Source organism: Photorhabdus khanii NC19, assembly GCF_000517265.1.
In the GTDB taxonomy this organism is placed as follows: domain Bacteria; phylum Pseudomonadota; class Gammaproteobacteria; order Enterobacterales; family Enterobacteriaceae; genus Photorhabdus; species Photorhabdus khanii.
Window position 1 is genome coordinate 481,863 of the sequence record NZ_AYSJ01000002.1, and the last position, 57,671, is coordinate 539,533.

The window sequence follows — 57,671 nt, forward strand, 5'->3', positions numbered from 1 at the left end:
CTGATGGATTGATACGGATATTTGCCAATCGTTATTTTCCATTAAGAGTTGGGCGCAATCTTGGCTTGATGGCGATGGAAAAATTCTCTCCTGTGCGGGATATACTGGCCCGCAGACTCTGGGCTGGGTCGCCCAAAGATAACCGCAGATAAAGCAGACAAAATAAGAGGACGTTATATTATGCAATCATTTGATGTGGTTATCGCTGGTGGCGGTATGGTAGGTTTGGCGCTTGCCTGTGGCTTACAGGGCAGTGGTTTGCGGGTGGCTGTGGTAGAAAGCTATCCGCCTGCTCAATCGGTTTCTGCCGGAGAAGAGTATGCTTTGCGGGTTTCTGCAATTAATGCTGCCAGTGAGCGCCTGTTACAGCATCTTGGCGTGTGGCAACAGATTTTGGATATGCGTGCCAGCCCTTATCAGGGAATAGAAGTCTGGGACCGGGATAGCTTTGGTCGCATTCGGTTCAGTGCGGCTGAATATGGCCTGGAATATCTTGGTCATATCATTGAAAACCGGGTTATTCGTGAGATGTTATGGAAAAAAGCAGAAAGCCTGTCGGATGTGACCATGTTGACGCCAGCGGCTTTGCAACAGATTGCCTGGGGAGAAAATGAAGCTTTCATGACATTATCCGATGGTCGCATGTTAACAGCCCGTTTAGTGGTTGGTGCTGATGGCGCTCATTCATGGTTGCGTCAACATGCTGATATCCCCTTGACATTCTGGGATTATGAACATCATGCGTTGGTGGCGACGATTCGGACCGAAGAGCCTCATGGCAGTGTTGCCCGTCAGGTCTTTTATGGTGATGGCATTCTGGCGTTTCTGCCTCTTGCTGATCCACATTTATGTTCTATCGTCTGGTCACTGCCGGGTGACGCTGCAGATCAGTACAAACAGCTTGATAACACGCTGTTCGACCAGCAACTGGCGGTGGATTTTGATATGCGTCTTGGTCAGTGTGAGCTGATCAGTGAACGCCAGACAATTCCACTGACTGGTCGTTATGCCCGTAACTTTGCCGCTCATCGTCTGGCCTTAGTGGGAGACGCTGCTCATACCATTCATCCATTGGCAGGGCAGGGCGTGAATCTGGGCTTTATGGATGTGGCTGAACTTATAGGTGAATTGCGTCGTCTGCATTGTCAGGGGAAAGATATTGGTCAACACTTTTATTTACGTCGTTATGAACGCCGTCGTAAACATAGTGCCGCTGTCATGCTGGCTGGAATGCAAGGGTTTCGTCAGTTGTTCGACGGCAATAATCCAGTGAAAAAATTTTTGCGGGATGTTGGGTTATCGCTGGCAGACAATTTACCCGGAATTAAACCGCCATTGCTTCGTCAGGCAATGGGGTTGAATGACTTACCGGGCTGGCTCTCTTCTCCGCCCTCTTCAGCTGAAAAAATCTAATTTAGCTTCTTCTTATCAATTATTTTTTCTCATGTATTGCTGAAATATGGATAGGTGATTTTATTCATATTTCAGTGAGCTCTTAATGGAAAATGTGTGTTTTCTAAAGTTAATTGTTCATTTTGAGTATTATGGCTCATTTTAATAGTTAAAAATTCTGCATACTCATAGCATGTTTTTTTGTTGTTACTGAATTGGACCCTATTTTTACTTATGGTTCATTTTTGTTTTCAGTGATAACTTTTATGTTAAGACATCGTTTGCGTCGCGTTTTTTAGCCGCTTTTTGTTCATGATTCACAGTAGCTGTCGGTTAATACGCGGTATGTTTTCATGTAGGAAATGAAAAGAGGGAAATAATGGCAAAACACACTCCATTGTATGACCAGCATCTGGCCTGCGGTGCGCGCATGGTAGATTTTCATGGCTGGATGATGCCTTTGCATTACGGTTCACAAATGGATGAGCATCACACTGTCCGCACTGATGCTGGCATGTTTGATGTTTCCCACATGACGATTGTGGATCTGCATGGTACTGGCTGCCGTGATTTCCTGCGTTATTTGCTGGCAAATGACATTGCTAAACTGACAGAAAAAGGCAAAGCCTTATACACTGGGATGCTTAATGCTTCTGGTGGTGTCATTGATGACCTGATTGTTTACTACTTTAGCAATGATTTTTATCGGATGGTGGTCAATTCTGCGACCCGAGAGAAAGATCTGGCCTGGATCAATGAACATGCTGCCAATTACCCGGTTGATATTCAGGTACGTGATGATCTGGCGTTGATTGCTGTTCAGGGGCCTGAAGCTCAGGCAAAAGTACAGTCTCTGCTGAATGATCAACAAAAACAGGCTATTGCCGGAATGAAACCATTCTTTGGTGTTCAGGCTGGTGATCTGTTTATCGCAACAACGGGTTATACCGGCGAAGCGGGCTATGAAGTGGCGATGCCAAAAGAGCAGTCAGCCGATTTCTGGCAAAAACTGCTTAGTGTCGGCGTTAAGCCCGCAGGGTTAGGTGCCCGTGATACTTTGCGACTTGAAGCGGGTATGAACCTCTATGGACAGGAAATGGATGAAACCCTTTCTCCACTGGCAGCCAATATGGGCTGGACAATCGCCTGGAAACCAGAAGATCGCCAGTTTATAGGCCGTGAAGCGCTGGAAAAACAGCGTGAAGATGGCACTGAACAGTTGGTTGGCTTGGTGATGAGAGAAAAAGGTGTATTACGTGGTGGTTTGACGGTCAGTTTTACCGATGAAGCGGGCACCTTACACACTGGTGTTATTACCAGCGGTACATTCTCCCCAACATTAGGATTCAGTATTGCCCTTGCCCGTGTACCACAAGGGATTGGTGAACAGGCAATTGTACAAATCCGCAATCGTGAGATGCCGGTTCAGGTAGTCAAACCCAATTTTGTACGGGCGGGTAAACCTCTCGTATAGTCTAATAACTTAATGAATAAATAGTACCCTATCTCAGTAATCGTAATTGGGCAGGAAAACAAAATAGCCTAATGAGATAAGTTCTAAGATTGAAGGAGACAATAGTGATGAGTAATGTACCCACAGAGTTAAAATATGCTGAATCACATGAGTGGGTTCGTGCAGAAGGCAATGGTGAATACACTGTAGGTATTACCGAGCATGCGCAGGAGCTATTAGGTGATATGGTTTTTGTTGATTTGCCAGAAGTCGGTGATGAAATCAATTTTGGTGATGAATGTGCCGTTGTTGAATCGGTAAAAGCCGCTTCTGATATTTACGCGCCATTGAGTGGTGAAGTGATTGCTGTTAATGAAGCCTTGAATGATGCTCCTGAATTGGTTAACAGCGAGCCTTATAACGAAGGTTGGCTGTTCCGCATTAAAGCCTCTGATGAGAGTGAATTGGCGAATTTGCTGGATGCCGCAGGATATCAGGCACTTCTGGACGAAGAAGAATAATAAGCCCACTGTCGCCCTGTTTCACATCATGAGCAGGGCGTTTTTATTTGTATGCCATTTCTGGCCAGCTTCAGGAATCAGTAACAAATGACCCAAACATTAAGTCAACTCGAGAACCAGGGCGAGTTTATCCGCCGTCATATAGGCTCTTCCACCGAACAGCAGAAAGAGATGCTGGCGACAGTCGGGGCAAGTTCCCTCAATGAGTTAACACAGAAAATTGTTCCCCGCGATATCGCGTTACCAGCGCCACCCGATGTGGGCGGTGGTGCAACTGAACAGCAAGCACTGGCTGAACTGAAAGCCATTGCCAGCCAGAATAAGCGTTACCAATCCTATATTGGTATGGGTTATGTACCTTCTGTCCTGCCACCGGTTATTTTGCGCAACTTATTGGAAAACCCTGGCTGGTACACCGCTTATACTCCTTATCAACCGGAAGTTTCTCAAGGGCGTCTTGAATCACTGCTGAATTTCCAGCAAGTGACGATCGACCTGACAGGTTTGGATCTTGCCTCTGCATCTTTGTTGGATGAAGCCACTGCGGCGGCGGAAGCCATGGCAATGGCAAAACGTGCCAGCAAACTGAAAAACGCTGATCGTTTCTTTGTTGCTGATGATATACACCCTCAAACATTGGATGTTGTCCGTACCCGCGCTGAAACCTTTGGTTTTGATGTGATTGTAGATAAAGCAGAAAAAGCCCTGGAACTGGAAGGTGTATTTGGTGTGTTGTTGCAACAGGTGGGGACAAAAGGTGAAATTCATGATTACACCGACCTGATCGCACAACTGAAACAACGCAAAATCATTATCTGCGTTGCCGCTGACTTGATGGCGCTGGTGTTGCTGACTGCACCGGGCAAACAAGGGGCGGATGTGGTGTTTGGTTCTGCTCAACGCTTTGGTGTACCGATGGGTTATGGCGGCCCTCATGCCGCATTTTTTGCTTGCCGTGATGAATTCAAACGTTCTATGCCGGGACGTATTATCGGCGTTTCCCGTGATGCGGCGGGTAATACCGCACTGCGCATGGCAATGCAGACCCGTGAGCAGCATATCCGCCGTGAGAAAGCCAACTCCAACATCTGTACCTCGCAGGTCTTGTTGGCAAACATCGCGGGGATGTATGCGGTATATCACGGTTCGAAAGGACTGAAACGCATTGCCGGCCGCATTCATCGTCTGACTGACATTCTGGCTGCTGGGTTACAGCAAGCCGGATTTACTCTGCGCTACAAAACTTGGTTTGACACCTTGACCGTTGAAGTTGCCGATAAAGCTGCGGTACTGGCACGGGCAGACAAAGCGGAAATCAACTTGCGTAGCGATATTCACGGCGCAGTGGGTATCACATTGAGTGAAACCACCAGCCGAGATGATTTGGTCAAATTGTTCTCTGTACTGACAGGTACAGATAGCAAGCTGGATGTTGAGGCACTGGATGAGAATGTGATAGCGGAAAGCCAATCCATTCCTGCATCAATGTTGCGCAATGATGACATCCTCCAGCATCCGAATTTCAACCGCTATCACAGCGAAACAGATATGATGCGTTATATGCATCGCCTTGAACGCAAAGATCTGGCACTGAATCAGGCTATGATCCCGCTGGGTTCTTGCACCATGAAACTCAATGCTGCGGCAGAAATGTTACCGATCTCCTGGCCTGAATTTAATCAGCTGCATCCATTCTGTCCGCCAGAGCAGGCGCAGGGTTATCAGCAGATGATAAGCCAGTTATCTCACTGGCTGGTTCAATTAACAGGTTATGATGCCGTTTGTATGCAGCCAAACTCTGGTGCGCAGGGCGAATATGCAGGTCTGCTTGCTATTCGTCGTTACCACGAAAGCCGTGGAGAAGAGGATCGTCATATCTGCTTGATCCCCAGTTCTGCTCATGGCACCAACCCGGCTTCGGCGCATATGGCGGGTATGACTGTGGTGGTGGTGAGTTGTGATAAAGAGGGCAACATCGATCTGGCGGACCTGCGCGAAAAAGCGGAAAAATCCGGTAATGAGCTTTCCTGCATCATGGTGACCTACCCATCAACACATGGCGTATATGAAGAAACTATCCGTCAGGTGTGCGAAATCATTCATCAGTATGGTGGTCAGGTTTACCTTGATGGTGCGAATATGAACGCACAGGTTGGAATCACTGCGCCCGGTTTTATCGGCGCTGATGTTTCGCACCTCAACCTGCACAAAACATTTTGCATCCCACATGGCGGTGGCGGTCCAGGTATGGGGCCGATTGGCGTAAAAGCGCATTTAGCGCCGTTCTTGCCGGGGCACTCAGTGGTTCAAATGGATGGTCTTACTGAACAGAGAGCGGTCTCTGCTGCGCCGTTTGGCAGCGCCTCCATTCTGCCTATTAGCTGGATGTATATCCGAATGATGGGTTCGCAAGGGCTGAAACAGGCAAGTCAGGTGGCGATCTTGAATGCCAACTATATCGCTGCTCGCCTGAAAAATGATTATGACGTGCTGTATACCGGCCATAACGGCTATGTAGCGCATGAATGTATTCTGGATATTCGGCCACTGAAAGAAGCGTTTGGTATCAGTGAAATGGATATTGCCAAGCGTTTGGTTGACTATGGTTTCCATGCGCCCACGATGTCATTCCCGGTTGCCGGCACACTGATGGTGGAACCAACAGAATCAGAAAGCAAAGTGGAAATTGATCGCTTTGTCGATGCCATGCTGTCAATCCGTGCTGAAATTAACAAAGTTGCGCAAGGTGAATGGTCATTGGAAGATAACCCATTGGTCAATGCGCCTCACGTACAAACTGAACTGGCTTCTGACTGGAACCATAATTACAGCCGTGAAATTGCCGTTTTTCCAACCGCAGAAACCAAAGCCAATAAATATTGGCCTGCCGTTAAACGCCTTGATGATGTTTACGGTGATCGTAATCTGCATTGTTCCTGCGTACCTGTCAGTGATTATCAATAATCACTAAATAATGTGGCAACACCGGTATAATTACTGGTGTTGCTATTATCTCTATTGATTGCAATTTTCCTGATACAGGCTTCAACACCGGGTGTGAACTAACTCCGATGTACTCCTTTATCCACAATTCCGTCGTGAGTTCAACAATAGGCCCTGCCATTAATGGCGGCAGTTTTACGGATAATCTGCAAACCGCGTTATTAAACAATATAGGTAGCCAGATTTAATCTATTTATCAGGGATTCCACACTCCACTTATTCTACATTTACCTAACCTGCCATAACCATTTAAAAGCACGAAAATAGAGATATTAAAGCTTTTATATATAACTATAAGTACAGATTTTTTAAAATACGTTAATTAACCTGAACTTTGCTTAAGAAGGAAATTAAAGTATCTGAGATACGATCAACGTTTTTGTCAAAGAAAATTCAAGACATCTCAGTCCGCTTGGTTTTTTGCTTAATATTTCTTCAATATAAAAGAAAGTATGCTACCATTCACCGATGAAGAGAAAAAATACACCAACGCCACATGACGCTGTTTTTAAACAGTTTTTAGGTCATATTGATACTGCCAGAGACTTTTTGGAGATACATTTGCCTGCGACATTACGGGCAGTTTGTGATCTGGATACACTGCGGTTGGAATCAGGGTCGTTTATTGAGGATAATCTGCGCGCGCATTATTCTGATATCCTGTATTCGCTAAAAACAGCGCAGGGTGACGGATACGTATATTGCGTGATCGAACACCAAAGTTCCCCGGACAAGATGATGGCATTCCGGCTGATGCGATACGGTATTTCCGCAATGCAACGGCATCTGGAGCAGGGACATGAAAAATTGCCGCTGGTCATTCCGGTGTTGTTCTATCACGGGAAAATACAGCCGTATCCCTGGAGTACCAGTTGGCTCGATTGCTTTGATGCTCCGACCATGGCGAAGGAAATCTATTCCGGTGCATTCCCGCTGGTAGATGTGACGGTAATCCCGGATGATAAAATTCTGACGCATAAACGGGTTGCGCTACTGGAAATGGTGCAAAAGCATATCCGGCAGCGTGATATGGCGGAGCTGCTGCAAGAGTTAGTCATACTGCTGACGTATGATTACTATACAGATGAACAGCTAAAAAGCGTGCTAAACTACTTATTACAGGTGGGAGATACCGCCGATCCAGAGGGTTTTATCCGGCGACTGGCAGAACAGTCCCCGAAGTATGAGGAGGTACTGATGACAATAGCACAGAAACTGGAGCAGAAAGGGCGTCAGGAAGGATTGCAGGAAGGCGAAAAACGGGGGATTCTGAAAGTCGCGTGGGCGATGATCGACATGGGTATCGACCGTGAAACGATAATGAAAACTACCGGGTTGACTCAGAACGAACTTGAGCAAATACGCCACTAACTCGTATTGAGAGTTCTTAATCAGTATTCAACGATTTATGTTAAAAGAGGATCTTACGGTGACTGTCAGAACAGTCACCGAAGTATGAGTACCGACCGTGAAACGGTGATGAAAATTATCGGACTGGGCTTGAATAAATGTCCGACAAACTTACTGTTGATACGTTATCGGCATAAAAATGCGTGAGTCAATGCACGAAACGCATAGAAGCGGCACATTTACATTCCAAGCGATAAGACCGAGTCTGAATCTACGTGCTTCTGAAATCTCTGTTCTTAAGCAGAGCTGAGGTTAATTAAATTTACTCGAAATCTATTAACCATTAACAGAAAACTTAAAATAAATCAGAGAGAAAAAGAATATTATCCGAAAAAACATAAAGTGGTATCTTTATACCACCAAGCTATTTACGGGTTGATTTATGAAGATAAAATACAGTAGGGTAACTTATAAAAACTGCTCAGGATTACCAGTAAAACAGTGTCAGTAAAGATAAAGCAAGTATGATTAACGTTGATTAAATGTAAAACACAATATACCATAATGATTAAAATTAATAAAAATCAAGTGTTAAAAGCAGTAAAAACAACGGCTAAAACCTTATTATACCGATTAAAACCAGAGGTTAAAAAATGGCTTTTAATAACAGTTTAAAACCAGCCTATCATAAATCTATCAGTGAAAAATAAGAAAAATAATTGGCTTTATTAATATATATTCCCGTAAAAAAGGATAAATAAAAATATATAATAGATTAATCAGACAGTATATTTAAAAAAAGAATCCGGCTTTAATGACGCTTTTAATCGGAGGAGTGAATTTTTTCATCAACCAGTTAAATAATCATTAATGAACAATGGAAATAATGCAATCCGTAAAAAAATCATTTAACTGAACATGAACTGGATAACTTACAGGGCCATTAAATACATCCGTTTAAACTTGGTTTTACACTATCTTATCCCGTTTAATAGCATTGCTTTTCTACCGTTTTATTTAAGCCATGCCTCTTTTTATATCTTAAATGTGTTTTAACGCTAAAATAAATTCATATCGTTATTTTTTCAAGCTATTTTCGTTATTTATTAACGCTTAAATACCTGTTTAATCATGGCTAATTAATTCGCCAGACTTTTCACTATTGTTGATATAATAAGGCGTTATTAAATTAGTTTACCGATTTATTTAAACATCATTTAAATGGATGTCGATCGGCAAGTTAGCTACGGGTAAAGAACAGACGTCTATTAATGCCAGATTTTGAAAAGGTACAGAGTAGCCCAAAAGGGCTTATTCCCTATCATATTTAATGTATTTATCAGCGATGTTATCCTCTGCTTATTTTACATTTACCTAACCTGCCATAACCATTAAAATAAAGTTAAAAATAAATCAACGAAAAAAAGAATATTGTCCGAAAAAACATAAAAGGGTATTTTATACCATCAAGTGAAAACTACTCAGGATTGTTGGTAAAACAGCGTCAATAAAGATAAAAAGTGAGTATGATTAGCGTTGATTAAACTTAACAAAAAACAGACATTAAATGTGGTAAAAACAATGGTTAAAACTTCATACCAGTTAAAACCAGAGGTTAAAAAATGGTTTTTAATAACAGTTTAAAACCTGCCCATCATAAATCCATAAGTGAAAATGAAAAAAATAATCTGCTTTATTAATGTTTATATGCCCCGTAAAAAAAGATAAATAAAAATGTTAATCGGTTAATCATACAATCTATTTTTAAAAAGGAACCAACGTTAATAACGTTTTCAATCGGGGAGTGAATTTTTTATCAGACAGTTAAATAATCATTCATAAAAAACAGGAATAACAATATCCGTAAATAAATGATTTAATTGAATACGAACTTATTTACTCGTAGAGTAATTATGTTGCACTTATTATGCTAAATCGCCAAGTAATATCTATTAATTTTTCTCTACTGAAACCATAATGGTACGTTCTGTGTCATTTTGTTTTATCTTTATCAAAATATTACCCTTATGCCAATCATTATCCTCTTTTCTTAGAAAACCTGTATTTTCAATGTAATTTATTATTTCTATTTTACGATTTGGATTGACATTAAAAAATACAACCTCGTTAATCATTGGTTTTGTTCCATCTGGTGAATCGTAATAAATAACATAATCACTTGAAATAAGTGGCATCACTTTAATTTCATCAAAAGTAAACATGTTATATTTAATGAAATCATTTTTCGTATATGAAAAATTAACATTCACAAATAAAATAGGGATAATTGAAATTACTCCCAAACAAACCAATATAATAAATGTTCTCTTTATAAAATTATTCAATTTCAATGCCAACATTTCTTTCTACACCTATGTTATATCTAGTCATATCTTTAATATGTATTAATATTTGACTTTTGTCTATATCAGTTATGGGGGATATAGTGTTCAGAAATTCTGGTAAAGACGAATAATAAGGCCTGGCGTTATTAGGGTATTTTTCAGGATCGGGGAATAACAAAGGCTTGAACATTTTATTTTTATATTTACCTATAGGACCATAGTAATCCCACCGTTTTAATGCGTCACTTTTACTGACAGGGTTAAGCCGAGGTAAATAGTCTATTTGATTTATAGCCTGATAAAAACCAAGTAAGTTAGAAACCAAATCTTCACCACTATATCCACTATCCGTGTACCAGTTAAAAGGAAAGGAGTCCTGATGAGCTTCAAATAAATGGCTTGTATACATCATAATAGTCAGTGCAACTCTCTGCTTATCATGTAAAGACAACCCTTTCCTCACTCTCCATTTTGTCATTTTAGACGTTCCGTATTTCAACCCTAACCCCATATATTGTGTGTATCTAATAGTAAAATAAGACTCCTTAGTGTCATCCCCTGAATTTATAGCAGCCATGAGCTTTCTGGCATCATCTCCTTTAGCATGACCGGCATCTACCCATCCCGACTTTTCGGTATAAACCAACCTCCCTCTTTCTATATCACTTCTCTTGCTCATGAGTACTCCTGTGATTTAGTTGGCGGTTATCGAAGCTATTCGGTCACTGCTCCTGCCACTAGGTGTAACGATTTGCGTTTAAAATCGGATCGACCTGCATTTATCCCCAAATTAACTGCAACTGACGGCGCAGCAAACCCAAGTTAATTGTCAATGAAAATCGCTCCGCCAATAGTACAAAAAACATCCGTTGTTGAGACTAGAGAACGATATCTTCAATGTGGAAAAATAAAAGAGAAACGAGTCACAGGATAATCTGAAAAATTAGCGATTATCTCAACTATCCGGTCACTCCCCATAATAGTCAATTTCGGTATAATAACATTTGTCTCTATCTTATATATTTTGGTGAAAATGATGTAAAATATAAATTTAAAAAAACACCTTTCTTGAGAATTTTTGTTTTTTTTATTGAAGAATAAAAGGTATTTAGAATATTGTTCCCCGTAACAATGCGAATATGAATTGTTTTTATTTTATACTGAAAACATTTATATGATTTTTTTATTTATAATATAAGACTAAATTTATTTGACAGTTTTGTATTTGGTGACTATTGTTCTCTCCTGATTAGCAAATGTTATTGCCAATCTAATAATATCATTTGTTATTATTTCTTTTAAATAGAAATAGTATACTTAAGAAATAATTTAATTTATTGTTTTTATTTGATTTTTTTAAATTGTAACTTTTGTTAAATTAATTTTTATGGGTGATTATATTTTTCTGATAATGAATTGAAACTGTTTCTAATGTGATAATTTATTATCGCATGTTTGTTTTTAAATTTAGCATCAATATGAGTGTGATTCGTCATTTTAATTACTGATGAATATAGGGTTATTTTTTTACCATGGATGTAAAGCAGTAAAAATATCCTCACTGTAAGAGGGTAATAATTATTTATCCGTCATTGTTGACAAAATATTTAAAATAAATTGGCCATAGGCCATACAGGAGTAAATAAATGAAATACGACTTTATTGTCGTTGGTTCAGGCGCAATTGCTGGTTCAATTGCTTATGAATTAGCAAGCAGAAATCTTTCGGTTTGTAGGGTTGGAAGTACTGATCGAACCAATGCCGCTTCTAAAGCAGCAGGTGCGATGAATGGTTGTTTTGGCGAAATTACCAGTGGCTTATTAGCGAGTGAACACGGTAAGCTGAAATTGAATATGGATTGTATTTCCAAAGAGCTTTGGCCTGCCTGGGCGCAACGGTTAGCTGACTCTTCTGGTGATAGGCGATCGCTGTTCACCGCTCAAGGGACTCATGTGATACTGAATACTGCCGGGATGGAAGAGATTGATAGTGTTAATTATGACGCTATTGAACAAACCCTGAACGAATATGCAGCCCCTTATGAAACCGTTGATCCGCGTGAAATTGAATGGTTAAAGCCTAACGATCTGGTGCGTCCGCTTCGTGCTTTATATATTCCTGATGAACATGCTCTGGATTCGCATTTATTGCTGGAAAAGCTGGATGCGGCATTGGTTGCTGAAGGTGGCGTTCTCAAAGATGAGAATGTTAAGAGTGTACTGATTGAAGACGGTTTAGCCATTGGCGTCGAATTGCTCAGTGGTGAGCGTTTAATGGCGGATAAGGTGGTGGTTGCTGCCGGTGTGCACTCGTTGGATCTGTTATCTAATGTCCCTTCTGTTGTTCGGCAGATCCCGCCGATATTTGCCGGCTATGGGGTATCTATTTTGGTCAAGATGCCAAAAGGCAGAGAATTGCCGACGTCGGTGATTCGAACTCCTAACCGGGCATTTGCTTGTGGGCTGCATTGTGTACCCCGTGGTGATGGTGTTCTGTATCTGGGTGCGACAAATATTCTGTCTGAAAAACCACGCAGTCAGGCGCTGATTTCTGATGTGCAGTTCCTGCTGGATTGTGCGTTAGATCAGTTGGATATTAACTTACATGATGCTGAGATCCTTTCAATCCAGGTCGGTAACCGGCCAATCCCTGCTGATGGGTTCCCGTTAATTGGTGAATGTGGCGTGAATGGCCTTTGGCTGGCTACCGGGACTTACCGTGATGGCTTACATCAGTCACCGTTACTGGCAGATTATGTTGCTAATGCGTTGACTGGAATAGAAAATACGCAAATTAACCTGGATTCCTTCAACCCGGTTCGTCCTCCGTTAGTGGGTTTCTCTCGTGAAGTGATGGCTAAAGAAACCGTCCAGCAAATGCTTGCCACAGGTTACGAATATCGCTGGGATATCAAACCTTATTGGTTGCCATTGCTGAATGAAGGCATGACACGTAATTATCAGGATTTGATTGAGTCTCTTCACCCTCAGTTTACACCACCGCCAGAACTGGTTGCTTTCTCTTATATTTATGAATCCATGCGTGAACGGTTACGTAGTTACTATGAGGCATGGTCATGAATTCTTCGCTAAAAGATCAGGCTGCTATTGATAAGGCCAGGGAATTACTGTCAGGAGCGGGTGTTTGGGATGTGGAAACCGATCTTGATTGCCTGATTGACCGTTATCTGGAAAGGCGCTGTCAGGATCGCGCCCGTGATGAATTTATGCTTGCGGTTCATGAGCGCTGTAACCGGATCCCTCTTGGGCATATTGTCGGCATTGCGGATTTTGATGAACTGCCTTTGGTGGTCGGTACGGGGGTATTTATTCCGCGTCCTCATAGCCAGATTATCCATAAATGGCTGGAGAATGAACATGAAGTACCTCAGGGATCAGGGGTTCTGGATTTATGTTCGGGGAGTGGTGCTATTGGTTTAGCCATCGCTAAACGTCGCCCGGATTTAAAGGTCACTTGTGTTGAATATGACGACATCGCTTTTCAATACCTGACACGCAATATCAACCGGTTAGCGAGCTGGGAGATTAAAGTCGATGCATTAAAAGCCGATTTACGGGATTGGCAGGCATTTTCGCAATTTAACGGGTCGGTGGCGTTAATTGTCGCTAATCCACCTTACGTTCCAGAGCAGCAGACAATATTACCAGAGTGGGAGGAGCATCATCCTTATGTGTCGGTGTATTCCGGGGATGATGGGCTAGATTTAACGCGGTTGATTATCAAACAAGCCAAACAGTTACTGCAATCAAATGGCTGGTTGGTCATCGAACATGGTGAAAGTCAGGAGGGGAGCGTCAGAACATTATTTTCAGACGCCGGTTTTTCCTTGATACGAACAATTATTGATGAAGAGATTTCTGACACAACAGGCAGTTCGGTAATCACTGTAGGTTGTCAGCTCATTTGAATTCAGACAGTTGGAGTCTAGATAATGGATGTAAAACAGAAGCAGGATTGGATGACGATTCGTAAGTCACGGACCACCGGCGCCTTAGCGCAAGCTATTGATGAAGGTTTGACCAGTTTCACGGTGGTAGAACGTCAAGGTAAGCAAATTACGACAGAAGAAGGCAAAGTTTTTACGGAATTTGTTTCCTGCTCTTATTTGGGATTAGAACATCATCCTGCGTTAATTGAGGCAGCAAATCAGGCAATGGCCCGGACAGGGATTCATTTGTCATCGTCCCGTGGTGCGATGCGCCCGCAATATTTGAGGCAACTAGAGGAACTGCTGGAAGAAATTTATCAAGGTGGCTCTGTTGCTGTTTTCACTTCCACCAGTAACGTTCACCTGGGTGTATTGCCGTTATTGGGCAGTGGTTCTTTACCTAACTATCCACTTACCCGGCCAGTACATTGGTTGATGGATAAAACGGCTCATGCGTCTATGCAGGTATTACGCGGTATTCTCGAACAGTTCGGGCCAGTATCGCGGGTCGATAGTGCGGATGAACAGTCGGTACAGCAAGCTTTGCAAAACTGCGGAGAGGATCAGCGTACCCCTGTCCTGCTGATTGATGGTATTGGCTCAATGAATGGCTTGATTCCGGTGGCAGAATTAACCCGAAAATTGGCTGCTGCCGGAGGTTATGTCTATGTCGATGATGCTCATGGTATTTCCATTGTAGGGCGTCATGGTGCAGGTTACGCCTTTGCTGCACTTGACCATATTTTGCCATCTAACCTCATATTGGCAGGTTCGTTATCCAAAGCATTTGGTGGTGCGGGCGGTTTTGTGGTTGTTGCGGGTGCCGATGATATTGAAGTGATTAGTACCCTGGCTAATCCTCTGGTTTTTGGTCATTCGATTATGGTGCCGATGTTGGCCGCTAACGTTGCCGCAGCAAAACTTCATCTTAGCCTTGAAATAGAAATCCGCCAGGAACAGCTATGGAAGAACGTTAATTTGTTTGATTCCCTGACGGGTAACAGCCTGATGAATGCCGGTGTGCAATCTCCTGTTCGTGGTGCTTTATTCGAAAATGAAGCTGAAGGTCTTGAAGCTGCACGTCTGCTGCGCGACAACGGCATCTTATTGTTCCCGGTATTTTATCCACTCGTCCAGGATGGCAATGCCATGTTGCGTTTTGCCTTCTCCAGTGAGCATAAGGAGAGTGAAATCAGTCATTTAGTAAATACCTTATTCAAAATACGGGAAAAAGGGCTGAATTGGTCTGAGCCACAAGCCATAGCTCCACAGGTATAAGTGACATAGATTTATTGATGAAAATGATTGAAATAAACCAGTAATGAAGACCAAATATATGACTCAATCAATAATAGATAAGCAGGACATATTGCAACCTCATAGGGAATCTCTGGATGTGATTAATATGCAGATATTGGCGCTTCTTTCTGAACGTATGCAGATCTGTATGAAAATCGCTGAGATAAAAGCGGAACAGGATATTCCGATGATGCAGCCACAACGTATTACCTCGTTATTGGCTATATTGAGGGATAAGTCAACGGATTTTGGGTTACGGCCTGAATACACTGAATCAATATTTCAACGGGTTATTGAAGAAACCTGCCATCGAGAAGAAGAGCTGATTGATCAGTTGCTACACGAGAAAGCAAAGAATAATGAAAATACTGCTCATTGATAATTATGATTCTTTTACGCAAAACATTGCTCAATATCTGTATGAAGTTACCGGGAGTGTGCCATCTGTCGTCACCAATTCTCTGACTTATGAAGCGCTGGCGATAGACAATTATGATGCTGTCGTGCTTTCTCCAGGGCCAGGGCATCCGGCTGAAAACAGCGATTTTGGTGTCTGTGCTGAGGTCATTGCCCGCGCCGAAATCCCATTATTGGGTATTTGCCTCGGCCATCAGGGAATTAGCCTGGCATTTGGTGGTTTTGTCGAACATGCACCTAATCCGGTGCATGGTTATCGCAGTCGCATCAGGAATACCGGGGAAGGGTTATTCCTCGGTTTGCCTGAGCAATTTGAAGTGGTCAGGTACCACTCGCTGGTCTGTACCCGGCTGCCGGACAATCTTAAATGTACTGCCTGGACTGATGATGGCTTAATTATGGCAATTGAACACACCCAAAGACCGATTTGGGGTGTTCAGTTTCATCCTGAGTCGATTGATTCTGAATATGGGCGTGAATTACTGAGTAATTTTGTTCGTATAGCAAAGACGTATAAAGAAAATAACGGGCAGGATATTACCGCTCAGAATCAGTGTATTTCTGCCAATGAAGCTTATCTGGCGGTGGGCGGAAAGCCGCATCTCAACCTGAATTACCGTGAATGTCAGAGCATCATCGATCCTGAATCTCTGTTCATTCAACATTATGGCAATGATACTCACTCTTTCTGGCTGGACAGTGAAAAGTCGGATAGGCCCAATGCCCGCTTTTCAATCATGGGAAGTGGCAACAAACAGGGTGCTGTCAGGCTTGAATATTGTGTACAGACGGAGAGTTTGCGTTTGACCGGTCCTGATGGTGAAAGGATTGTCCAGGGTGATTTTTTCTCATTGATGTCTGAACTGCTTGAACTGGTGAAGATTTCCACACCAAAGCGGATGCCATTTGCCTTCAAAGGTGGCTTTGTTGGTTATTTGGGATATGAATTAAAGGCGTTGACCATTGGCAGCAGCAAATATCATTCAGAACATCCTGATGCCAGTTTAATCTTTACTCCGCATTTTTTTGTCTTCGATCACCAGCAGAATAAGCTTTATGAGTGTCTGATCACACCGGTAGGCCAGCCACAAAATTGGCCGCCGGCACCTTTAGTGACCATTGCAAAAAATACCGGTGGGGTGATACCTGATTTTATTCCTGGCGCTGTCGATCAGAACAAAATTCGTCTGGAATATGGAGCTCAGAAGTATCTGGATGGGATCCATAAATCGCTTCAATACATCACCGATGGCGAGTCTTATGAAATCTGTCTGACGAATAGAGCAAAGATGGCTTATGCAGGGCTGCCATTGGATGCTTATCGACGAATGCGTCATGCCAGCCCTGTGCCTTATGGCGCCTATCTGGCATGTGGGGATTTTTCGGTACTCAGTGCATCGCCGGAGACGTTTTTACGCATTGATGAGGCCAGAGGTATTGAATCCAGACCGATTAAGGGAACCCGGCCACGAGGAAGAACGGCAGCGGATGATCAGCATTTTCAGGTGGAATTGAGTCAGTCAGCTAAAGATAGAGCTGAAAACCTGATGATAGTGGATTTAGTGCGCCACGATCTTAATCAGGTGTGTCGTCCTGGCAGTGTTCATGTGCCTGAATTGTTTAAAGTTGAGAGCTTCTCTTCTGTGCATCAATTGGTTTCGACAATACGCGGTGAATTACGTGAAGGCACTTCATCGATGGAAGCCATCCGGGCATGTTTCCCGGGAGGATCAATGACCGGCGCGCCGAAGAAACGCACAATGGAGATCATTGACTCTTTGGAGTCATCGGCACGCGGTGTTTACTCTGGTGCGCTTGGATGGTTATCTTTCAGTGGTGAAGCAGAGTTGAGCATTGTTATCCGAACGGCGGTGTTACATCAAGAATGTGCCGAGTTCGGCATTGGCGGTGCCATTGTCGCTCACTCCGATCCTTATGGTGAATTTGAAGAAACATTGGTGAAGGCCAGTGTGCCCTATTTCAGTTTTAGTCATATCGCGGAGGAAGTGTGAGTAACCATAAAGTTGTCATTCTTGGTGGGCAAGGTGCGATTGGCTCTTTATTGGGGCGCCTGTTTACTCAAAGTGGTTGCATTGTATACCGTGTTGACCAACGAACGCAGGGAGAGCGTTCTCTTTGCTGCCAGCTTGATATCTTAAATCCCGCAGCGGGTTCTGAGGCGATTTTTACTGAGGCAAAGGCGGTCGTCTTCGCCTTACCGGAAGCGGTTGCAATACAGGCTCTGCCTTGGGTGCTATCGGCGGTTGGTGATGATGTACAGATAGTGTCAACCTGTTCGGTTCAGGCACCTTTCCATTCCGCTTTAAGCGCTGCCGCCCCTGGGCAGCCTTTCATCGGTGTTAACCCGATGTTCTCGCCATCTTTGTCGGAGCAAAAAAGGCCTGTTGCAGTCACTCTTGATAACTGTCATGTTAACGAGCATTGGATTGAGCGGGTATTGACGCAGGCGGGTATGCGCATCAGTAGAATGACGCCGGAGGAACATGATCGGGTAATGGCGTTTTGTCAGGCTTTACCCCATGCCGCGATATTGATTTTTGGCCTGGTTCTGGCGAAAAGCCCGTTGGATATTGGTACTCTGGCGACTGTTGCACCGCCGCCAATGCGTACCATGTTGGCGTTATTATCAAGGGTTTTACTCAATCCAATGGAAGTGTACTGGGACGTTCAATATGAAAACCCTATGGCTGCCGAACCGCGGCGGGAGTTGTTGCATGCCATACAACAGTTAGATTCAATAGTGCAGGCTGGCGATCAAACTGAATTTGGCAATAACCTCAGACACATTGCACAACAACTGGGGGAACAGCTCAATATTAGTGCTGCTGATTGCCAGCATATTTTTTCAACGCTTGAATGATAATAGGAAAGGAGTTGGGGGGATGTCATTAAATAGAGTTGCTGAGGCTAACGGGCGGGCAGGACTCAGAAATTGGCTGGGATTGCTGATATTGATGTTGCCGGTATTGTTGGTGACGGTGGACAATACGATCTTAAGCTTTGCTTTACCGAAAATTGCTGAAGCTCTGGGGCCCAGCGCAAGTCAGCAATTATGGGTGATTGATGCTTATTCACTGGTGTTGGCGGGTTTGCTGGTATCCATGGGGAGTATTGGCGATCGTGTCGGCCATCGTTCATTGCTGTTATTTGGATCTTTGGGATTCACCGTTATTTCGGTATTAACAGCGCTGTCAACTTCACCCGAACAATTAATTGGAGGGCGAGCCGTACTTGGGTTTTTTGGTGCGATGTTGATGCCTTCAACTTTGGCTTTAATCAGCACTCTTTTTGAGGATCGTGAACAGCGTCGGTTAGCTGTTGCTATCTGGGCGACAACATTAACTGTCGGTTCGGCGTTGGGGCCTGTCATTGGTGGAGTTCTGTTGCAATTCTTTGACTGGAATTCCATTTTTCTATTGGCAGTACCGGTATTAGTGCCATTGTTGATCTTCGGACCGATGTTATTACCGGAGTCCGAGAAAAAACAGACTGGTATTATTGATGGATATAGCGTTGTATTATCGATCATCGCCATGGTTGGTATTGTTTACGCGATTAAACATCTTGCCAGTGACGGGTTTGAAATAAGTGTGATACTGGAATTGTCTGTTGGCTTGGTTGCTGGCGTGTTATTTGTTCGCCGGCAGCGGCGTCTGCCCGTACCGTTAATGGATCTCTCACTGTTCCGTAATGGTATGTTCACCGGCTCGATTATGGTCAACTTATTGAGTCTGGCCTTGCTGGTTGGCTTTGTCTTTTTTGCCACTCAGGTCTTGCAAATTGTATTGGGTATGAAGCCGATTTCGGCCAGTTTAGCGCTGGTTCCCGGACAAATAATGGCGATTATTATTGGCATGGCGATAGTGCCTGTTGCTCAACGGATGCCGGCTTATTACCTTGTGCCAATGCTGCTTGCTTTTGCGGGTATTGCATTTCTTCTGGTAGCCAGTTTCGGCAGCGATTTGACCACGCTGGTGGTTGCATTTGCATTATTAAATGTGGGTGTAGGTGCAATTGCGTCGGTGTCTAACGATCTGGTGCTTTCGTCAGTGCCGTCCTCTAAAGCCGGGGCGGCATCGGCAATAAGCGAAACAGCTTATGAAGTGGGTGTGGTACTTGGCACGACAATTATCGGTGGATTGGTGACCGCTTTCTATCGTGTCACTCTGCAATTGCCGGATGGGATCTCTCATGAACAGACGGGGTTGGCATTAGAAACTCTGGCTGGCGCTTACGTTGTAGCGAACTCATTAGCTGAGGCGGAAGGGCAACAACTGATGACTGCGGCAGCGGAATCCTTCACCAGCGCTATTCATATGATGAGCTGGATGACAGCGGTATTGACCAGCGTCGTGGTATTGATCGCCTGGCGTTTACTAAAAGCGCCACAGAAACAACAAGTGCTTGAGTATTGATAATCTTATGTGCAGCCGTTGGTAATGGCTGCACCGCGTTTCTTGGCGTGACTGTCTGGGATTATTAAATATAAAGTATTCTGAAAATAACCTCTCACCTTTTACTATTTTTAATAATTATAAAGTGATAATAATCTTAAATTTATAAAATTTATTTAAATGTTTTGCGGTTGATTTTATTAAAAGCAAAGATTGATTTATTCTATTATGTTTTTGTCTGGTTTCAATTTAATTGGAAATAATAACTCTGCATAATTGATTTATTCACATTAAAAAAATAGTGACACACCATAAAAATTTCATTTTTCTGATGGAAAAAACAGAAAGGCATGTTAATACTTTTAGTTGTGAAAAATAAAATTCATATTAAATCACTTCATATATATTGAGTGAATTTTTAATTAATTGACCTCAGCTTTGCTTAAGGATAGCGATTTCAGAATCACGTAAATTTAAGCTCGGTTTTTTCGGTTGGAATGGATATGCAATTAAGCCCGATACGACCTCCAACAAAAAGCCGACTATACTCCGATGTCGTGAATGTTCTATCTGAGAAATATTTTTCAATGGGTCATTCACGGTCTCTATCAAAAAACGCTTTCTTAACATAATCTTATCCCAAAGCGATAAAAACTTGGCTTTCCTATTGCGACGAACACGTGTGATAAGTGTTATCCCTTCTGCCTCCAGTTCATCACTTAAAGCTTGTGATAAATACCCTTTGTCGCCATACAGATGTCCTGTTAATCCTTTTACCCATTCCTTAACCGGATGGCGAGCATCTGTATTTCCCGGCGTTAATTTGACAGACAAACGCTCCCCACAATCATTAATGACCAAATGAAGTTTAAAACCATAAAACCATCCCATACTGGTTTTCCCCCGTTGTGCTACCCCCTCAAAAACCTTATTTCGGGGAATACGAAGATTATGGCAAACGGCGATTTTGGTGGGGTTGATAAAAGCCATGCCTTGTGATTTTTCTTTGCGTGAAGAAAGAAAAGCGCACAACGGGATAATCGCGCTTTTCTTCAAGGTTATTATTCGGTTGTCACTGACCAGATGGGGGAAATCAGCCTTAAGATACTGTTGCACATGCTCAATATAAAACGCTTTGAAATGACGATAGTGGCTCATGTGAAATAAAATGAGGAGCGTCATGATTTCACTCAGTGACAGGGAAGCGGCGCGATGGCGTTTAAGCCGGTTATTCTCGATGAGCTGTTGTTCCCAAAGCGGAATAAATTGTTGGCAAAAATCATCGACGCCGCAGTAAAGTTCTTCTAAAGTCATCATAGCCTGAGGATCTCCACGATTTTGTTTTCTATACAAAAACTTTGATCGTGCCTCAGGCTCTTAGTTCCTTTTTTCTTTCCTTTCTAAGCAGAGTTCAGGTTAGTTAACCAAAATCGATATGAGCAGCCCAACTAAACATCAAGCCCGGTAATAGAGAAATTAGGTGCATAACCACTACCAACACCTGCTGTCTGATGGTTATCTCCCAATCCGCAATAACATAGCGCCAGTGTTACCAACTGAGCTAAAAGTCATTATCTAACCTAATCAGAAAAGATAACATCTCATCACCAATTTACGATAAACATCACTTTGCCAGTGATTTCATCCTGAAATGAAACATCATAAATGTGATATATGTCACATAATTGACACAAAAAATGAAATTGATTTGAAATTATTAGAATTGGTTATTAAATGATTAATATTAATCTGTTTTTTATACAGTATTGTCACAAAACAATCACATTGGCCTGTTTTTTGCGTTGCAATATAACTCTTTGTTTTTGCTGCTATCCTAACCAATCCCCTATTTTAGATGCCCAGTTGTTCATAAATCCTAAATATTGATCGCTAAGCTAAATTCATGGTTAATACCGCTTCGACATTGTGGAATAGAAAGTCAATGAAAAGCAGTATTTTAGTGTTTGCGGTTTTTTATAGCGTGATTTCAGGCAGTCAAGCCGCAGACCTCTCAGAACAACAACTCATTCATCAACAGGTACGCCAGCAAGCCCTGGAAGCCCAGTTAACGCCACCCCCTGCGGAGGTTCACCTGTCTGTCCCCGAACAGGCGGTGTCATCCGCATTTCCGGTGGAAACGCCCTGTTTTCCGATCACCCGCGTCGTGTTGGCAGGCACTGAAAATTTCCCGCACTGGTTGCCGTTCAGACGTGTCGCTCAACAGGGCGAAAACCATTGCCTCGGTGCTCAGGGCATTAACCGGCTGATGACCCAATTGCAAGATCAGCTGATTAATCACGGCTATGTCACCAGCCGGGTTCTGGTTCCTCGCCAGGATTTGCATACTAAAACGCTAAAACTGGTGATGATCCCAGGCAACATCCGACATATCCGCTATACCCCGGACAGCGGCCATTACATTCAACGCATCACGCCCTTTCCCGCGCGTGAAGGAAAATTACTGGATTTACGGGATATTGAGCAGGGATTGGAAAACTTGCAACGTTTCCCGACCGTTCAGGCGGATATGAATATTGTCCCGGCAGCGCAACCGGGGGAGAGTGATATTGTGCTGGACTGGCGTCAGTCCCGGCACTGGCGAGTCGCCACGTATCTGGATGATACCGGCTCCAAAAGCACCGGGCGTTATCAGGGCGGATTAACCTTTTTTCTGGATAACCCCCTGGCGTTAAGCGACCTGTTCTATCTCTCCGGTGGGCGCGATATTCATTCATCTGCCGGGAAAGGCAGCCAAAATGACACGCTCTATTACTCCCTGCCCTTCGGCTACTGGATGGCAAGCGTGACGGCCAGTCATTACGATTATACCCAGACGATAGCCGGGCTGAATCAGGCGATTCAATACCGGGGCAAAAGCCAAAACCTGGCGGTCCAGCTTAGTCGGGTGCTACATCGTAACGCTGACCAGAAAACCTTGCTTAACGGTGAAATTTATCGTCGGACTTCGCGCAATTTTATTGATAAGACCGAAGTTGATGTTCAGCGCCGGGAAACCGCGGGCTGGAAGCTGGGGTTGTCCCATCATCACACTATCGGCAACGCCACTCTCGATACCAAAGTCACTTACCAACAGGGCATGCGCTGGTTTGGCGCGCAACCGGCGCCGGAAGAGTACCGCAATGAGGGGACTGCTTTACCCAAAATCACCCAATTCTCGGCGACGCTGGCCGGGCCGTTAACGCTGTTTGCTCAGCCCTTCTCTTATCAAACCCAGTATCTGCGGCAGATAAGCGCCAGCCCATTGACGCCCCAGGATCGATTCTCGATTGGCGGCCGCTGGACGGTACGCGGCTTTGATGGCGAATTGACCTTATCCGCTGACCGGGGTTGGTACAGCCGGAACGAACTGGACTGGCAAACCCCGCTGAAAGGGCAGTCGCTGTATCTGGGGATGGATTACGGAGAAGTGGGCGGTCCGGGTAGCGACGCGCTGCTCGGAAAACACCTGGCGGGGAGTGCCCTGGGCTGGCGAGGTAGCCTGAAAGGGGTGAGCTACGACTTGTTTGTCGGTGTTCCGCTATCCAAACCCGCCGGTTTCCAAACTTCCCCTGTCACGGCCGGATTCAACCTGTATTGGCAGTATTAATTCAAATAGCAAAACTGCCAGTGGGTAGTGTTGTGTGGAGCAAAAATCATGAACAAGCAGTTATATCGTATTATCTTTAATCAGGCCCGTCAGATGTGGATGGTGGTGGCCGAGATAGCGCGGGCCGGACAGGGACGAACCGGACGTCGTACTCGTCGCCCATCTTCACCGCAACGTCGTTGTCGGCTTACTGCGCTACGGTTTGGGGTGTTATTCGCCCTTGGCGGGATTTCACTCACGGCACAGGCAGCGATTGTGGCTGATGAACAGGCGCCGGGACGTCAGCAGCCGACCATCATTCGCAGCGCCAATGGTACGCCGCAGGTCAATATCCAGACCCCCGGTGCTGACGGCGTTTCCCACAATACCTACCGCCAGTTTGACGTGGATAAACAGGGAGTTATTCTCAATAACAGTCATCAGTCTACGCAGACGCAACTGGGGGGGATGGTAGCGGGCAATCCGTGGTTAGCCAAAGGGGATGCCAGCGTTATCCTCAATGAAGTCAACAGCCATGACCGCAGCCGCCTCAACGGCTGGATTGAAGTGGCCGGGCATAAAGCCGAGGTGATTATTGCCAACCCGGCCGGTATCACCTGTAACGGTTGCGGTTTTATTAACGCGCATCGCACCACGCTCACCACCGGACAAGCCCTGATGGAACGGGGCCGGTTGAAAGGGTTTGATGTCAATCAGGGGGAAGTGCGGATTGACGGGCACGGCATGGACAGCACCCGGCAAAGTTACACCGATATTATCGCCCGTTCGGTGGCGATTAACGCCAAATTACACGCCCAGACGCTCAAAGTGACCACCGGACGCAATCGGGTGGATGCGGCACACCAGAAGATTGAGAAAAAATCCGCTGATGCGACTGACCAGCCGGTGTTTATGCTGGATGTGGCCGCCCTGGGCGGCATGTACGCCCATAAAATCATGCTGGAAGGTACCGAAGCCGGGGTGGGCGTCCATAATGCCGGTAATATCGGCGCGGCCGCCGGGGAAGTGCATATCACCGCCGATGGCTGGATAGAAAACCGCGGCACCATCAGTAGCCGTGACGCGCTGCAATTAACGTCGTCTGCCGATGTGACTAACGCGGGCAAATTGCTGTCACAATCAACGGTGAATTTACAAGCCAAAGGGGTGTTAAAGAATCAGGGCCGGGTGGAAGCCCGCGGCGATACCACCGTCACCGCAGATACGATATACAGCAGCCATGACAGCGTCTGGGCCGCCGGACTGGACGATAAAGGCAACACCACCCGCCCCGGCTCATTGGCCCTGACGGCGCAACACGTTCAGGCCAGGGGGAAAAATCTGGCGACCGACACGCTGGCTATCCACAGTCAACACATTGACCTGAGTGGCAGCCAGAGCGCCGCCAGTCAGATTCAACTGACTGCTGGTCAATCGGGGATAAGTACCGCTCGCGCCACCGTCAACGCCGACCGTTTTAGCGCGCAAACCCCCGGCCAGTTTAACAACGACAGCGGCCAGTTAGTGGCGCGGGAAATTCACCTTACGACGCCGGATATTTCCAACCAGCAGGGGAAAATTAACCAGACCGGTACCGGTGAATGGCGGTTGAATACTCACACGCTGAATAACGGTGGCGGTACCTTGTTCAGCCAGGGCAACCAGCTCACAATTACCACGGACACACTTAACAACCATCAGGGCAACATTGCTAGTCAGGGCGAGGACCTGCATCTCACCGCGCATCAAGTGAATAATACTCAGGGCACGGTGCAACTGGCGGGCAACGGCAAACTATCACTCAACAGCCAACGCTGGCTGGGTGATAAGGGCAAACTGCTCACCAATGGCGCCTTGACGATAAAGGCCGATGAACTGCAACTGAACCACGCCGAGACTCAGGCCGGGCAGATTACCGTCAACGCGGACACCCTGAGTCATCAAGGGGGTGTGATGCAACAACAGGGTAAAGATACCCTGTCCCTCACCACCCGGATGCTGGATAACCAGCACGGCACCATTGCCGGTAACGGTAACCTGAACATTAAGGCGACGACCGTCAATAATGGTCACGGCAATATCATTGCGGCCGAAAATGGCGCATTGACGTTGACAACCCAAGAGACCTTAAATAACCGGGCGGGCAATTTAGTCGGCAACGGGGGGCTGGACATTCACAGCCGACAACTCAATAACCGCAATGGCACCTTACAATCCGCCAATACCCTCCGTATCGACACCCGTGGGCAGTTACTGGATAACCAAAACGGCGTAATCATTGGTGAGGGTGAAACCACCGTGACCAGCGGCCGGTTGGATAACTGTCAGGGGCATCTGCAAGGCGGACAACTGGTTATCGACACCCGGCAGGCACAGACCGATAACCGGGACGGCAAATTGTTATCCACGAACACGTTAACCCTGAACACTCACCAACTCGACAATCGTCGCGGACAGGTACAGGCCGTGGGCGACACCGTGTTGAATGTGAAGACCCAAACCGATAACACCGGCGGCCTTATCCGTGGTGGTCAGCAATTGACTTTGAACACCGCTCACCTGATTAACCGCGACACGGCGCAGGCGGATAACGGGGTGGAAGCGCAAAACCTGACGGTGAACGCCCAACAGGTGGACAACCGCCAGGGTGCTTTACGGGCGGCTAACCACCTGCAAGCGAACATTAGCCAGAGCTTGGATAATACCCGGGGGTTGGTCTCTGCGGGCAAACAGCTCACGGTCAAAAGCGAGGCTCAGCAACCGCATCTGAGGATTAACAACCAACAGGGCACCTTAATTGCCGGGAAGCAGGTGGATATTAACGCCGAGGCCCTCAGCGGTGACGGCCAACTGTTATCGCAGGGCGATATGGCGGTTACCTTAACCGAGGATTTTCACCATACCGGCAACACCGCGGCTAATGGCAATCTGACCCTGAAAACCACCGGCAATCTCCTCAATGACCGCCAGATAAAAGCCGGTCAGGCGCTGCATCTTGACGCGCAAAATCTTACCAACAGCGCCGCCGGTGAAATCAGCGCCGGGCAAACGCAAATCCAGGTCCACGATACGCTGAACAATACCGGATTGATTGACGGCGGCCTGACCCATCTCACGGCTAACACCCTGAACAATATCGGCACCGGGCGCATTTACGGCGACCAACTCGCCCTCCAGACGGGCACGCTGAATAACACCGCACAGGACGGCAAAGCCGCCGTGATTGCCGCCCGTGACCGGCTGGATATCGGCGCCGGGATACTCAACAACCAGCATCATGCCCAGATTTACAGCGTGGGCGATATGCACATCGGCGGCCGGTTGGACAACAGCCTGACGGCGACGGGTCAGGCCCGTGAGCTCAATAACCACGCGGCAACGATTGAGGCCGGGAACAACCTGAAAATTCAGGCCGACCAGATTAATAACACCAACGCCGGTCTGGTGACGCAGGTCGTCGAGACGGAAAAATCTCAGCATCATGACGCGGTACTGAGCGGCCGGACCACCCGCTATGACTGGTCGCAGGTGGACACTTCCCACCACAACAAATACGGCGTGCACGATGCCATCATGCCGGATGGCAGCCGCAGTAATGACTTTTACGAATATCAGTACACCCGCACCGTGAATGAAACGCAGGTCAAACAGAATGACCCCGGTAAAATTCTGGCGGGCGGCAATATCACGCTCAACAGTGTGCAGGTCACCAATCACGACAGCCAGATTGTCGCCGGCGGCGCGTTAGGCGGGGAAATCGGCGAGCTGCATAATATCGCCACTCAGGGCGAACGTATCACCACCGATAAAGGTCGCCAGACCCACTGGTATGCTAAAAAGACCAAACGCTGGCACCGGTTCGGCACTAAAACCTCGCAGGGGAAAAGCCGCAGTAGTTATAACCTCGCTCCGGTGACAGAAACCATTGACCTGAAAACGCTGGCCTGGCAGGACCATACCCGTCCACAGGGCACCGATATCACACTTACAGACCGACAGACCGGTCAGATACACGCGGTCCCCACGGTGGTCAAACCGGTGACCGGGATAGACGACCAGCCTCTGGCGGAAACGGTTAAAGGGCAGACTATCGATCCGGTGATACGCGTGGTCACCCCGGATACCCGCTTGCCGGATAACAGCCTGTATACTGTGCAACCGGGCAGTGACAGCCACTATCTGGTGGAGACCGACCCGAAATTTACCCAATACAAACAGTGGCTGGGTTCGGACTACATGCGGCAACAGTTAACGCATGACCCGGCGTTGGTCCACAAACGGTTAGGAGATGGGTTTTACGAACAGCGGCTGGTGCGCGACCAAATCACTCAACTGACCGGCCAGCGTTATCTGCCCGGTTACCATAACGATGAAGCACAGTTTAAGGCGTTGATGGATGCCGGTATCGCCTTTGGTCAGCAGCAACAGTTAACGCCGGGGGTAGCCCTCAGCCCGGCGCAGATGGCGCTGCTGACCTCGGACATTATCTGGCTCACCAACCAAACCGTGACCCTGCCGGATGGCACCACCGAGGTGGTTACCGTGCCGCAGGTTTATGCGCGTGTCCGTCAGGGCGACCTGAGCAGTGATGGCGCCCTGCTGGCCGGCAATACCGTGGCGCTTAACAGTCAGGGCGATATCACCAACAGCGGCATGATTAGCGGGCGGGATGTGACCCAACTGACCGCCAACAATCTCACCAACAGCGGCTTTATTCGTGGCGGCAAAGTGGATTTGACGGCCCAACAGACGCTCACCAACCGGGGCGGGCAGATTCAGGGTGATGACCGGGTGGCCCTGCAAGGCCGGGATATCACCAGTGCCTCGACGGGGCGCGGGGATGAGGAAAACCGCTGGTTAGACCGTCCAGCGGGCATCTATGTGCAGAACGATAAGGGCACCCTGTCGCTTAACGCGATAAACAACGTCCAGCTCACGGCCAGTGAAGTGAAGAACGCCGGAAAAGCGAGTCACACCGAGATAACCGCCGGCCATGACCTGATGCTGGATACCTTGCAAACTCGTCACACAGAAAGCGGCGACTGGGGCAACGGCAACACCCGTCATCTGACCCAACAACGGGATATCGGCAGTCAGATAACCGGCGCGGGTGATGTGACCCTGCAAGCCGGGCATGACCTCAAGGCCACCGCCGCGCAGGTCAATGCCGGTCAACACCTGACGGCGCAGGCCGGGCATAACCTGACTCTGGACACCGGCACGGCGTCATCCGACCTGGTGGAGCACAGCAAACAAACCAGTAAAGGCTGGCTGTCGAAGTCGTCAGTGGAAACTCACGATGAAGTGCATGACCGGCAGGCGCTCAGTACCACATTCAGTGGCGATAAAGTGAATCTACAGGCCGGCAAAGACCTGCATATCAGCGGCAGCAATGTGGCGGGCACGCAGGAGGTCAGCCTGAACGCGGGTCATCAGCTCACCGTTACCACCGCCGCAGAGGCGCACAATGAAACCCATTTGCGGCAGGAGAAAAAATCGGGCCTGATGGGTACGGGCGGGATTGGCTTCACATTAGGCAAGGCCAGCCAGAAAGCCACCACGGACAGTGACAGCCAGCTTAACAAAGGCAGCACGGTTGGCAGCAGCCAGGGCAATGTGACCCTCAACGCGGGTGAACAGCTCCGGATTCACGGCAGTGAGGTGATTGCCGGTAAAGACATGACGCTCACCGGTCAACAGGTCACGGTCACCAGTGCAGAAAACCACCACACCACACTGACAAAAACCGAGCAGAAACAAAGCGGGTTGACGGTAGCGCTGAGTGGCGCCGCCGGAGGTGCCCTCAACACCGCCGTGCAAACGGCCCATGAAGCGCAACAGACCGCAGACCCGCGCCTTAAAGCGTTACAGAATACTAAAGCCGCTCTGAGCGGGGTACAGGCGACTCAGGCGGCCCGACTGGCGGCGGCTCAGGGCAGTGACAACAGCAGCAATAACAATCTGGCCGGGGTTAGCCTGTCCTACGGTCACCAGTCTTCCCGTTCAGAACAACAGCATCAGCAGACCACCCAACAGGGCAGCCATCTCACCGCGGGGGATAACCTCACCATAACGGCTAACGGTAACGGCAGCCACAACTCTGACCGAAACGGCGATATCCGTATTCAGGGCAGCCAGTTACAGGCGGGTAAAGACCTGCAACTCAATGCCAGTCGGGATATTCAGCTCGCATCCAGTCAGAATACTGAACAGACTACCGGCAAAAACAGCAGCCACGGCAGCTCGCTGGGCGTGGGCCTGACGGCGGGACCGGGGGGCACCGGCCTGAATGTCTCGGCCAGCATTAATCAAGGCAAAGGTCGTGAAAGTGGCAACAGTGTCAGTCACAATAACACCACGTTACAGGCGGGACAGACCGTCGGGCTGAACAGTGGCCGGGATACCACCCTGAAAGGGGCACAGGTGAAGGGTGAGCAAATTACCGCCGAGGTAAACCGCCATCTGTCATTGAGCAGTGAACAAGACAGCCAGCGCTATGACAGCCAGCAACACAACACCGGTGCGGGCGTCAATACCACCGTGGGCCCCCTCACCAACGGCACCCTGAATCTCAATGCCAGCCGCAATAAACTGCACAGCAACTATGATTCGGTGCAGGAGCAGACCGGGCTGTTTGCCGGTCAAGGCGGTTATCAGGTTAATGTGGGTGACCACACGCAACTGGACGGTGCGGTGATAGCCAGCACCGCGGCTAAAGAGAAAAACACCCTGAACACTGGGACGCTCGGCTTTAAGGACATTAAAAATAAAGCGGATTTTACTGTCGAGCAACAAAGTGCGGGCGTGAGTCTCGGCCAACCGGCAGCCGGTCAGGTCCTGAATAATCTGGCGGTTAATGCGCTGACGGGCACCCATAATCAGGGCCATGATAGCAGTACCACGCACGCCGCCGTCAGTGACGGCACCCTGATTATTCGGGATAAGGCGCACCAGACGCAGGATACCGCGAACTTAAGCCGCGATACCGATAATGCCGCCAATGTTCTGAGTCCGATATTTGATAAGGAGAAGGAACAGCAACGCCTGAAACAGGCGCAACTGATGGGCGAACTCAGCGCCCAGATGGCCGAGATAGCCGGGACGGAAGGGAAAATTATCGCCACGAAAGCGGCGAAAGCGAAACTGGACCGTATCAGTGAACAGGACAAAATCGCGGCCAGAGAAAAACTGGTCAACAGGGGCAATCAACACCCGACCCCGGCGGATATCAACCAACAAATTTATGACACGGCTTACACGCAGGCGCTGAATGAATCGGGCTTGGGTACCGGCGGCAAATATCAGAAAGCCTTACAGGCGGCCACGGCAGCGATTCAGGGCTTGGCGGGGAACCATCTCGGTCAGGCGCTGGCAGGCGGCGCGTCACCGTATCTGGCCGGGGTGATAAAAGAACTGACCACCGACCCGCAAACCCATCAAGTGGATATTGCGACTAATACGCTGGCCCACGCGATTTTGGGCGCCGTGGCAGCGGAAGTGAGTGGTAATAATGCCCTGTCAGGAGCAGCCGGTGCCGCGTCGGGTGAACTGGCGGCTCAGGTACTGATTAAGCAGCTTTATGGCGATGGGGCTAAAATCAGTGAGTTAAGTGAAGAGCAGAAACAGACCATCAGCACTCTCTCTACCCTGGCGGCCGGGCTGGCCGGTGGGATTGCGGGAGACTCCACGGCGGGTGCCCTTACTGGTGCGCAGGCTGGGAAGAATGCGACTGACAATAATGCTCTAGCTGTACCCATGCCACCGCCACCGATAGCGGGTTCAAACACGGGTGAGGCCGTGAACGAAGCAAATCAGACGATAGCTTCAGCTTTGGACAAGAAGCTCAAGGAGATAGGAGAAACACTAGATAAAGCTACAGAGTGTTCATTTGGACGGGTATGTTCTTCTAGCTCCACAGATGATGAAAGTAATCCGAATATTGGTAAAAGTCTAACGAATGAAGAGAAGAGGGAATATGGTGGTACAGGTACAGGGAATCAGCAGCCACCTGAAGATAATCAGAATAAGAATGAGCAGAGTGAAAATAAGCCATCAAATATCAAAATGGCTGATGACAAGTATTTAAAAAATAATGGAATTGATGCTCATGAGCTTAAATCTGATGTTGTTGGTAAGAAAAATATATCGAAATATGATATTTATGTGAATAAAGAAACTGGTGAACTATGGGTCTTCAGAAAAGGGGGTACTGGAGAAGGTATCCCAACAGGTGAATTTATTAAATAAGGTTATAAAAGATGACTAAATCAACTGTGTGCGTGTATTTTTTGATCTCTGGAGATAGATTAAATCCTGAGGATGTAACTGAAAAATTAGCTATTCAACCAACAAAATATTGGGTGAAAGGTGATCCTATACCAGAAAAAAAACGCTTTAGAATAGATAGTTGCTGGCTTTTGAGTACGGGTGATGAAGAGTTTCTTGATGTTGGTGAACAGTTAGGAAAAATACTCACATTACTACAAGGCAAAAAAAAGGTTTTAGTAAAGTTGGCTGATGAGTATGAGCTTGATTATCAATTTAATATAGTAATTAAAATAGAAGAAGGAGTTAAGCCAGCAATAAATTTAGATAAAACGATGATTAAAGAGCTTGATGAATTAAAGGCTGGATTAGATATTGATTTATATATATATAGCTAGAATTAAATAAGTTGTTGTTGACAATAATGCACTAGCTGTACCCATGCCACCGCCACCGATAGCGGGTTCAAACACAGATGAAGCCGTGAACGAAGCCAATCAGACGATAGCTTCAGCTTTGGACAAGAAGCTGAAAGAGATGGGAAAGGCTGTAGATAAGGCGACTCAATGTTCCTTTGGCCGGGTATGTTCGTCAGATTATGTAGATGGTGAAAATCAACCTAATATATCAAAGGATCTGACAGATTCAGAGAAAGCCGAACTTGGTGGTTCAGGAGCAGGGACACCGGGAGGACATGAGCCAGAAGATGAGCAGAATGCCCGAAATAACAATCATATTGGCAAATGGTCAATTGATGAATTGTCAAATGGAGCGAAATATACAGATCCTGCTTCAAAAAAAGGCGATTTGACACTTGCTGGTCGCGCTCTACAAAAACATGGCAGTCGGCTAGGTAGTGCTTTTCCAGAGGCTAGAGGAAATCCATCTGCAATAAATGAGCAAGGCCAAAAAATTGTAGATAGTATATTGAATGACCCGAACAAAAAGGTGATTCAAAGCAATACAGGACGATACGGTCAAGTTACTGATGTTATATCTTCTAATGGGCGTGGATTACGTTATGATGCTCAAGGTAGGCTGATAGGGTTTTTGGAACCACCGAAATGACAAATAAATTAACAGCACAAATAGCAAGTTTGCCAGATCGAGAAAATGTTGTTTACGAGATCTTTTGGGGTACAGATCAAGTAGCAGAGATCTCAAACGAACCTGAGCATGGTATGAGAATAGAGATCTTTTCTTGTCCGAATGGAGGAATATGGAACTTCGATTTTAGAGAATTTCGTACTCTTGTAGAGCAAGTAGAAAAAAATCTCATCTAAATATTTATCCATCCCGATTTGTAAAAATCGGGACTGTTTTTTAGCCTACTCTGTCAATATCACAATGGCGGCAATAAAGTTAAACGAACATTTATTGGACATACTCTGCTTTTTAACCGTATCTGGGTAAAGTGAACTGTTGGTCCAAAAAGTCGCGTCGGGGCGTTGTTACGGACAATAATGCACTGAGTTTACCAAAAGGGATGGCCGATTACGGTCGATCAGCATCAAGTCTGGCTACCGTTATGTCAAATAAAGGTCAATCCTCTCAAGAGATTTCGGCAGCATTGTCAAAACATGCCAAAGGCGATCACCCGGAAGGGCAAGACCCGGTAAGAGGATTGTTAGTTGCTTGGGGTGCAGGTGCTTCTGCTGTGGGAGGTACTATAGTTGCGCCTGTTGCTGGGACCGCAGCCGTAGTGGGTGGAGCTTTACTGGGTGCAATATCTGACACCGGAAAACAGCTTATCACTATGAAACCAAACGAGAGTTACAGCTATACTGACACGCTTATAGCTGCCGGGGTGGGAGCATTAACCCAAGGTAAAGGTTTGATATATACAGAAGGGGTAAATATTGGTGGAGTTTGGCTAGGTAGCAAGCTTAAAGGTGAAGATGCAACTGGAGCTGTTATAGGTGCGGCTGTTGGTACTGTAGCGGGTACTAAAGGTGGAAAAATAATTACAGATAAACTGGCTCCTGTCGTTATCAGTCCTGTAGCGTCAGAAATAGGTGGGGCTATCGGAGGTACTGTTGTAGGTACAGTAATAGGCACTGGTATTGAAAACCAGATAAAAGAAAATGGAGCTAAAAATGGAAAATAAACGAATAGGATTAAAAGCTTTTATCCTACTTACAGTTTACTGGACATCGTTTATTTTTCTTTTGGCCTTTATTGCAGGGTTAGCTGTACCTGCACTTTATTATTTTGAAAATGGTTATTTTAATTATCATTGGAATGATTTTATTTACACTGCGAGAGTAGGAGTTGGTGCAGGATTGCCTGTTGGAATTGGGATTTGGGTATTGGCGAAGATAGAAGAAATTCGCAAAAGAAAATCCTCTTCAGATCCTTAGCTACTTAATTACAGCCAGTATGATCGCGAGTTTGGATATTACTTGTTGTGGACAATAACCATTTAAGCGTTGAACAGAATCACTCAAGGAGTGAGGAACTGGTCAATTGCCAGGGAGATAGCAGTTGTCGTGTGACTGTCAGAGATAAATATCGGCAGGAATATGACCAGGTTTAGGAGTGGATAGCAACTTGTTCAGGGGCTGACCAGTGTGTTGCGGTTGCTAAAGAGCTGCGGGCATTACAGGGTGATTACAGTGCCCGGATGAACGAAATTCAGGAAAAAGCCAGAATGCAGGGGCTGGATTCCCTCACACCGGCAGAAGTGCGGGAATGGGCAGATTTACGGGGTGCCCTGTCGAATATTGACTTATCCCGCAATTTAGTGCTTCATCGTGCCCAAATCACCGGAGGCTCAGAAGAAACCACCCAAGAAATTGTGAAGATTATGGGGCAAACGGGGATTGCTGCATCTGCCGGAGGGATCAGTAAGGCTGGAGCAAAAGGCGGCGGGAATGTTGGAAAAGGTAAACAACCGTATCAACCGAATCAGGGGGCTGTAGGAAATATGAATGAATTTCTTACTCAACCCGGTTTTGGTGCTCAAATAAAAAACAGCACACAAAAAACCAGCCAAATATATCAGGGGCAGAGTGTTTATAAAGCTAATAACAATATTGGAAAAGTGATTAAAAAAGGTGATCAGCTATATCTTGATAGTCAACATAAGAACCATCTTGAGATTTTTGATAACAAAGGGAAATTTAAGGTTATCTTAAACTTAGATGGTACGGTAAACCAGGCCAAAACTGATGCTGCTAAATTTAAACCCGATAGTGCGATTATGGAAGGTCATGAATGAACATGTTCGAAATAACCGTTATTTCGCGGATAAACATGAATTTCGAGACAAAGTCTTCAAATTTTTCACCACAACGCTACCTGATATAGCGGACTCGCTGACGTCTAGAATTAACGACCATTTTCAGGTGCTAAAAACTGCATCTTGAAGTTTCTTGGGTATATATTGTCGCTAAGATAATATTTCATTTCACAGTATTAATAGTATTTTTAAAACATTTGGAAAATATTGTAAATAGAGTGGTTTATAATTGGTAATAAAATTAGATTCTGATATGTTGTTTAAGCATTTATTTATGAGATTAATTTGTTTAAAGGTTGTTTTTTATTATTGAAGATAGGTTTTATAATTACAAGTAATTATTTTTTATTTTAATTTAACTCATGTTAATGATTTAATTATGCGTATGTTTTTATCTTGTTAACTTATTGAAAAATATCGCCTTGTCTTATTGTTGATCTTTTGTTTTTCTTTGCTAATAATATCGGATAATAAAAATTTAAAATTTAAATTCTTAATTGGCTAACATTAAAAAATAGCTATGCGTCACATAAATATCCTCTTTAATTAATGGAAAAAATTGAAAATCACATTAATATTGTTAATTGTGGAGTTTAAATGTCATATGCAATTGCTTTCTGTAAAGTAGATGAATATTTTTCTACTTAATTTCAGGTGTTTCTCATTTGAAAAATAAGTTTTTAGGGGGATGTGTTCATTCTCATGATAATTATTTTTTCAGAGTTTTCCGCCGAATTATTTATACGGTTGTTGAGTATTTATTGTGATAACAAAAATAATCATTAACAGAGATAAAATCTAAATGAAAACGCAAATTCTACATTTTGACCTAGCTCAAGGCCATTTACGTACCCAATCCAGTCAATTAAGTCTTTGGGTTGGTGAACATAATGTACCGTTGCAAGAACATGATGAGTCAAGTTTAGCCAGAGCGGCGGCTGATAACCCTGCGATAGATATGGTTCTACGCTATGGCTCGCACGGTATTAGCCATTTCGCAGAAATACCTGAACACTATTTTTTACCTCATCACGTTACTCTAATTAAAGTGGTTGGTGATAAATCCGGGCCTTACCGTTCTTCGTTACCGGTTCTTTACCATCTTTCTTACCATATCCCTAACGCTCATTTACGTCGTTATGCCAAACGTAACATAGAAAAACTGGCTGTAAATAATATGGGTGTGGCTTTGCCAGGTAAACTGAGTGCTCTTGGTGTTAATAGCCAACATTTAGCGCGAAACCCTATTCATTGTGGCGATTTATTGGTTGCGACTAATGAAATGAAAACACCTTGGGATGTTGCCTGCTCTATTGTGTTTTCTCATCCGGAATTGTCCAACAGTCAGGCTTATGCAGCATCAATTGTGATGAATGCACATATTGCCCCACCACAGGAAATAGACCCACAGCAATATAACCGGGTTTATGAACTGGCCATATCAATATCGAGTCAGGGACCTGCGACAGAGACAGGCGGTTTTGCCACTTATGGCCAATTGGTTGACCCTGATGGCAACGAGATGTTTTATGAATTTGACTGGGTCGGTAAAGATGGGCAGGTGATTTTCGCCGAAGGTGATCCGGTGATGCAATATAATCTATCGGATGAAACAGAGAATTATTCAGGATCGCCGGCCTCTAATGCGTTGAGAACCTCGCATAATGACACCCGTTTGCAAAATCATAACTGGAGTGTCAGCCAAAGTGCGTCTCTCGACGTTACCGAGTTCAAAGATCAAACTTCAGCATTGAATGTTCCGCGAGATACCAGCCAAATTTGGACTGCCACTAACCGCACACCTAATCACGGTATGGATGTGTATGCTGACAGCATTCGTTATGATCCCGGTCAAAGCCATTTTTCCATTGATTTTAAGAATAAATATTTACGTCAGTTAGGTGTCTATATTCAGTTCTTTAAAGACACTAAAATGGAACAGCCGATCGATAATCCAACGGTTGACGGTAATTGGCCGTTTTATTTTCCTAAAGAGTTAGCGGCATTATTCGAAACGCCATCACAAAAAGCCCTTGGGGTATTGGCTAATGTCAATACGATCATGGGAATTCCGATGCCCACTGATCCGACTAATTTTGGCTTGCCTTGGCCGGATGAAGCCCAGGCGGCTAAGTTCCTGTTTGGAGGCTTGGGAACTTCCCGTTGGGAAAACCCGATTGTTTGGCCGGGTGTGATTTTAACCGGGATGTTCCAGTACGGTATTCCATCCCTGATGATGTTGGCTGGAGCCGCAGTGACCAACAGCCAGTGGTATAAAGATTTTATTTCTAATAAGGATAACGTTGCCATATTAGCAGGTATTGCTTTCCCATTGATTGGTGGTGGCGCCGCTGTCGGTTCAGCGTTATTCAATACTAAAAAAGTGCTCACCAGTTTAGCCAGTATTGCCATCGGTATTTTGGCTAAAAAAGGACTGGAAGCGCTAGCCACTTATGTTACAGCCCAAGTTGCAGCCAGTGCAGCCGCTCAGGCGGTTCCTGTCGTGGGTTGGGCGTTCCGGCTTGCTTCAATTGCGCTGGATTTGGCTCAGATTGCAGTGACTACAGGGGAATTGCTCTCCACGCCAGCGACATTAGAAGTGGATATCAAGCGCCAGATGACCCTGGCTTTTACCCTGCATCCCGATCCTGCTCATGGTGAAACAGGTCGCCCGGAAACCGCAATTTGGCCGCCGGTGGGCGTTCAGTGCCAGGTGACGGTCGAATATACCAACGGCACCTATTACACCCAGACTATTCCATTACCTACAACCGGTTCCAATACGCCGCTATCTTTTAATTTCAATTCGGTTGGTTGGGGTGGCACCCTCAAAATCAAGGCTAATGTTTATTCTGCTACTGGCTGGTTAGCGGGGAGCTACACCAGTGAGCTGCTGAATGCGCAGCCAGACAACCCCAATGAGGGCATCATGCGCGTCAGTGGCAATATAAAAGAGATGTTGGTGCCTCTGACTCAGGTCACTCAATACGAATATTGGGAACAGTTGTCTTACGATAGCGATAAGAAGGAATATCAGTGGATTGAAGGCAGCGTGCCGTTGGAAACCCAGTCTTCAACCAATTGTAGCAATGTAGGCAATAACATCTGCAAACTGGTCAATATGACAATCCTGAATTCAGATTATCAGGTTGGTTATTGTTACCAGGCTTCTGGTCAGAATATTCCATTGGAAGATCCATCCAGTCCACCCAATAGCGGTCAGATGTATGTGTTGCAAAACATTTCCACGTTGAGCAACGACACGCTGAATCAGCGTCTGAAATTATCTAAGGTGGGTTTCAAAGTACAACCCCTGATCAGTTATAACAGTTTTGGCGAGGGACCGGACGACAAAACCATCACACCTTATAACTTTATTATTGATTCACGATTCGGTGAATATCATTTGCGTCGGGTGGACTTGCGTGATGGTAAACATGATTTTGGTTTGACGGATAATCCGCTGTCTTGGGGGACGTTCACTATTCCTCATCTGGATGCGATGGTGGTTCATCCGAGCGGCTATGTCATTGCTGTCAGTTGGCAATATAGCAAGATGCAGATCCTGGCCTTGGGTGATCAGGGCTATCCGGATGATCAGGCTCCGGCTGCACAGATTGTTTCTGGAGAAGGGGTTCGACAAGGGCTAACTCATGGGCCAATTGCCCTGACTATCACGCCAGATGGTCGCATCTTATTACTGGAAACAATCAATACCCGTATTCAGGCGTTCGATACTAAAGGGAACCCATTTCCAAGTTTTCCAGGGGCAACACTGTTTAAACTGGCTACTGCTGAGTATCAGGCAACACTGGATGCTCAGGTGTTCTCCTCGGCATTACAACAAGCGTTTCGTGAACAAGGGCTGACATTCCTGTTTAGTAACAGTGATCCGAGCTTTATGCGTTCGCTGAATACTGGAGTTCTGGATGAGCAAATTATTGCCGCTTTTGCTGAGGACGGGATCTATCTGAGTTATAACCAGACCGCAGACGGTAATATTGACCCAGTTGGCAGCACAACGGTTGACGTGATACAGCAAGGGCAGAGCTGGTCGGTATATGACCCGCAGAAACCCGCGACTTACACGCTGACCGCTCAGGGACAAATAGTATCTGTATATAACGATTTAAGTAATGTACGGGTCATCGCTATCGGTCAAGGTGTCAAATGGCAAATTGATGATCTTGCTGGCGCCCGCTCTTGGCTGTTAACCCTTGATGCAACGAATCCGGCTGAAATTGTCGTGGCTGATTATCTGTCCTATATGCCATTGAATAAGCCAGACGGCATAACTTATCTGGATGTGGCGGTCGAGTCTAAGGGATATATTTATATTCTGTCATACCGTAATGAAGGACGTGATCCAACGGATTATCTCCTTGATATCTATGAGCCTGACGGTAAGTTCCTGGTCACTGTCCCTGATTCGACACTGGTCCCTGATCCGGCTAAACGCCAGCATATTGTGGCGGCACATCTGGCGATAGATCCATTCCGTACCCTGGTGGCAATGAATTACGGCAAGTTCCTGGGTGAAAATCAACGTACCCAACCCCAGATCAGCCAGTGGACGCCAACCACGCCGATATTCGATCTGGGTATCGATCAATTACCGATATTCCAGCAACACGATATGGACAAAATCCATGTGGTTTTTGCTGATAACAAACATCCTCTTAGCAACAAGGCAACTATCGAAACAGTCAATGAAAATGGTTATTTCATCATTACAGATGTTAATACCCGTTACCCGGTCATTTGCACAGTAGATAGCGATAATTTGCAGATTATTTCTGTCTACAGTTTCTCGGAGAAAAATATGTTATTAAAAAATTATAGTTCAGGATTTAAAGCGGTTTTGCAGTTATTAGGTCTCTCGGAGAGCGATGTAACAGAGAAAGTCGTTATTTCATCTTCGTCGCAAGGCGCTTTACGGCCTAACGATCCACAGTCACTGGCTCCTGCTTATCCGGCAGAAGTACCGTCAGCAGCGGAGCTGTTGATCCTTTCTGGCATCCCCCCGGTTGATGCACCGATATCCTTGCCGGCAACAGTTGATGTTTTTGCGATTGCTGAACTGGAGATTGCTGATGACGCGGTTCTGAATATTAGTAATCCGACTTCACGACCGATCGTGGTAGTTGTCGACACCCTGACTGTTAAGCAAGTTGGACAACTGATATGTGACGCCTCTGTGATTCTAAACGTACAAACTTATACCCAAACTCAGGAGAATACCCATGAATAAAATGAAATCTGTTAACGAAACTTTGGCTGAATTGCGTGAGCATTATCATTTGACTGGTACAGAACAGCAGCTAAAACAATTAAAAACGTCGGACTTCGACGGGCCAATAATATTTTCTCACGATCCGAAAATAGCCACAGTGCCACCCGCGTTTTTTACCGTACAGACTATACAGGAGTTGAAGGAACTTGGCGGGGTGCCTGACAGTGAGTATGGCCCGGGCGGAATGGAACCCCATCATCCGTTGCCTGAACCCTATTCTGCTGAACGATTGGCGAATGTCACCGGTAATCATGCTGATATATGTAAAGCTTTCCGTGCTTATATCTATGGTTATTCTCCTTTAGTCAAGGATTATGAAGATATTCTGAATGCTAAACGTTTTCCGATGAAAGTCGCGTTATACAGTGGTGAAGATATCGTTGTCACTGCAAGTAATCCATTGATTGTCGGGAATAAAGATAGTCACGGTGAACCTGTTAACTTGGTGTTTAATAAGATAACGATTGAACCTGGCGGTAAGATTATTTATTTGACCAATGGCACGGTTGAGGCGAACGAAGTCGTCGTCGTTAATTCCCCAAACCCCTATCCAACCCCGGGTGATAATGATGGCCCGAACATTGAAAATATTGGCAGTAACGGAGGCAATGGTGGGAGCGGAAACAATGGTTCCGCTGGAAGAGACGGCAGTAATGGCAATGCTGGTAAAGATAATAAAAACTCTTGCGCAACGTCGGCTACGAACGGTACCGCTGGTGGCGGTGGTACTGATGGTGCCAGAGGAAGTGATGGTGAGAACGGTGGGCATGCGAGTGATGTTAATTTTAAAACAGGTACCCTTAACGGTTTTGTGAATATGCTGACACAAGGCGGTAATGGTGGCGATGGTGGTAACGGTGGTAATGGTGGTAATGGTGGAAAAGGAGGGAATGGCGGCGGTTCTACCAGCGAGTGTAGGGCTGGCAATGGTGGCAATGGTGGTAACGGCGGTAATGGTGGTAGCAGTGGTAACGGAGGTAATGCGGGTGACGGAGGTAACATTTATTTCACTTATGATGAAGGAGGAAGCGCGACGTTCCAGGCAAGGGCGATTGGTGGTAACGGTGGTAAAGGTGGCAACGGTGGTTCTGGTGGTGCCGGTGGTGGTGGTGGTACGGGTTATACCAGTGGCAACCCAGGCAAAGGTGGCTCATCGGGGAACACAGGAACTGCCGGAAAAGCAGGTGCCATAGGTTCAATTTATATCAACGGCAAAAAACAATAACCGCAAGGAGGAGTTATGGTCGTAAATATTCTAATTGTGGGTACTAGCGGTGTGAATGGTGCCGATGGTGTCAATGGCGCTGATGGCCAACGGGGTGCTGATGGTCAGAATGCTTCTCGCCGTAAGCCACCCACTGCCGGTAGTCCTGGTGGTGATGGTCAATCAGGTCAGAATGGTCAGGATGGTCAATCAGGTTCTGGCTGGTGGTTTGCCCTACGTTGTAATCGTTTTGACGTACAGAGTGTGGTGCGTATTAGTAATAATGGCGGTAATGGTGGTGATGGCGGCATAGCGGGTTACGGCGGCAATGGGGGTGATGGCGGCAATGGGGGGCGTGGTAATTCATCATCGTCAGGAAAGCCGGGTGGTATTGGCGGTAACGGTGGCAATGGGGGTAATGGCGGCAATGGCGGTGATGGTGGCGATGGCGGTAATGTTTGGATCAGATATGTCCAGACTAGCTTAGCGAAACCGGTATCTGCCTCCTCTAATGGCGGGAATGGCGGACTCGGGCAGGCGGGTGGTGCTGGAGGGATAGCCGGGCGTGGTGGTGTAAATGGTGACGGTTCACATGCACTTGATGGAGAATATGGCGTTGGAGGTATTAGCGCCAGCGGTGGTCAGGCTGGGAGAGGTGGAAAAGTTTCTGTAAATCAATTGCCGCGAGGATAATGACATGAGTGAATCCAGATCTTTTGCTGGCAAATGGCAATTTGCAGCGACTTCAGGCCAACTGATTACTGTTCAGGCGGATGGTACGCTCAGCTTGTCCGACAGGCAATCAGGGGCGATGAATCAAATGATTAATGCTTATGGCATGACTCGCTTTTGGTTACAGGCAGGCAATGGTCAATACTTGGCCGCAAGCGGTAATACTCCTCAGGCTAATCAACCGCGCGATGGCACGGTTGCCGAGATCCGGTTGGAAGAGGTGGGAGGATCTGGATTTCGTCTTCGTCGTATCAGTAGTAGTGGTGATAGCTATTTGGTGGCGCAGCAATCTGGGTTGATCTGGCAGGCGGTCAGTAGCAATCCGCCCCTATCAGCCCAATTTACCCGTACCATAGTGACAAAAAGCCTGGAATTTCTCAAAGAATGGGGGGCGATGGGAGCAGATTTGCGTTTTGCCTATCTCGCCGAAGAAAATTTGAATGATATGGTGATGATGGCCGTCGATTTGTCCAATGCCGATCTGCATGGCTCGACATTGCTTGGCGCTGATTTAACTAATGTCAAAGTTGATGATTGCAATTTTAGTGGTTGTGATTTAAGTAAAACTGATTTAACGCATGTTCATGGCGAAAATGCGCTTTTTGAAAAGTGTGTTGTGGGTAGTGACACCAATATGCCTGACGCTGAGCTACCGAATGCCATTTTTCGTGGCTGTAAGAGCAGTGGTGGTCAGCCTATATTGAATCGTCTACAAGCGCCTGGGGCGGATTTCTCTGGTGCAGTGTTACCTTCAGTGATAATGGAGAATGCCGATTTATCTCAGGCAAATCTGGTTAATGTTGATCTAAGCGGCTCTAGTCTGGCTTCCTGCAATTTTACTAAGGCAATCATGACGTTGGTGAATTTGCAAAATACCACCTTGCAGGCTTCGGATTTTAATCAAGCCACGTTAGTGGGGACTGATTTTACCGGGGCGAATATCAATAATGTTAATTTTAGTAGCGCTAATCTGACCAATGCCCGTCTATCGTTAACCACCGGTTATAGCCAACTAAACCTCAGCGACAGCACTTTATTGGCTACGGTACTGACAGGGATGGATCTGGTTGATGCCACGATTACCGCTAAAACCGATTTTACTCAAGCACAGATGGATGGGGTCAATCTGAGTAAGCAGAGGTTGGATCAAGTCATATTCCTGATGGCATCGATGAAGAAGGCGAATCTGGATAATACATCACTCAATGGCGCCGTTTTGGTCGGCGCTAATCTAGCCGGTGCTACTGTCTTGGGTAATGTCTCTTTAGTTGGGGCGAATTTGTCCAATGCGAGTTTGCAGAGTGTTAATCTGACTGGCGCTCAATTTGGTGCTTTATCCACAGTGGCATATCTGGATGAAGCCGAGGTTCAGTCGCTGGATAACCAGCAACTGCCCGAACAATTACGTCGTCTGTTGTATCAGGGTAAAGTGCTGATTAACGGTCAGGCGGAGGTGTTGGTTCGTCAACCCGGTCAAAACTGGTTGGTCGAACATGAGGGTAAACCGCTATTTATCCACCGTCAGAATGGGCAATTAGATGTTGCTCAAGACAATGGCGGCAATGCAGCGATTCTTGCTAACACGTTTATGCCTAATGCTATTCTGACTGGCGCTAATCTTTACGCGGTTGATATGTCTGGCGCTCATTGGTACGGCAGCGACGCCAGAGCCGACAACGCTAATCTGGAACAAGTCAACTTGTCGAATGCCAACTTAGCGACCATGAATTTCACTCAGGCGCGGTTATATGGGGCGAATTTATCCTATGCCAATCTGGTCGGTACTGACTTCAGCAAGGCGATGTTGGAACCCACCCAAGGTCTTAAACCGGCATCTCTGGCTTTTGCTTCAATTCAAGGCACTATCTTTACGGAAGCCAAATTAACCGGTGCTAATTTGACGAATGGCGCGGTGGCTTTGCCGTTTGAAGAAGCGGGTAATAAGTTGGCAGGTGTTCCTTTATTCAGCGCGGCGCTTGAGCTGATGAGTTCATTAGATAGTGGCGTGATATCAAAGGAATTGCGTCAGGTATTTACCGATAACGGCTATAGCCTGTTGTCTAATGCTAAAATCATCGAAAAACAAAATGATCAATATTGGATTATCGCCAACCAGCCGCCGGATACTGATCTGAGTTACCGAGGATATTGTAACTTTATTGTGATTCGGGTAAGTGAGGTCGGCAATAACCACTTGCAAGTTTGTGGTGGATCGCCATTACGTATCATCCGCACTGCGGCTGACAATACATTACAGCCGGTTAATATCGCTTTTGGGGTAACGATTGATATCACTCAGGCGATGAATGATGCTACCACCTGTCCAAGTGGTTTGCGTTATCAGTTACTGAATAGTGGTATCAGTTATCAATCATTGATGACACCGGGATTACCTCCGCATCCGCCGAAATGTATTCCCAGCCCGACCGAATGGTGTTAATGAGTAAGCGCGATAATATGGTAATCGACTGATCGGAGTAAAGAATATCACTATGGATATCAATATGATGAAAAGCGACAATATGTCGATTGCCATTATCGGTATGAGGTGCCGTTTTCCGGGGGCGTGCGGGTCAGAAAACGTAAAAACCATTCATTAGATAAATTTTTAGCGGCGGATTCACATAATGAATGTCCCTTTTTAATAGGGCAGTTAATGACATTTAGCTGGAATTCGTTAACTATTAACCGAGAGTTGAAAAGAAATCAGCACGTAAAATAATATTATCTGAAAAAACATCAATGGGTGTCTTTAAAATATCATCAGGCCATTTACTGCTGATTTATAAAAAACGCGCAGGATTGCCAGTAAAACAGAATCAGTAAAGATAAAATCCGGGTATGGTTAACTTTCGTCAAACGTAAAATACGATATTCCATGATGATTAAACTTAATAAAAAGCAGGAATCAAAAAAGGGGAAAAGTAACTTTTAAAACCTTATACTGATTAAAATCGGAGGTTAAAATAAAAACTTATAATAACAGTTTAAAACCTGCCCATCATAAAGTTTCAGTGAAAAACGAGAAACAAAAATTGGTTTTGTTAATGCTCATATCCCGGAAACTGCTTTAATCAGTCTTGTTCGTAAAAAAACCTTTTTCTTGTAAAAAATAATTATTTCTATCCTTAATTTAAATCCTATTCATAATTTCATTATTCAATAATACCTGATGAGATAAATATAAAATCAAAAGTTTTAATTAGCACACATTAAAAATGAGTGATGTATTACAGAAATATTCTCTTTAATTAATGAAAAAAGTTGAAAGTTACATTAATATTTTAAATTGTGTAATTTAAATGTTGTATTCAATCGCTTTCTGGAAAGTGAATAAATAATTATCTAATTAATTCTCATAGGAATTATTTTTCTGGCATTACCCGATATTGAAAACATTCTGGCTATTAGCAATTTGGTGTCACAACTGGCAGCGATATCAGTAGATATTTTTTAATTTAGGAAAATCTGTCAACTAATATGTAAATTTATCATAAATGTACAAACTTAAACTCTAAGGGGTGTCTATGGATAAAATAAGAACTGTTGCTGAAACTTTGGCAATATTACATCAGCATCATCATCCGTTTGGTCTGGAACGACAGCCAAAGCAACTTAAGACCTCGGATTTTGACGGGCCGGTAATATTTTCTAACGATTTGGAAACGGCTACTGTGCCCCCTGCATTTTTTACGGTACAAACGATACAAGAGCTGAAGGAACTCGGAGGTATACCTGATAGTGAGTATGGTCCTGGCAAAATGGAACCCCACCATCCGTTACCTGAATCGTTTTCTGCTGAACGACTGGAAAATGCCACGGGTAATCATATTGATTTGTGCAAAGCTTTTAGGGCTTATATCTATAGTGATTCTGCTTTGGTCAAAGATTATGAAGAAATTCTTAATGCTAAACGTTTCCCGATGAAGGTTGCGCTATACAGTGGCGAAAATATTACTATCACCTCCGATAATCCATTGATTGTTGAAAATAAAGATGACTATGGCGAACCGGTTGTCTTGGTGTATGACCAGATAATCATTGAACCGGGAGGTCGAATTATTTACCGCACTAATGGTCGTATCGAAGCTAATACTATTGTAGGGAATGGAAGCACTAAAGATGAGGGCATTGTTAATAAAGGCAGTCATGGCGCCAATGGTTTTGATGGTGCGCCAGGAAATAGTGGTGCTAATGGCAGCGATGGTCATGTTGGTACAGATAGTAAAAACGGTTGCTTATTTAACTCCACACCAGGTACCGATGGAGCCAGCGGTTCTGTCGGGGCAATAGGGGGAGATGGTGCAGCGGCTGGAAATGCAACTGATCTGACTGTTAATGTTCAACATGTTACTGGGGAAATAGGGGCGGCGACGTTAGGGGGGAATGGGGGTAACGGTGGACGTGGCGGTATGGGGGGCTGGGGGGGTAAAGGGGGTGATGGGGGGGTGGAACCGCGAAGTGTTCTCCTGAGGCGGCGGGAAATGGGGGTAATGGAGGGAATGGAGGGAATGGCGGTAATGGGGGACGAGGTGGGGACAGTGGTAACATATATATTAATTTCTCTGACGGTGAGCCAGTACTTCAGGTTGTGTCACTTAATGGTCTTGGCGGGGAAGGCGGTAAAGGCGGGTGGGGTGGAGTAGGCGGGCAACCTGGAAAGAGTAGTAAATTCGGCGGTATAAATCGTTTTCAAGGAGACTATGGTAGAGATGGTCTTAAAGGAGAATTTGGCGATGACGGTATCACTGGCAAGATATATATCAACGGTCATGAACGGAAACCTGATCGCTAGTGGTGCAGAAATTATTTAAATATTGCATCCAATTTCTTTCTGCAAAATGGATAAATATTTACCTAATTAATTCTGGGTATTTCTGGTTGAAAAAAACTTAATGAGGATATGTTAATTATCATGGAAATTATTCTTCTGATATATCCGCTGGTGAAATATCTATACCCTATAGATTTCAAGATGCATCGCGACGGCAAGGGAGCGAATTCCCGGGCGCATAGCTAACTCTGTGACCGGGTTGAGCGAGTGCAGCCAACAAAGAGGCAACTTGAAAGATAACGGGTATATATTTTTTCCGGAGAAAGTCGATCTTTACCTATTGTTGAACGGATGTTTGTCCTGATGGACAATTGACATATGAAGCTATCGTTATTTTAAATGTACAAACTTATATTCAAACTTAGGAGAATTCCCATGAATAAAATGAGAACTTTTACTGAAACTTTAGCAATATTACATAAATATCATCATCTGGTCGGGGTAGAACAACAGCCAAAGCAACTTAAGACCTCGGATTTTGACGGGCCGGTACTATTTTCTAACGATCTGAAAACGGCTACTGTGCCCCCTGCATTTTTTACAGTGCAAACTGTACAAGAGCTGAAAAAACTGGGAGGTGTTTCTGATAGTGAGTATGGCCCTGGCAGAATGGAACCCCATCATCCGTTACCTGAACCGTTTTCTGCTGAACGACTAGCAAACGTTAAGGGTAATCATATTGATTTGTGCAAAGCTTTTCGTGCCTATATTTATGGTGATTCTGCTTTAGTCAAAGATTATGAAGAAATTCTTAATGCTAAGCGTTTCCCGATGAAGATTGCGTTATACAGTGGCGAAAGAATCACTGTTACCGCAGATGTTCCATTGATTGTTGAAGATAAAGATGACTATGGCGAACCGGTTGTCTTGGTATATGACCAAGTAATCATAGAACCGGGAGGTCAAATTATTTACCGCACTAACGGTAAGATCGAAGCTAACACTGTTGTAGGCAATGGAAGTGATAAAAAGCAGAGCATTGTCAGTAGAGGCGTTGATGGAGTTGATGGTTTTGGTGGTGCACCGGGAAGTAATGGGGTTAATGGCAGTAATGGTAATGCTGGCACAGATGGTAAAAGCAGCTGCTCTACTAAAGCCACAGCAGGTACTGATGCAACTAGCGGTTCTTCAGGAGCACAAGGGACGGATGGCAAGGGGGCTGGAGGTGCAAATGACGTAACTATTCATGCTCAACTTCTTACAGGAGTCGTAAATGCGGTATCGATAGGTGGTAAAGGGGGTAATGGCGGTAGTGGGGGTAATGGCGGGAATGGAGGAAATGGCGGGAATGGGGGAGGTGCAACAAACAAGTGTAGTGCTGGGTATGGAGGAAATGGGGGTAATGGAGGAGATGGAGGAGCTGGGGGTAATGGGGGTCATGGGGGAGATGGGGGTAACATATACGTTAATTTCACTGAGGGTCAGCCAGTAATTAATGCTCTGTCATATAGAGGTAATGGGGGTAATGGAGGAACAGGCGGTAGGAGAGGGATAAACGGAATAGGTGGTGTAGGTCACGTTAATAATAGAGGATTCGGTAATCAGGGCAACCCAGGAGTACCTGGTGAAAATGGTGTTGATGGATCATTCGGAAATGCAGGTACATCTGGCAAGATATTTGTTAACAGTGTTGTACAGGAATCCAGTGATTAATGAAGCTGGTCTGAACGACTATTAAATAAAGGGAAGATGGGTTCAGGCCTTCGTCTTGCTTATTTTGCCAAAGAAAACTTGGATGATATGTCAATAATGGCCGCCAATTTGTCCAATGTTGATCTATATGGTGTGACACTGTTCAACGCTGGTTTGACTAATATCAGCGTTAATGATTGCAAATTAATAACTGAATACGGGGATCAACAATTAATTATTGGTGACACCTGGCTTATTGCTTCGTCCACCGAAATATATTCCCAACACGACGACTTGGCATCAATGAATAAGCACAATAATTTTGTAAATAACTAATCGGAGTAAGAAATATCACTATGGATATCGATATGATGAAAAATAATAATAATATGCCGATTGCCATTATCGGTATGGGTTGCCGTTTTCCGGGGGGCGTTAGCTCCCCAGAGGAATTTTGGCATCTGTTGTGCGGCTCAGATGACGCGATTACCCCAGTACCCCCCGAACGTTGGTCAAATCAGGCTTATTATTCTCGGGATCGCAATCTACCAGGACGAATGGTGGTGAGAGAAGGGGGATTTATCGCTGATGTGGTTGGCTTTGATGCGGCGGTATTTGATATTAGTAGTACAGAAGCGCCTTTTATCGATCCGCAGCATCGCTTGATGTTACAGGTGACATGGGAAGCGCTGGAACGAGCAAGAATTCCACCAAAATCGTTGGCAGGTCAGGCGGTTGGTGTCTATATCGGTGCTTTCACTCATGATTATATGCACTTGCAATTCACCGATTTGCGTCAGGCAACGGGTTATACTTCAACTGGCTCGATGGGAACTATGCTGTCAAACCGTATTTCCCATGTGTTCGATTTTCAAGGGCCATCCCTGACTGTTGACAGCGCTTGTTCATCTTCTCTGCTGGCAGTACATCTGGCCTGTGACAGTCTGCGTCGAGGGGAATCGAAACTGGCGTTGGTGGGGGGAAGTCAGTTGATGTTGATGCCCGATTTCTCGGTGATGGAAAGTCGCACCGGATTTTTATCGCTCTCTAATCGCTGTCACAGTTTTTCAGCTAACGCAGATGGCTATGTGCGTAGTGAAGGGGTGGGCGTGGTTTTGCTGAAACCTCTAAGTGCGGCTTTGCAGGATGGCGATCCCGTATTAGCAGTGATCCACGGTTCAGCGGCAAATCAGGATGGCCGTACTTCTACCATTACTCAGCCGAGCAGTGCCGCACAGCAACAGGTGATCCGTGCAGCTTGTATTCAGGCGGGGATTGCTCCTGAAGAGATTGATTATATTGAGGCTCATGGTACTGGAACGGCGGTAGGTGATCCGATAGAAGCAAAAGCACTGGGGCGGGTATGCCGTCCAGAACCGACAGATCGCCCATTGCTGATCGGCGCGTGTAAATCCGTGATTGGTCATACAGAAGCGGCGGCAGGTATTGCCGGATTAATTAAAGCGGTATTGTGTTTACAACGAGGGAAAGTGCCGGGCAATTTACATGCAGATCCGCCTAATCCCCATATCCCTTTTGCGGAATTAGGCTTGCAAGTCCCCCGGCAGTTAGCGCCGTTGCCTGCAGGCAGAGTCATTGCTGGAGTGAATTCTTTTGGTTTTGGTGGGACGAATGTCCATGTGGTATTGAGCAATTATGTGGCTCCTCCCGTAAAACTTCGGGAAACGGAAGGGCTGGCTTTCATGTTGCCACTGTCTGCACAGTCTGAGTTTTCCCTGAAACAGCAGGCACAGCAGATTGCCGATTTGCTACAACAAAAGCCAGATATTGCCCTTGATGATCTGTGCTATAGCTTGGCGACTACTCGTCACGGCTTTCCGTTGCGTAAAGGAATCGCCTTTAGTAATCGAAAACAATTGCAACAACAGTTAACTAATCTGAATGTACCGCCGCAGTCCAACAGTAAAAAAGTGGATCGCTTAGCTTGGATATTTGCAGGCATTGGCAGTCAAGTTTGGAAAGATTCTGTAGCTTGGTTTCAGCAATTTTCCGAGTTTACTGAGCAATTTAACCGTTGCGAAGCCATTTGGACTGGGTTTTCTGCACCTTCCTTATATGCGGCATTGATCTCTGCCGATGAATTGATAGAGCCGCCGATGCAGTTTGCTGTTCAGGTATCAATGGCTGTGCAGTTGCAGAAATGGGGGTTTAGACCGGCGGCGTTACTTGGTCATAGTTCCGGTGAAATGGCGGCGTGTTATCTGGCGGGCATTTATGATCTAACGCAAGCGCTGACACTTTTACACCAGCGTTATCATTATCTGCAACGTGTGCTGAATAAAGGCGGCGGATTATTGATCGTGGCCGCGACGGTGGAGCAGATATTGCCTCATTTGTCTGCCCCGGGAGCCGAACCTGCTGTGGTGATAGCTGGACGTAATAGTATCGATCGTTGCTTGTTGTCTGGGCCTGTAAGCGAATTAGCTGCTGTTTCTGATCGCTTAAAGCATCAGCGTATCGCCAGTAGTCGGCTCAATTATAGAATTGCTTCTCATTCTTACTACTTGGAGTCAATCAGGGCTGGGTTGACTGCGGATGCGGCAACCGTTCCTGCGGCAGAACCCTTGTTGCCGGTGTTTTCATCAGTCACAGGGGAATTGATTAAGGGTAAGTTGCGTCCTGAGCATTGGGCTGACAATGTGGTCACGCCATTCCGCTTTGACGATGCGGTAGAAAATATGCTCAAAGCGGGTTTCTATCATTTTCTTGAAATTTCTCCTCAATCCTTGCTTAGTAGTGGATTGCAAAATTGGAGTAAACCCTATCGTGGGCAAGTGTTTGCCTGTCGTTCGGGGCAGAATTGGCCACAATTATTAGGGCAACTGTTTGAAGCCGGCATTGAACCTGACTGGCGAGCTCTGATGCCGACAGCGCGCCCAATCGATCTACCAACCTACCCTTGGCATCAGCAATCTTATTGGCATGAGCCAGAGATTAGCCGTCGTCGTCGGTTGCGTACATTGAGCGGTGTATTATTGGGCGAAGCCCAGCCAGGCAGCGAGAGTTGGCAAGCTGAATTGATCGTGGAACAAGTACCTTGGTTACTCGATCATGTGGTCATGGCGAATGCCATGTTCCCGGCTGCGGGTTATATCGAAGTCATGCTGGCGGCGGCTAGGATTTGTTTTCCAGGTGTCGGATTGGCTCTTGACAATATTGTATTGCAATCCGCTTTATTGCTGGAATCAGGCATGGAGTTCAGGTTAAAGACACAGTTAGATCGCCAGCGCATGGAAATACAGGTGCATATTGCTCGGAATCTAGAGGAGCATGTGCATTATCAACTGGCAGCGAGTGCGCAGGTGAGCATAGTCGTACCGGGCGCTACGGCGGGTACTCTTCCGCCGCTAGCTGTCAATGATCGCTATCCTTGTAGGTGGAACCAAGAGATGTTGTATCAGGCATTCCAACATCTGCATTTCAGCTATAGTGGTGTTTTTCGTACTCTGCGCCATGCGTTTGTCGGTGAAGAAGAAACAATCTGTGAAATTGAATTGCCGCCTGCACCAGAGGGAATGGGTTTTCACCCTGCGGCCTTGGATGGCATCTTCCAATCATTGCTAGCGATTCAGTCTGTTGATATTCACGCGCCAATTCCTGCCGGCGATTTCCGTATCCCGGTAAGTATTCAGCATTTGCGTATCAATGGTAGATTGTCAGGTCGGGTTCATGCCCATGCTCGAAACACTAAGCAGACGCAACAACAGTGGTTTGGTGATATCGATGTTTATACTGACAGCGGTATATTGCTTTGTCAGATCAGCGGGTTTTGCGTTCAGCTTGTCAGTAATAGAAAAAACAGTTTGTCCTCCAGACTTCACAATCTGGTCGTCGGCCAACCCCAGTGGCGTAAACTCCCTTCTCAGTTATCAACAGAGTCTGTAACGCAATGGGCTATCTTGGGTGGTGAACATGTTCTGGTAGAAGAATTGGCTGATGAGTTGCAACGCCGTGGTGGGGATGCTTCGTTACATTCTGGTTTGCCTGATAGTTATCAGAAAGTTCAGGAGTTAGTTGATGCGCTTCCCACTGAGACTGAAAGAATATTGATCCTTTGGCCATTACAGGCTCCGCAGATGGCTTATCATGCTTTAATTCATTTGTGTACAGCACTAGCTGAGCGCTCGGTGAAACCGCGTTTATGGGTAGCGACGCAATCTGCTCATCAAGTCACTGAGCAGGATCTACCTGATCCGTTTGCGGCGGCATTATGGGGAATGATGCGAGTTATTGGTCAACAGGAAGCAACCGCATTGTGGGGTGGATTATTAGATATTGACAGTACCACTGCTCCAGCCAAATGGTGGGATGCGCTATTGACCGATGATGGAGAGGATCAATTGGCTCTGCGCCATGATCAACGTTATGTGCTGCGCCTTGTGCCATTGCCAGAAATACCTGCATTGCCGCCAGTGCGTTTTCGGCCAGATGGCTGCTATTTACTGACGGGTGCCTTTGGTGATATGGGGCGTCAATTGATTCCCTGGATGGTACAGCATGGTGCTCGTTATCTGCTATTGGTTGGGCGTCGTCATACTCTTAATACAGAGGATCAGAAGTTACTGGAAATGCTGCACCAGCAGGGGATTGAAGCTAATTATTTGTCGATTGATCTCGGTGATGTGGAGATGACCAACATTTGTTTGGCTCAGTATCGACAACAGGCCAGCCAACCGCTGCGTGGGGTGATTCATTGTGCTGCGTATGTTGAAGATCAGGGGTATCGTGAACTGAGTCCCCAGGCGTTTGATAGCGTGTTTGCCGCTAAAGCATTAGCCGCCTGGACATTGCATCAAGCGTTGGCTGATGCACCTTTAGAGCATTTTGTTATGTTTTCTTCGTTGGGTGCATTATTGGCTTTGCCTGGCATGGCATCTTATGCAGCAGCGAATGCCATGTTGGATAGTCTGGCCTGCTTACGGCGTCAGCAAGGTTTACCTGCGTTAAGTCTTAACTGGGGACCGTGGGCAGCGGGGATCGCTTTGCGGGATAGTCGTACTCTCACCGTATTGGAAAACAGTGGCTTACAGCCATTCGGTTCAGAGGAAGGATTAGCTATTTTAGATCGCTTGTTTGCTCGGATTGAGCCGCAACTGGTGCCGTTCTTGGCTGATTGGTCAAATTTACTCTCCGGGCCGATGCGTCATCTGGCACTATTGCGTGATATTCAGCAGGAAAGTTTGATGCAGGCTTTGCCCGCAGACACCCTGTTTGAGGTAAATAATCTGGATGATATTGTCAGTCTGCTACAGGCTTTCTGTAGCGAGATTGTTGGTACGCCAGCTGAGGTCTTTCAGCCTGATCAACTACTGACCGACAACGGTATTGATTCATTGAATGGTTTGATGTTGGTCCAAAAAATTAATAAACAACTACGTCTGGATATCCCTTTGGAGTTGTTGTTAAGTGATAAACCGTTGTCGGAACTTGCATCATTGATTTCGTATCGACTGCAAGTTAAGTCAATGGCGGGTTGAGAATATATTTGACCTGAGCTTGGTTTAATAAGACGTCCATCGATTTGTCCAATGTTGCTGATAAAATAACTGAAACTAATTTTGTGCGCCATATTCTTTATATGGCGCCCTGAATTTGTAGTATGAAATTGTTGGGAAAAAGTTACTTCAACCAGCCTTTCTTTTGAGCAGATTCTAATTGTGGCAGCAGATATTGCCACAATTCAGGATAGACATCGGCAATAAATTGATTGCGGTTAATCACTTGCTCAAGACGAATACCATTTTCCACCCAGCTCTGGCCTTTATTATGCAGATTCATCAGAACTGGCATTAGTCTGTCTAGCATTTTAGCAAAACGGGCATCTTGACTTTCCCCTGCTTCGTATTCCTGCCAAAGTGACAGAAAGTGATTTTTTTGAGTTTCAGGTAGTAAGCCAAAAAGACGGTTAGCGGCTTTAACTTCCTGATCATGAATGGCTTCACGGGCAGCTAAATCATAAACCATCACATCACCGGCATCGATTTCAACGATATCGTGAATCAATGCCATCTGAATAACCCGCTGAATATCGACTTCTTTCACATACGGCGCAAAACTCATCGCAGCGATAGCAAAATGCCAGCTATGCTCTGCTGAATTTTCCTGCCGGTGGTTATCCAATAATTTAGTGTGCCGCTGAATTTTTTTCAGTTTATCCAGTTCCATCAAAAAACCAATTACATCCGTAAAAGGGCCAAAATCAACGGCAGCTACTGCTAACGACATACAAACCTCATAAATTATTTTTCTTCAACAAGGGAATAAGGCAGAGGCTGAATGGTCAGTGAATGTTCTTCATCGTCACGGACCCGGAACACGCTATTACTTTCCATATCATTATTCATGACGACCTGTACCCAAATACTATTGTCATTCAATTTAACAGCAGCTAAAACGGTACCGGTTCTCCGCCATTTATCTCCCAATTGCCATTCCAGATCATCACCGGCAGCAGGCATTTTGGCAGCACTACCGGCCAGCCAGTACATTGCGCGTTTATTTGCGCCGCGATATTTAGCACGGGCCACCATTTCCTGACCGGTATAACACCCTTTTTTAAAACAGATACCCCCCGCGAGTGCCTGGAGGTTAGTTGCCTGTGGAATAAACTGCGCGCTGTTGGCGGCATCAATGACCGGGAAACCTGCTTCAATATCCAGTGCCAGCCATTGTTCGCTGTTATTAAACTGGGCCGGAAGTTTTTCTGTTAACAGTTCAGCGGTTGCCGGGTTTGTAACCAACAGGAAACGTTCAGACGGTAGGGCAAAATGGAGCAAAGTAGTGGTGTCATGTTCAACCACAGCATTATCCGCATCCGGCAACGTTGGGAAGATATTGCTTAGTGCTTCACGGCAGCCTTTACCTGCAACACCCAGCAATACCGCATTTTCATCCTGAAGAAAGGTGATTTTGGAAAATACCGCATATTTTTTCAGCTCTGTAAGCTGGTTTTCCAGCACACTGCGGCGTTCAATATAAGCAAGGCCTGCACCACGATGAAAGAGACGCAGATTGCTCCACATTTTGCCTTTTGAGTCACAATGTGCACTGAGCACATGTTGATTCGCGGCAAGAGCAGAAATATCTGCTGTTACCTGACCTTGCAGATATTTTTCTGCATCCGGTCCGGTTGCTGTTACCAGGCCCCAGTCATTCAGAGAGATTAAAGTCAGGGGAAGAGTTGATGAAGACAATGGAGATTGTGAAGAAAACGGAGTTTTATAAGTCATGACACATCCTGCCAGTCAGATATTTAAGCCAATGATGCATAATGGTAAAAGAGCTAAAGCACAATGCAAGTAGTTATTATTGCTATTAGCTGGCATGATGCATGAGTTTGCCGGGCGATTTAATGGCTAATGATTTTAAGATAAACAATAAGAATTAAAAAGGGGATTTTTTGAACATGGATATTGATAATAAAGCACGTATACATTGGGCATGTCGGCGTGGAATGCGTGAGTTGGATATTTCAATTATGCCGTTTTTTAAGCATGAATATGACTCACTGAGTATTGATGATAAACAACTTTTTATTCGCTTACTTGAATGTGCTGATCCTGATCTGTTCAACTGGTTGATGAATCATGGACGTCCGGAAGATGAAGCGCTATTCCGCATGATTAAACTTATTCAGAATAGAAATAAAGCTCGTGGTCCTGTGGAAATGTGATCTCAGGGTATCCTGGAATACCCAGCTTATCTCCACCTGCGTCCATGGTGTGATCGCGCTCATCGTATTGTTGGCTCCGTGGCCGGCGGATGACTCTATTTTCTGGCTTCCTCTGGTACTGTTGGTTATTGCCAGTTGGGGGCGTAGCCAGAAAAATATCCGTAAATTACAAGGGCCTTTGGTTCTGCTCAATAATAATAAGTTGCAATGGAAAAAACATGAGTGGCAAATTATCCGGCAGCCGTGGATATGCCGCTATGGTGTGCTGATCACAGCGCAATCTTTTTATAACCGGAAAAAAATCCGTTTATGGATAGCGTCCGATGGCGTGCCACAGGATGAGTGGAGGAATATCAACCAATTATTATTGCAATATCCTGATATCTGATTGAGCTGAAATTACCCTGATTAAAGTAAGGGTTCCATTTCTTGCAGGATTTGCATACACCATTGCGATAAACGATCATCAGTTTGCTCAAATTGATTGACGTCATCCAGAGCCAGCCCGACAAACTGTGAGTTATTATCAGTTAATGGCTTCGGGCTGGTAAACTCATAACCTTCTGTCGGCCAGAAACCAATGAAATGTACACCTGAAGGGAGTAAATGGTGATATAGCATACCGAGAGCATCAAGGAACCATTCGCCGTAATCAATTTGATCACCCATACCATACATGGCAACAATTTTTCCCTGTAAATTAAGGGCAGGAAGTTGATCCCAAATAGCCAGCCAATCTTCCTGCAATTCACCAAAATCCCATGTTGGGATGCCAAGAATCAGTACCGAATACGCTTCCATTAATTCAGGTGTTGTCTCTTTGATGTCGTGGAGATCAACCAAATCTTCGCCGAGGATATCGCGGATTTTCTCTGCTACCATTTCGGTGTAGCAGGTGCTGGAGCCGTAAAAAAGACCAATTTTCATTATTAATCATTATGGTTTTTGAATATCTGGGTGGCATTGTAACAGAATAATTGCTTTTTCAGGCATAATAGCCGGCAGAAGATGTGCAGATTTAAGGAAAGCGTTTCGTGTCAAAACAAC

Annotated in this window: 37 protein-coding genes and 4 pseudogenes (2 of these 41 cut by a window edge); 35 read left to right on the plus strand and 6 right to left on the minus strand. The window is 45.8% G+C overall.

Translation table 11 applies throughout. From position 1 onward, the window contains the following. From ubiH to PTE_RS02275, 7 genes and pseudogenes are all read left to right on the plus strand, one after another. Nucleotides 1-142: pseudogene (gene ubiH / locus PTE_RS02250) on the plus strand (2-octaprenyl-6-methoxyphenyl hydroxylase) (it extends 1,036 nt beyond the left edge of the window). 38 nt (nt 143-180) lie between these two features. Next, entirely contained in the window at nt 181-1,413 is a 1,233-nt protein-coding gene (ubiI, locus tag PTE_RS02255) for an FAD-dependent 2-octaprenylphenol hydroxylase (RefSeq protein WP_036842838.1), read from the plus strand. Between the two features lie 358 nt (nt 1,414-1,771). Then, a complete protein-coding gene (gene gcvT / locus PTE_RS02260; RefSeq protein ID WP_036842841.1) occupies nt 1,772-2,866 on the plus strand; it encodes a glycine cleavage system aminomethyltransferase GcvT in 1,095 nt (364 codons plus the stop codon). 107 nt (nt 2,867-2,973) lie between these two features. Continuing rightward, nucleotides 2,974-3,366, plus strand: a complete 393-nt coding sequence (gcvH, locus tag PTE_RS02265) for a glycine cleavage system protein GcvH (RefSeq protein WP_036842843.1) — start codon at nt 2,974-2,976, stop codon at nt 3,364-3,366. Nucleotides 3,367-3,453: 87 nt separating this feature from the next. Then, the gene (gene gcvP, locus PTE_RS02270) at nt 3,454-6,330 is read left to right on the plus strand and encodes an aminomethyl-transferring glycine dehydrogenase (RefSeq protein ID WP_036842845.1); all 2,877 of its coding nucleotides are present in this window, start codon (nt 3,454-3,456) and stop codon (nt 6,328-6,330) included. Nucleotides 6,331-6,437: 107 nt separating this feature from the next. After that, nucleotides 6,438-6,557 carry a DUF637 domain-containing protein gene (locus tag PTE_RS27115; RefSeq protein ID WP_081738130.1) on the plus strand — a complete coding sequence of 40 codons (120 nt, stop codon included), beginning with the start codon at nt 6,438-6,440 and terminating at the stop codon, nt 6,555-6,557. A gap of 280 nt (nt 6,558-6,837) precedes the next feature. After that, nucleotides 6,838-7,740 (plus strand): Rpn family recombination-promoting nuclease/putative transposase, encoded by a 903-nt coding sequence (locus PTE_RS02275; protein ID WP_036842847.1) that lies wholly within the window; start codon nt 6,838-6,840, stop codon nt 7,738-7,740. Nucleotides 7,741-9,671: 1,931 nt separating this feature from the next. Here the strand turns inward: PTE_RS02275 and PTE_RS02280 are convergent. Both PTE_RS02280 and PTE_RS02285 read right to left on the minus strand, forming a co-directional pair. After that, entirely contained in the window at nt 9,672-10,079 is a 408-nt protein-coding gene (locus tag PTE_RS02280; protein WP_198539140.1) for a hypothetical protein, read from the minus strand. After that, on the minus strand, nt 10,057-10,743 hold the full coding sequence (locus PTE_RS02285; protein ID WP_036842849.1) for a hypothetical protein: 687 nt from the start codon (nt 10,741-10,743) through the stop codon (nt 10,057-10,059). Before PTE_RS02285 ends, PTE_RS02280 begins: the two co-directional genes overlap by 23 nt. Before the next feature lie 967 nt (nt 10,744-11,710). On the opposite strand from PTE_RS02285, the gene PTE_RS02290 reads away from it, so the two are divergent. The 7 genes from PTE_RS02290 to PTE_RS02320 are packed head-to-tail and all read left to right on the plus strand — an operon-like array spanning nt 11,711 to nt 20,165. Then, a complete protein-coding gene (locus PTE_RS02290) occupies nt 11,711-13,144 on the plus strand; it encodes an NAD(P)/FAD-dependent oxidoreductase (RefSeq protein WP_036842851.1) in 1,434 nt (477 codons plus the stop codon). Next, nucleotides 13,141-13,992: a HemK/PrmC family methyltransferase gene (locus PTE_RS02295; protein ID WP_036842852.1), complete on the plus strand. Its 852-nt coding sequence runs from the start codon at nt 13,141-13,143 to the stop codon at nt 13,990-13,992. The genes PTE_RS02290 and PTE_RS02295 overlap by 4 nt, the downstream gene beginning before the upstream one ends. A gap of 24 nt (nt 13,993-14,016) precedes the next feature. Next, nucleotides 14,017-15,291 (plus strand): aminotransferase class I/II-fold pyridoxal phosphate-dependent enzyme, encoded by a 1,275-nt coding sequence (locus PTE_RS02300; protein WP_036842854.1) that lies wholly within the window; start codon nt 14,017-14,019, stop codon nt 15,289-15,291. Between the two features lie 58 nt (nt 15,292-15,349). Beyond that, complete coding sequence (locus PTE_RS02305; RefSeq protein WP_036842856.1) at nt 15,350-15,691, plus strand: chorismate mutase; 342 nt, start codon at nt 15,350-15,352, stop codon at nt 15,689-15,691. Continuing rightward, on the plus strand, nt 15,672-17,741 hold the full coding sequence (gene pabB / locus PTE_RS02310) for an aminodeoxychorismate synthase component I (protein ID WP_036842859.1): 2,070 nt from the start codon (nt 15,672-15,674) through the stop codon (nt 17,739-17,741). The genes PTE_RS02305 and pabB overlap by 20 nt, the downstream gene beginning before the upstream one ends. Beyond that, nucleotides 17,738-18,610, plus strand: a complete 873-nt coding sequence (locus PTE_RS02315; protein WP_036842861.1) for a prephenate dehydrogenase dimerization domain-containing protein — start codon at nt 17,738-17,740, stop codon at nt 18,608-18,610. Before pabB ends, PTE_RS02315 begins: the two co-directional genes overlap by 4 nt. A 22-nt stretch (nt 18,611-18,632) precedes the next feature. Further along, nucleotides 18,633-20,165 (plus strand): MFS transporter, encoded by a 1,533-nt coding sequence (locus tag PTE_RS02320; RefSeq protein WP_036842864.1) that lies wholly within the window; start codon nt 18,633-18,635, stop codon nt 20,163-20,165. Nucleotides 20,166-20,576: 411 nt separating this feature from the next. Here the strand turns inward: PTE_RS02320 and PTE_RS02325 are convergent, their stop codons facing one another. Next, complete coding sequence (locus PTE_RS02325) at nt 20,577-21,461, minus strand: IS982 family transposase (RefSeq protein WP_036842867.1); 885 nt, start codon at nt 21,459-21,461, stop codon at nt 20,577-20,579. Between the two features lie 625 nt (nt 21,462-22,086). Here PTE_RS02325 and PTE_RS02330 point away from each other — a divergent pair. The 18 genes and pseudogenes from PTE_RS02330 (at nt 22,087) to PTE_RS02410 (ending at nt 54,429) form a co-directional block, all read left to right on the plus strand. Continuing rightward, on the plus strand, nt 22,087-23,751 hold the full coding sequence (locus tag PTE_RS02330; RefSeq protein ID WP_051477083.1) for a ShlB/FhaC/HecB family hemolysin secretion/activation protein: 1,665 nt from the start codon (nt 22,087-22,089) through the stop codon (nt 23,749-23,751). Nucleotides 23,752-23,799: 48 nt separating this feature from the next. Continuing rightward, a pseudogene (locus tag PTE_RS02335) lies at nt 23,800-31,479 on the plus strand (two-partner secretion domain-containing protein); the annotation flags it as partial. A 312-nt stretch (nt 31,480-31,791) separates the two neighbouring features. Beyond that, nucleotides 31,792-31,977: pseudogene (locus PTE_RS26910) on the plus strand (polymorphic toxin type 33 domain-containing protein); the annotation flags it as partial. Nucleotides 31,978-31,988: 11 nt separating this feature from the next. After that, nucleotides 31,989-32,393, plus strand: a complete 405-nt coding sequence (locus tag PTE_RS02340; protein WP_036842869.1) for a DUF4279 domain-containing protein — start codon at nt 31,989-31,991, stop codon at nt 32,391-32,393. 85 nt (nt 32,394-32,478) lie between these two features. Then, complete coding sequence (locus PTE_RS26155) at nt 32,479-33,063, plus strand: hypothetical protein (RefSeq protein ID WP_131601394.1); 585 nt, start codon at nt 32,479-32,481, stop codon at nt 33,061-33,063. Beyond that, nucleotides 33,060-33,278 (plus strand): hypothetical protein, encoded by a 219-nt coding sequence (locus PTE_RS02350; RefSeq protein WP_036842872.1) that lies wholly within the window; start codon nt 33,060-33,062, stop codon nt 33,276-33,278. The genes PTE_RS26155 and PTE_RS02350 overlap by 4 nt, the downstream gene beginning before the upstream one ends. Nucleotides 33,279-33,523: 245 nt before the next feature. Continuing rightward, nucleotides 33,524-34,102 carry a hypothetical protein gene (locus PTE_RS02355; protein ID WP_245218982.1) on the plus strand — a complete coding sequence of 193 codons (579 nt, stop codon included), beginning with the start codon at nt 33,524-33,526 and terminating at the stop codon, nt 34,100-34,102. Continuing rightward, complete coding sequence (locus PTE_RS02360; RefSeq protein ID WP_036842874.1) at nt 34,092-34,355, plus strand: hypothetical protein; 264 nt, start codon at nt 34,092-34,094, stop codon at nt 34,353-34,355. Before PTE_RS02355 ends, PTE_RS02360 begins: the two co-directional genes overlap by 11 nt. A 263-nt stretch (nt 34,356-34,618) precedes the next feature. Continuing rightward, nucleotides 34,619-35,215 carry a hypothetical protein gene (locus tag PTE_RS24280; RefSeq protein WP_241826105.1) on the plus strand — a complete coding sequence of 199 codons (597 nt, stop codon included), beginning with the start codon at nt 34,619-34,621 and terminating at the stop codon, nt 35,213-35,215. Then, nucleotides 35,175-35,363: pseudogene (locus PTE_RS24790) on the plus strand (IS630 family transposase); the annotation flags it as partial. The gene PTE_RS24280 and the pseudogene PTE_RS24790, both read left to right, overlap by 41 nt. 675 nt (nt 35,364-36,038) lie before the next feature. Continuing rightward, the gene (locus tag PTE_RS25550) at nt 36,039-40,487 is read left to right on the plus strand and encodes a C-type lectin-like domain-containing protein (RefSeq protein ID WP_036842879.1); all 4,449 of its coding nucleotides are present in this window, start codon (nt 36,039-36,041) and stop codon (nt 40,485-40,487) included. Next, nucleotides 40,480-41,754 carry a hypothetical protein gene (locus tag PTE_RS24800; protein WP_036842880.1) on the plus strand — a complete coding sequence of 425 codons (1,275 nt, stop codon included), beginning with the start codon at nt 40,480-40,482 and terminating at the stop codon, nt 41,752-41,754. Before PTE_RS25550 ends, PTE_RS24800 begins: the two co-directional genes overlap by 8 nt. Nucleotides 41,755-41,769: 15 nt before the next feature. Next, nucleotides 41,770-42,426, plus strand: coding sequence for a hypothetical protein (locus PTE_RS26775; protein ID WP_051477089.1), 657 nt, complete (start codon nt 41,770-41,772; stop codon nt 42,424-42,426). A 4-nt stretch (nt 42,427-42,430) separates the two neighbouring features. Next, complete coding sequence (locus tag PTE_RS02390; protein ID WP_036842882.1) at nt 42,431-44,905, plus strand: pentapeptide repeat-containing protein; 2,475 nt, start codon at nt 42,431-42,433, stop codon at nt 44,903-44,905. A gap of 1,087 nt (nt 44,906-45,992) precedes the next feature. Continuing rightward, a complete protein-coding gene (locus PTE_RS02395; protein ID WP_339366704.1) occupies nt 45,993-47,111 on the plus strand; it encodes a collagen-like protein in 1,119 nt (372 codons plus the stop codon). Nucleotides 47,112-47,674: 563 nt separating this feature from the next. Next, on the plus strand, nt 47,675-48,952 hold the full coding sequence (locus PTE_RS02400) for a hypothetical protein (RefSeq protein WP_036842884.1): 1,278 nt from the start codon (nt 47,675-47,677) through the stop codon (nt 48,950-48,952). Between the two features lie 36 nt (nt 48,953-48,988). Continuing rightward, a complete protein-coding gene (locus tag PTE_RS02405) occupies nt 48,989-49,267 on the plus strand; it encodes a hypothetical protein (protein ID WP_036842887.1) in 279 nt (92 codons plus the stop codon). 32 nt (nt 49,268-49,299) lie between these two features. Then, entirely contained in the window at nt 49,300-54,429 is a 5,130-nt protein-coding gene (locus PTE_RS02410; RefSeq protein WP_165577069.1) for a type I polyketide synthase, read from the plus strand. A gap of 142 nt (nt 54,430-54,571) precedes the next feature. Here the strand turns inward: PTE_RS02410 and PTE_RS02415 are convergent, their stop codons facing one another. Both PTE_RS02415 and ygfZ read right to left on the minus strand, forming a co-directional pair. Next, nucleotides 54,572-55,177, minus strand: a complete 606-nt coding sequence (locus tag PTE_RS02415) for an HD domain-containing protein (RefSeq protein ID WP_036842892.1) — start codon at nt 55,175-55,177, stop codon at nt 54,572-54,574. 14 nt (nt 55,178-55,191) lie between these two features. Then, complete coding sequence (gene ygfZ / locus PTE_RS02420; protein WP_036842895.1) at nt 55,192-56,181, minus strand: tRNA-modifying protein YgfZ; 990 nt, start codon at nt 56,179-56,181, stop codon at nt 55,192-55,194. A 176-nt stretch (nt 56,182-56,357) separates the two neighbouring features. Between ygfZ and sdhE the strand changes: the two genes are divergently transcribed. Further along, nucleotides 56,358-56,624: an FAD assembly factor SdhE gene (gene sdhE / locus PTE_RS02425; protein ID WP_036842897.1), complete on the plus strand. Its 267-nt coding sequence runs from the start codon at nt 56,358-56,360 to the stop codon at nt 56,622-56,624. After that, nucleotides 56,605-57,012 carry a protein YgfX gene (locus PTE_RS02430; protein ID WP_036842899.1) on the plus strand — a complete coding sequence of 136 codons (408 nt, stop codon included), beginning with the start codon at nt 56,605-56,607 and terminating at the stop codon, nt 57,010-57,012. Before sdhE ends, PTE_RS02430 begins: the two co-directional genes overlap by 20 nt. A gap of 20 nt (nt 57,013-57,032) precedes the next feature. Here PTE_RS02430 and fldB read toward each other — a convergent pair whose 3' ends face one another. After that, a complete protein-coding gene (gene fldB, locus PTE_RS02435) occupies nt 57,033-57,551 on the minus strand; it encodes a flavodoxin FldB (protein ID WP_036842902.1) in 519 nt (172 codons plus the stop codon). A 107-nt stretch (nt 57,552-57,658) separates the two neighbouring features. Between fldB and xerD the strand changes: the two genes are divergently transcribed. Then, nucleotides 57,659-57,671, plus strand: partial view of a site-specific tyrosine recombinase XerD gene (xerD, locus tag PTE_RS02440; RefSeq protein ID WP_051477091.1) — the 5' portion only. It continues 899 nt past the right edge of the window; 13 of the gene's 912 nt are visible here — the first part of the coding sequence; its start codon is at nt 57,659-57,661; the stop codon falls past the right edge of the window.

Bases quoted from the DNA above. Each gene is read 5' to 3' on its own strand.
- ubiI (WP_036842838.1), top strand. From the start codon at position 181: ATGCAATCATTTGATGTGGTTATCGCTGGTGGCGGTATGGTAGGTTTG.
- gcvT (WP_036842841.1), top strand. From the start codon at position 1,772: ATGGCAAAACACACTCCATTGTATGACCAGCATCTGGCCTGCGGTGCG.
- gcvH (WP_036842843.1), top strand. From the start codon at position 2,974: ATGAGTAATGTACCCACAGAGTTAAAATATGCTGAATCACATGAGTGG.
- gcvP (WP_036842845.1), top strand. From the start codon at position 3,454: ATGACCCAAACATTAAGTCAACTCGAGAACCAGGGCGAGTTTATCCGC.
- PTE_RS27115 (WP_081738130.1), top strand. From the start codon at position 6,438: ATGTACTCCTTTATCCACAATTCCGTCGTGAGTTCAACAATAGGCCCT.
- PTE_RS02275 (WP_036842847.1), top strand. From the start codon at position 6,838: ATGAAGAGAAAAAATACACCAACGCCACATGACGCTGTTTTTAAACAG.
- PTE_RS02280 (WP_198539140.1), bottom strand. From the start codon at position 10,079: ATGTTGGCATTGAAATTGAATAATTTTATAAAGAGAACATTTATTATA.
- PTE_RS02285 (WP_036842849.1), bottom strand. From the start codon at position 10,743: ATGAGCAAGAGAAGTGATATAGAAAGAGGGAGGTTGGTTTATACCGAA.
- PTE_RS02290 (WP_036842851.1), top strand. From the start codon at position 11,711: ATGAAATACGACTTTATTGTCGTTGGTTCAGGCGCAATTGCTGGTTCA.
- PTE_RS02295 (WP_036842852.1), top strand. From the start codon at position 13,141: ATGAATTCTTCGCTAAAAGATCAGGCTGCTATTGATAAGGCCAGGGAA.
- PTE_RS02300 (WP_036842854.1), top strand. From the start codon at position 14,017: ATGGATGTAAAACAGAAGCAGGATTGGATGACGATTCGTAAGTCACGG.
- PTE_RS02305 (WP_036842856.1), top strand. From the start codon at position 15,350: ATGACTCAATCAATAATAGATAAGCAGGACATATTGCAACCTCATAGG.
- pabB (WP_036842859.1), top strand. From the start codon at position 15,672: ATGAAAATACTGCTCATTGATAATTATGATTCTTTTACGCAAAACATT.
- PTE_RS02320 (WP_036842864.1), top strand. From the start codon at position 18,633: ATGTCATTAAATAGAGTTGCTGAGGCTAACGGGCGGGCAGGACTCAGA.
- PTE_RS02325 (WP_036842867.1), bottom strand. From the start codon at position 21,461: ATGATGACTTTAGAAGAACTTTACTGCGGCGTCGATGATTTTTGCCAA.
- PTE_RS02330 (WP_051477083.1), top strand. From the start codon at position 22,087: ATGAAAAGCAGTATTTTAGTGTTTGCGGTTTTTTATAGCGTGATTTCA.
- PTE_RS02340 (WP_036842869.1), top strand. From the start codon at position 31,989: ATGACTAAATCAACTGTGTGCGTGTATTTTTTGATCTCTGGAGATAGA.
- PTE_RS02350 (WP_036842872.1), top strand. From the start codon at position 33,060: ATGACAAATAAATTAACAGCACAAATAGCAAGTTTGCCAGATCGAGAA.
- PTE_RS02355 (WP_245218982.1), top strand. From the start codon at position 33,524: ATGTCAAATAAAGGTCAATCCTCTCAAGAGATTTCGGCAGCATTGTCA.
- PTE_RS02360 (WP_036842874.1), top strand. From the start codon at position 34,092: ATGGAAAATAAACGAATAGGATTAAAAGCTTTTATCCTACTTACAGTT.
- PTE_RS24280 (WP_241826105.1), top strand. From the start codon at position 34,619: ATGAACGAAATTCAGGAAAAAGCCAGAATGCAGGGGCTGGATTCCCTC.
- PTE_RS25550 (WP_036842879.1), top strand. From the start codon at position 36,039: ATGAAAACGCAAATTCTACATTTTGACCTAGCTCAAGGCCATTTACGT.
- PTE_RS24800 (WP_036842880.1), top strand. From the start codon at position 40,480: ATGAATAAAATGAAATCTGTTAACGAAACTTTGGCTGAATTGCGTGAG.
- PTE_RS26775 (WP_051477089.1), top strand. From the start codon at position 41,770: ATGGTCGTAAATATTCTAATTGTGGGTACTAGCGGTGTGAATGGTGCC.
- PTE_RS02390 (WP_036842882.1), top strand. From the start codon at position 42,431: ATGAGTGAATCCAGATCTTTTGCTGGCAAATGGCAATTTGCAGCGACT.
- PTE_RS02395 (WP_339366704.1), top strand. From the start codon at position 45,993: ATGGATAAAATAAGAACTGTTGCTGAAACTTTGGCAATATTACATCAG.
- PTE_RS02400 (WP_036842884.1), top strand. From the start codon at position 47,675: ATGAATAAAATGAGAACTTTTACTGAAACTTTAGCAATATTACATAAA.
- PTE_RS02405 (WP_036842887.1), top strand. From the start codon at position 48,989: ATGGGTTCAGGCCTTCGTCTTGCTTATTTTGCCAAAGAAAACTTGGAT.
- PTE_RS02410 (WP_165577069.1), top strand. From the start codon at position 49,300: ATGATGAAAAATAATAATAATATGCCGATTGCCATTATCGGTATGGGT.
- PTE_RS02415 (WP_036842892.1), bottom strand. From the start codon at position 55,177: ATGTCGTTAGCAGTAGCTGCCGTTGATTTTGGCCCTTTTACGGATGTA.
- ygfZ (WP_036842895.1), bottom strand. From the start codon at position 56,181: ATGACTTATAAAACTCCGTTTTCTTCACAATCTCCATTGTCTTCATCA.
- sdhE (WP_036842897.1), top strand. From the start codon at position 56,358: ATGGATATTGATAATAAAGCACGTATACATTGGGCATGTCGGCGTGGA.
- fldB (WP_036842902.1), bottom strand. From the start codon at position 57,551: ATGAAAATTGGTCTTTTTTACGGCTCCAGCACCTGCTACACCGAAATG.